Annotated in this window: 42 protein-coding genes and 1 pseudogene; 19 read left to right on the forward strand and 24 right to left on the reverse strand. The window is 55.6% G+C overall.

Annotated features, from left to right (window positions below; all coding sequences use genetic code 11):
* Positions 1-631: 631 nt before the first annotated feature.
* On the forward strand, positions 632-2125 hold the full coding sequence (locus C0039_RS17925) for a sulfatase family protein (RefSeq protein WP_207796482.1): 1494 nt from the start codon (positions 632-634) through the stop codon (positions 2123-2125).
* On the opposite strand, the gene C0039_RS17930 is transcribed toward C0039_RS17925, so the two are convergent.
* From C0039_RS17930 to C0039_RS21430, 9 genes are all read right to left on the reverse strand, one after another.
* Positions 2097-3413 (reverse strand): sugar MFS transporter, encoded by a 1317-nt coding sequence (locus C0039_RS17930; protein WP_243391658.1) that lies wholly within the window; start codon positions 3411-3413, stop codon positions 2097-2099. The genes C0039_RS17925 and C0039_RS17930 overlap by 29 nt on opposite strands.
* Positions 3414-3472: 59 nt before the next feature.
* A complete protein-coding gene (locus C0039_RS17935) occupies positions 3473-4903 on the reverse strand; it encodes an alkaline phosphatase family protein (RefSeq protein WP_423810693.1) in 1431 nt (476 codons plus the stop codon).
* A 143-nt stretch (positions 4904-5046) separates the two neighbouring features.
* On the reverse strand, positions 5047-6273 hold the full coding sequence (locus C0039_RS17940) for a Ca2+-dependent phosphoinositide-specific phospholipase C (RefSeq protein ID WP_101518849.1): 1227 nt from the start codon (positions 6271-6273) through the stop codon (positions 5047-5049).
* Positions 6274-6387: 114 nt separating this feature from the next.
* Entirely contained in the window at positions 6388-8619 is a 2232-nt protein-coding gene (locus tag C0039_RS17945; RefSeq protein ID WP_165787179.1) for a TonB-dependent receptor, read from the reverse strand.
* A 180-nt stretch (positions 8620-8799) separates the two neighbouring features.
* Positions 8800-10014: a helix-turn-helix domain-containing protein gene (locus C0039_RS17950; protein WP_101518851.1), complete on the reverse strand. Its 1215-nt coding sequence runs from the start codon at positions 10012-10014 to the stop codon at positions 8800-8802.
* 141 nt (positions 10015-10155) lie between these two features.
* The gene (locus tag C0039_RS17955) at positions 10156-12045 is read right to left on the reverse strand and encodes a DUF3604 domain-containing protein (RefSeq protein WP_101518875.1); all 1890 of its coding nucleotides are present in this window, start codon (positions 12043-12045) and stop codon (positions 10156-10158) included.
* A 202-nt stretch (positions 12046-12247) separates the two neighbouring features.
* Positions 12248-13981 (reverse strand): alkyl sulfatase dimerization domain-containing protein, encoded by a 1734-nt coding sequence (locus C0039_RS17960; RefSeq protein ID WP_101518852.1) that lies wholly within the window; start codon positions 13979-13981, stop codon positions 12248-12250.
* A 68-nt stretch (positions 13982-14049) separates the two neighbouring features.
* Entirely contained in the window at positions 14050-15585 is a 1536-nt protein-coding gene (locus C0039_RS17965) for an arylsulfatase (RefSeq protein ID WP_101518853.1), read from the reverse strand.
* Positions 15586-15669: 84 nt separating this feature from the next.
* Positions 15670-15804: a DUF1302 domain-containing protein gene (locus C0039_RS21430; protein ID WP_165787180.1), complete on the reverse strand. Its 135-nt coding sequence runs from the start codon at positions 15802-15804 to the stop codon at positions 15670-15672.
* A gap of 152 nt (positions 15805-15956) precedes the next feature.
* Here C0039_RS21430 and C0039_RS17970 point away from each other — a divergent pair, with 152 nt between their 5' ends.
* Both C0039_RS17970 and C0039_RS17975 read left to right on the forward strand, forming a co-directional pair.
* The gene (locus C0039_RS17970) at positions 15957-16973 is read left to right on the forward strand and encodes an AraC family transcriptional regulator (RefSeq protein ID WP_101518854.1); all 1017 of its coding nucleotides are present in this window, start codon (positions 15957-15959) and stop codon (positions 16971-16973) included.
* Positions 16974-17164: 191 nt separating this feature from the next.
* A complete protein-coding gene (locus C0039_RS17975) occupies positions 17165-18583 on the forward strand; it encodes a dihydrolipoyl dehydrogenase (RefSeq protein WP_101518855.1) in 1419 nt (472 codons plus the stop codon).
* A 63-nt stretch (positions 18584-18646) separates the two neighbouring features.
* Here the strand turns inward: C0039_RS17975 and C0039_RS21435 are convergent, their stop codons facing one another.
* Positions 18647-18772, reverse strand: a complete 126-nt coding sequence (locus tag C0039_RS21435; protein WP_279304946.1) for a hypothetical protein — start codon at positions 18770-18772, stop codon at positions 18647-18649.
* Between the two features lie 12 nt (positions 18773-18784).
* Between C0039_RS21435 and C0039_RS21360 the strand changes: the two are divergent.
* Positions 18785-18973, forward strand: a pseudogene (locus C0039_RS21360) (IS3 family transposase); the annotation flags it as partial.
* On the opposite strand, the gene C0039_RS17980 reads toward C0039_RS21360, so the two are convergent.
* Positions 18902-19150: a hypothetical protein gene (locus tag C0039_RS17980; protein ID WP_101518856.1), complete on the reverse strand. Its 249-nt coding sequence runs from the start codon at positions 19148-19150 to the stop codon at positions 18902-18904. The pseudogene C0039_RS21360 and the gene C0039_RS17980 sit on opposite strands and share 72 nt — an antisense overlap.
* A 365-nt stretch (positions 19151-19515) precedes the next feature.
* Between C0039_RS17980 and C0039_RS17985 the strand changes: the two genes are divergently transcribed.
* Positions 19516-19731, forward strand: coding sequence for a hypothetical protein (locus tag C0039_RS17985; protein ID WP_101518857.1), 216 nt, complete (start codon positions 19516-19518; stop codon positions 19729-19731).
* A gap of 58 nt (positions 19732-19789) precedes the next feature.
* Here the strand turns inward: C0039_RS17985 and C0039_RS17990 are convergent, their stop codons facing one another.
* The 4 genes from C0039_RS17990 to C0039_RS18005 all read right to left on the reverse strand — a co-directional run bounded on the left by C0039_RS17990 (position 19790) and on the right by C0039_RS18005 (position 21982).
* The gene (locus tag C0039_RS17990) at positions 19790-20467 is read right to left on the reverse strand and encodes a YoaK family protein (RefSeq protein ID WP_101518858.1); all 678 of its coding nucleotides are present in this window, start codon (positions 20465-20467) and stop codon (positions 19790-19792) included.
* Positions 20468-20567: 100 nt separating this feature from the next.
* Positions 20568-20999, reverse strand: coding sequence for a nuclear transport factor 2 family protein (locus C0039_RS17995; RefSeq protein WP_101518859.1), 432 nt, complete (start codon positions 20997-20999; stop codon positions 20568-20570).
* A gap of 12 nt (positions 21000-21011) precedes the next feature.
* Positions 21012-21785: an SDR family NAD(P)-dependent oxidoreductase gene (locus C0039_RS18000; RefSeq protein ID WP_101518860.1), complete on the reverse strand. Its 774-nt coding sequence runs from the start codon at positions 21783-21785 to the stop codon at positions 21012-21014.
* A 17-nt stretch (positions 21786-21802) separates the two neighbouring features.
* Positions 21803-21982 carry a hypothetical protein gene (locus C0039_RS18005; protein WP_076001367.1) on the reverse strand — a complete coding sequence of 60 codons (180 nt, stop codon included), beginning with the start codon at positions 21980-21982 and terminating at the stop codon, positions 21803-21805.
* 166 nt (positions 21983-22148) lie between these two features.
* On the opposite strand from C0039_RS18005, the gene C0039_RS18010 reads away from it, so the two are divergent.
* From C0039_RS18010 to C0039_RS18030, 5 genes are all read left to right on the forward strand, one after another.
* Positions 22149-22916: an SDR family NAD(P)-dependent oxidoreductase gene (locus C0039_RS18010; RefSeq protein WP_165787181.1), complete on the forward strand. Its 768-nt coding sequence runs from the start codon at positions 22149-22151 to the stop codon at positions 22914-22916.
* A gap of 392 nt (positions 22917-23308) precedes the next feature.
* Positions 23309-24370, forward strand: coding sequence for an AraC family transcriptional regulator (locus C0039_RS18015; protein WP_198171654.1), 1062 nt, complete (start codon positions 23309-23311; stop codon positions 24368-24370).
* 124 nt (positions 24371-24494) lie between these two features.
* Positions 24495-25265, forward strand: a complete 771-nt coding sequence (locus C0039_RS18020) for a class II aldolase/adducin family protein (protein WP_076001369.1) — start codon at positions 24495-24497, stop codon at positions 25263-25265.
* 18 nt (positions 25266-25283) lie between these two features.
* Positions 25284-26210 carry a TauD/TfdA dioxygenase family protein gene (locus C0039_RS18025; RefSeq protein WP_076001370.1) on the forward strand — a complete coding sequence of 309 codons (927 nt, stop codon included), beginning with the start codon at positions 25284-25286 and terminating at the stop codon, positions 26208-26210.
* A gap of 4 nt (positions 26211-26214) precedes the next feature.
* On the forward strand, positions 26215-27831 hold the full coding sequence (locus tag C0039_RS18030; RefSeq protein ID WP_101518862.1) for an AMP-binding protein: 1617 nt from the start codon (positions 26215-26217) through the stop codon (positions 27829-27831).
* An 86-nt stretch (positions 27832-27917) separates the two neighbouring features.
* On the opposite strand, the gene C0039_RS18035 is transcribed toward C0039_RS18030, so the two are convergent.
* The 3 genes from C0039_RS18035 to C0039_RS18045 all read right to left on the reverse strand — a co-directional run bounded on the left by C0039_RS18035 (position 27918) and on the right by C0039_RS18045 (position 32933).
* The gene (locus C0039_RS18035; RefSeq protein ID WP_101518863.1) at positions 27918-28544 is read right to left on the reverse strand and encodes a hypothetical protein; all 627 of its coding nucleotides are present in this window, start codon (positions 28542-28544) and stop codon (positions 27918-27920) included.
* 216 nt (positions 28545-28760) lie between these two features.
* Positions 28761-30485 (reverse strand): amidohydrolase, encoded by a 1725-nt coding sequence (locus C0039_RS18040; protein WP_198171655.1) that lies wholly within the window; start codon positions 30483-30485, stop codon positions 28761-28763.
* 66 nt (positions 30486-30551) lie between these two features.
* Positions 30552-32933 (reverse strand): penicillin acylase family protein, encoded by a 2382-nt coding sequence (locus C0039_RS18045; protein WP_076001373.1) that lies wholly within the window; start codon positions 32931-32933, stop codon positions 30552-30554.
* 322 nt (positions 32934-33255) lie between these two features.
* Between C0039_RS18045 and C0039_RS18050 the strand changes: the two genes are divergently transcribed.
* On the forward strand, positions 33256-34110 hold the full coding sequence (locus C0039_RS18050; RefSeq protein WP_076001374.1) for an alpha/beta hydrolase: 855 nt from the start codon (positions 33256-33258) through the stop codon (positions 34108-34110).
* Positions 34111-34222: 112 nt separating this feature from the next.
* On the opposite strand, the gene C0039_RS18055 is transcribed toward C0039_RS18050, so the two are convergent.
* The 3 genes from C0039_RS18055 to C0039_RS18065 all read right to left on the reverse strand — a co-directional run bounded on the left by C0039_RS18055 (position 34223) and on the right by C0039_RS18065 (position 38168).
* Entirely contained in the window at positions 34223-35116 is an 894-nt protein-coding gene (locus C0039_RS18055) for a lysophospholipid acyltransferase family protein (RefSeq protein ID WP_101518864.1), read from the reverse strand.
* A 217-nt stretch (positions 35117-35333) separates the two neighbouring features.
* Positions 35334-36980: an AMP-binding protein gene (locus tag C0039_RS18060; protein WP_101518865.1), complete on the reverse strand. Its 1647-nt coding sequence runs from the start codon at positions 36978-36980 to the stop codon at positions 35334-35336.
* Positions 36981-37037: 57 nt separating this feature from the next.
* Positions 37038-38168: a helix-turn-helix transcriptional regulator gene (locus C0039_RS18065; protein WP_133126046.1), complete on the reverse strand. Its 1131-nt coding sequence runs from the start codon at positions 38166-38168 to the stop codon at positions 37038-37040.
* Between the two features lie 669 nt (positions 38169-38837).
* On the opposite strand from C0039_RS18065, the gene C0039_RS18070 reads away from it, so the two are divergent.
* The 4 genes from C0039_RS18070 to C0039_RS18085 are packed head-to-tail and all read left to right on the forward strand — an operon-like array spanning position 38838 to position 42648.
* Positions 38838-39296: a VOC family protein gene (locus C0039_RS18070; RefSeq protein WP_076001380.1), complete on the forward strand. Its 459-nt coding sequence runs from the start codon at positions 38838-38840 to the stop codon at positions 39294-39296.
* A 14-nt stretch (positions 39297-39310) separates the two neighbouring features.
* A complete protein-coding gene (locus C0039_RS18075) occupies positions 39311-40579 on the forward strand; it encodes a sulfotransferase family protein (protein WP_076001381.1) in 1269 nt (422 codons plus the stop codon).
* Positions 40580-40606: 27 nt separating this feature from the next.
* Positions 40607-41866, forward strand: a complete 1260-nt coding sequence (locus C0039_RS18080) for an alkyl sulfatase dimerization domain-containing protein (RefSeq protein ID WP_101518867.1) — start codon at positions 40607-40609, stop codon at positions 41864-41866.
* 17 nt (positions 41867-41883) lie between these two features.
* On the forward strand, positions 41884-42648 hold the full coding sequence (locus C0039_RS18085; protein WP_101518868.1) for an SDR family oxidoreductase: 765 nt from the start codon (positions 41884-41886) through the stop codon (positions 42646-42648).
* Positions 42649-42722: 74 nt separating this feature from the next.
* Here C0039_RS18085 and C0039_RS18090 read toward each other — a convergent pair whose 3' ends face one another.
* Positions 42723-43502 carry a crotonase/enoyl-CoA hydratase family protein gene (locus C0039_RS18090; protein ID WP_101518869.1) on the reverse strand — a complete coding sequence of 260 codons (780 nt, stop codon included), beginning with the start codon at positions 43500-43502 and terminating at the stop codon, positions 42723-42725.
* Positions 43503-43576: 74 nt separating this feature from the next.
* Between C0039_RS18090 and C0039_RS21125 the strand changes: the two genes are divergently transcribed.
* Positions 43577-43723 carry a hypothetical protein gene (locus tag C0039_RS21125; RefSeq protein WP_157516201.1) on the forward strand — a complete coding sequence of 49 codons (147 nt, stop codon included), beginning with the start codon at positions 43577-43579 and terminating at the stop codon, positions 43721-43723.
* Positions 43724-43789: 66 nt separating this feature from the next.
* Positions 43790-44209 carry a VOC family protein gene (locus C0039_RS18095; RefSeq protein ID WP_076001385.1) on the forward strand — a complete coding sequence of 140 codons (420 nt, stop codon included), beginning with the start codon at positions 43790-43792 and terminating at the stop codon, positions 44207-44209.
* 88 nt (positions 44210-44297) lie between these two features.
* Here the strand turns inward: C0039_RS18095 and C0039_RS18100 are convergent, their stop codons facing one another.
* Complete coding sequence (locus C0039_RS18100) at positions 44298-44552, reverse strand: hypothetical protein (protein WP_076001386.1); 255 nt, start codon at positions 44550-44552, stop codon at positions 44298-44300.
* A gap of 190 nt (positions 44553-44742) precedes the next feature.
* On the opposite strand from C0039_RS18100, the gene C0039_RS18105 reads away from it, so the two are divergent.
* Entirely contained in the window at positions 44743-45507 is a 765-nt protein-coding gene (locus C0039_RS18105) for an enoyl-CoA hydratase/isomerase family protein (protein ID WP_101518870.1), read from the forward strand.
* 3 nt (positions 45508-45510) lie between these two features.
* On the opposite strand, the gene ggt is transcribed toward C0039_RS18105, so the two are convergent.
* Positions 45511-47262 (reverse strand): gamma-glutamyltransferase, encoded by a 1752-nt coding sequence (gene ggt, locus C0039_RS18110; protein WP_101518871.1) that lies wholly within the window; start codon positions 47260-47262, stop codon positions 45511-45513.
* A gap of 162 nt (positions 47263-47424) precedes the next feature.
* On the opposite strand from ggt, the gene C0039_RS18115 reads away from it, so the two are divergent.
* Entirely contained in the window at positions 47425-48132 is a 708-nt protein-coding gene (locus C0039_RS18115; protein WP_101518872.1) for a hypothetical protein, read from the forward strand.
* Positions 48133-48305: the final 173 nt, after the last annotated feature.

Below are 48305 nucleotides of genomic sequence, written 5' to 3' on the forward strand. Positions count from 1 at the left end.
ATCGACAACACTCCTTCTCTGTACTAAGAGATTAGAATGTTGCGTCGACCGTTTGAATCCGCATACCTAACCTGGAAATAACCGGGGTCGCCTGAGTACAGTCTCAACCCGGGTATTCAATATTATGTGCCAATCGAAATTTCATACCTATATGCTGATGATCGGAACAGTGTTAATGCACGCATCGTATTGGGCTCAGTAGACAGCACATGGTCGATTGCTGTCTGGGGCCGAAATCTTACCGATGAGAACTATGGTTTGACTGGTGAAGACATCTACGGCAGCTATGGGGTAGTCGATACACTGCCACGTACCTATGGTATTGAATTGGGTTATCGTTTCTAGATTTCCTTGAAAAGAGGACGCTGATTACTCATGCTTAGCCCCCTGGACACCTGTGATCAGGTGGGGGGCTATTCCAGAATGCGGTTCAGCGTCAGCTACTTTCACGGGTAGTTCAGGGCCCCGCCCTCCTCCGACTTTGGCGGCACCTGAGAGTCGACCCAAATCAGAGGGTTTCCAGTTGGTCAAACGCGAACGTTTGGGCCGTGAGCTGACGTGAACTTAAGGAGAAACCTACTTGACCGTTTTAGCCGTCACCAATAGGCAGTTAAAGAAATGCTCCTTATACATGGTTATCTTGCTCGTTCAGTTTTCAACAGCTACCCCGTTTGCAAAAGCAGCTACAGCTTACACAGAACCAACCCATCTCCCCCCCAACATTGTTTTCATCTTCACAGACGACCTGGGATATGGCGACATTGCCAGCTACGGGGCTGCCGATATCAAAACGCCCTCAATCGACCAGATCGGTGAGGACGGGGTCAGGTTCACACAATTTTATGCAATATCGCCGGTTTGCACGCCGTCGCGTGCGGGATTTTTAACCGGTCGCTATCCGGTTCGCATGGGCATTCACCATGTTTTCTATGCCACAAGTGTTGACGGAATGCCCGAGTCCGAACTCACCATTGCGGAGGCACTACGTGACAGCGGTTACCAAACGGGAATGGTCGGCAAATGGCACCTGGGTCACCGCGACAGATTCATGCCCTTGAACCAGGGATTCGATGAATTCGCTGGCATGCCCTATAGCAACGATATGGTGCCGTACCCATTCATCAAAGGGACTGAAATCGTCGATAGAAATATTGACCAGACCCAGTTGACCAGGCGTCTCACAGAGGAGGCGACATCATTTATCAACGCGAACCGTGACAACCCCTTCTTTTTGTACGTTGCTCACGCAATGCCCCATGTTCCCCTGTACAGTTCCGAGCGTTTTTCCGGCGTCAGTGCCAGAGGCGCCTACGGTGATGCCGTTGAAGAGATTGATTGGAGCGTCGGGGAGATCCGTCGCGCTCTGGAAGACAACGGCATTCTGGATAACACCCTACTGGTCTTCTCAAGTGACAACGGCCCGTGGCGAATCATGGGCGATGATGGCGGCTCAGCCGGTACATTGAGAGGCGGCAAAGGCACCACCTTCGAGGGTGGGATGCGGGTGCCGACGCTGGTCATGTTCCCAAATACTATCCCTGCGAACAGGGTTGTCGAAGAGCCGGCCACAATGCTCGACTGGTTCCCCACTTTCATGCATTTTGCCGGCATTGAGAAGCCAGTGGGCAAGGAGCTGGATGGCGATGATATTCACGCCCTACTCACCGGTGAGGGCAGCCAGCAGCCCGCTCCCAGGGAAATCGCCTATTACTTGAAGGGTGAAATAGGGGCGTATAGAAAAGGAGACTGGAAACTCAAATTACCCTTTTCCAACCCACTGCCCATTCCTGACTTTCTGTTCCCGGTTCTCTCGCCAGAATCCGTAGTGGGCATACGTTCACACGACATGCTCCTGTTTAACCTCAAGGACGATCCGTCGGAGAGTAGAAACCTGATTGATGAGCATCCCGAAAAAGTGCAAGAGTTGCTACAGTCCATAGCAGACTGGGAGTCCGGGTTGGGAGAGCTACCTGCAAACATAACCGAACGTGATTTCTATATTTCACCTACCGTAGTTGCCTGGTTAAAACTACTGGCAAAAATTGCGGCTAGCAGTCTGTTAATCCTTGTCTTACTCAGCATCCTCACAGGCTTTCTTATTGGCCGGCGGCGGAGGCGGGATTAGCAGGAATTGAGCCGTGTAATCCATAATAGGCAATATAGATATAGCACAAGAGCGGAATGATAAAGGCCTGCTGTAAACCCAGGCTATCCGCTACTAAACCTTGTACAAGCGGCACAATCGCGCCACCCACAATAGCCAGGCACACTATCCCGGAGCCCTGACTGGTATGTGTTCCCAACTGGGCTATTGCCAGCGAAAAGATCGTGGGAAACATGATCGAGTTACACAAACCTACCAGTAAAATTGCCCACATAGCCAGGCTGCCATTACCCAACATTGCAATCGTGACCAGAACAACAGCGCATAACGCATTGCAGCAAAGCAAACGTCCCGGTTTAACATACCGCATTACTATCGCACCGATGAAACGGCCCACCATCGCGCCTCCCCAATAGTAGGCGATGTAATGCGCGGCCTGCGCTTCTTGCATTGCGGCAATGTTCTCCTGAGCGAGAAAGTTCACCAGAAAGCTGCCGATCGCCACTTCTGCACCAACGTAAAGAAAAATGCCCAACGCACCCAGCACCAGATGCTTCTGGGACCATATGCTGCCTGCTTCTGCTGATGCATGTTTCGTAGCATGGTGGGAACTGATAACAGGTAACTTTAATTGGCTAAAAACCAGCGCCATTACAGCGAGAATACTCGCAAGTAATATATAGGGAAGCTTTACCGCATCTGCCTGCGCCTGCTTTTCTGTCACGGCATCCAGCCCTGCTGTTGATACCGATAGGATTAGCACCGCGCCGATAAAGGGTGCGACAGTAGTCCCAAGTGAATTGAACGCCTGCGTCATGTTAAGACGACTGGAGGCCGTGTGAGGGCTTCCCAGCGCCGCAACGTAGGGGTTTGCTGATACCTGCAACACAGTTATGCCAGATGCCAGCACAAACAATGCACCCAAAAATAGCGGGTACTTCATATAACTGGCTGCCGGATAAAAAAGCAATGCCCCGAAGCTTGCAACAAGCAAGCCGGCAACAATTCCCTTACTGTAGCCAATGCGCTTGACCAGTGCCCCTGCTGGTAATGAAATAAGAAAGTAGGCCCCGAAAAAACAAAACTGGATCAACATGGCCTCTGTGTAATTGAGGTCAAAAACGGCTTTCAGGTGAGGAATCAGGATGTCATTGAGGCAAGTGATGAAGCCCCAGGTAAAGAACAGCATGGTAAGCGCAGTCAGCGCAGGCCGGTATGTCCCCGGCGCTCTCTGACTTTCGTGGGTCGTGTTGCCCTCGCCTTGCTTGCCCGCTGCCATGTGAGTGGCTGAAACTTGCTGCCCTGCCATAAGGGGTCTCCATTGTTCTCTTTGTTCAGACCACGTTCGTTGCCTGCTTAATCTTGAACTTAAAACCGGGCAGCGTGAACCATCACGTGGAAAAGGAAGTTCTGCTCAACCACGCCTCGAATGAGATGAGCCGAAGGACCGCGCGCATACACCGCAACATCCTCGCCGGCATGCGTTCCCTCCTGTAGTGGCACCAGGGCGGGTTGCTTGAAGTTTTTTGCCGACGTGTCGGTGTTGTGCACGTCCGCCCGATTGCCTTTTACCCTGGCGCCCGGGCCAGAATAGTACCCCAGGGTTGTATAGGGTTTGTTATCCAGGGCCTTCTCATACTCAGTTTTTGCCTCACCGCCGTTATCATTCGCAACCACTTTACCCAGAATAGGGTTGCCCCTCGTGGGTGCTCCTCCCATTGTTAACGTATGTGAGTGGTCAGCGGTGACAATAATCAACGTGTCATTCCTGCTGGTCATTTTTACAGCCTTGTCCACGGCCTCAGCCAGGCCAACCGTCTCGGTTAAAGCACGATAAGCACTCCCGGCATGATGCCCTTTGTCCACCAGGGCTGCCTCCACAAGCAAAAAGTAGCCTTCACTGTGTCGCTGTAATATCTGCAGAGCTTTTTCTGTCATGGCTGCCAAAGAAGGTCCTGCAGCAAGCTCTTCAGCGCGATCTGCCTCAAACGGCATATGGCTTGCATCAAAGAGGCCCAGTACAGGGCCTGTGGAATGAGCCGACAGCTTGTTTAGCATTGCCTCGTTCCAGATATACTTGCCGTCAGGGTGCTTTTTTTTCCACTCTTCAATGAGGTTTCTCTTGTCTGCCCTTTTCCCTTCACCGCCTTCCCCATCAATAAACGATACGGGTAGAAAATTTTCCCGACCCCCGCCAAAGGCCACCTCAATACCATTACCGTAAGGAAACTCAAGGAGTTGTAGTGCAATATCCTTGCAGCCCGCTGCCTTTTCGGCCTGCGGAATGTTTACATCGCTCTCCCAATCTCTTTCCGGGACATGTGCATAAGCCGTCGCTGGTGTCGCATGTGTCAATCGCGACGTTGTTACGATACCTGTAGCCAGGCCTCTCTGTTCCGAAAGCTCCAGAAAACTTGCCGTGTGATGCCCCCGGGACGAGCGACAATCACCCCGCGTTACCGACTGGTCGACTGAGATAACCCCGGCTTTGGTTTTAACGCCGGTCATGAATGCGGTAGCGGTACCTGCTGAGTCGGGCACTTGCTGGTTCACGTTGTAGGTTTTAGACAGGGCAACGTTGGGAAACATCTCCCAGGAAAGAACATGCTCTTCGCCCACCATGCCTAGCGATTGCCCTTCAAAAATGCGTGATGCTGTCACCGTGCTGACACCCATGCCGTCTCCAACAAACAGGATGATATTCTTCGCCCTGTCTTTCACTGGCTCAAGTGACAGATTCTTGTGCAGCGTTTCCTGCGCCGCAGCGAACCAGTTGCTATTAGCTTGAGGCAAGTACACCTCTGGCGTTGCTGTGCTGCCGGGAGATGAACAAAGCAACAATGCCGGAAGACAAAGCCCTGCAAGACAAGGTCGAGCTATACGAAGCATAAATGCTCTCCAGGAAATTCTACGCGTCTGGTCTGGTCATTTTTTTTATGCAATCACTGACCGATTGAGCAGTTGCTCGCCGAGTTAACCGGGTTACAGCGTGCGCCGCCGGAAAACGGGGTAACCGAGTAGCTGTTGCCATAGATATTGGGTTGCGCAAAAAAGTCGGTTGATATCACTTGTGCACCGCTCGCCAGTGTCTTGTCCCGGCGTTCTGTAGCGTTCAGTAATGCTTCATGGGTGTCGATATCTGCGCGGGAGCGGACCAGGTAACCGCGCTTGACCAACGAGGGAATAACAGCAGGGTCCGTGAGATGATTGTCCACCATCACAAACGCGGTATGCGGCATGCCGGGTTTGCCCTGCATGAAAGCCATTCTCCCTTTCAGGGAGGGGCGCCTGGCAGTGTAGGGTGAGAGTGCCTCAAAGTTTTCACCCGGCACCAGCAGCAAGAACACAAACTTACCGCGTGACTGATCAAGCCTGGGCCAGCCATCCTGGGACAATGCGGCAGCCTCCAGCGTGGCCGCAGAGCCACGAAGGTCATCGGGGGTAAAGACTCTCTTTCTACCGAGAACCTCCTGTATGCTGCTGTCCATCTCATCAAAGTCCATCTCAGTAAAAGCATCAACTTCCGCCGCCCCCGGAATCGCCCTGTTCAGCCCGGGCAGCTTGGGTTCCAACAGGACAAATACAGGTGAATGTCCGGGGTTCTTTTCCGACCACTGACGCATTTGCGTTAAGCAGATCCTGAAGGTGGGACAGTGACTGCGAAAATCCACATCCGCGACATGCAGTACTTTCAAGCCTGGTTCCCGCAAGGCATTGTCGTATAGCGGTGCCAGGTCCTTCTCTCCCGCTTCGCGAAGTTGCCGATACGGCAGCGGGTCGGCAAAGCGACCGCCTTCACGATCGACGTAGAGATCAATCTCCAAACTGCGCAGACCCGCGCGCAGCTGGTATTCCAGAGGCGGGTGAATGTAGTCCAGCGATGCGCCAAAACCCTTCTCAAGCAAAACCGGGTGCTCTTCAGCAAACTTGGCCTTTTCCTGCGAAGACATCCTGGTGAACATGCCTTCAAATATCGCTTGCAGACGCGGCGCCATGATCGCCATCGCTCTTGGGTCGGGTGGCTGGGCGTAACTGTTATGCGTGCCGATAACCTGAATTTGATTGAGCCGAGGTTGCGTACCCTCGCCTGATGCCACGGCTATACTGGCTCCAGCCAACATCCCCGCCACAAGTAAAAATAGCCTGCAATGCAACTTACTATAGTTCATAAAATCGTCCTGCCTGATGGATCTACGCTTGCCGATTAGGGCCACCGTCGCTGGTATTCCTCTAGCTGGCGATACGCGGCAAGGCGCACGCTGGCTGGCACACCGAATGAAAGGCTAAAAGTTGAACCGGGCCTCTACCCCAAAGTAGCGCTGAGTACTGCGGGGCGTAATCTGCGCCCGCGCCGTCGCATTGCCGAAGAGTCTGGATACGTCCAGTTTGCTGGTGGCGTAGCCTTCATCCAGCAGATTATTGGCAAACAGCGTTACGCTGTAGCGACTGGACTTGTCATTGATGCCTAACCTCAGATTCACCACTCCATAGCTGTCCTGCGTCAGGTTGGGGTTCTGGTTAATCGACAGGAGTGTGTCATCCTGCCAGGAATACAGCACGTTCGCGAAGGCATCAAACGGCATGGTGTCCAGCGGCAGCCGGTAGTCCAGCACCGCTGTATATTTCCACTCGGGAGCGTACGGAAGGCTGCCTCCATCAATGGTCTGAGCCTGGTTGACGCAACCCTGTTCCTCGGTTTGTCCGGTGTAACAGCTCGCACCGTCATAGTCGTTCACGACCGCGTCGATATACGCAGCGTTGAAGGTCAGGGTGGCATTTTGACTCAGTAAGGCGATACTTTCCAATTCGACACCACGCGTATTGAGCTCTCCAACGTTGTTCAGCTCGAATTTTATAACCTCATCGACGATTTCCGCGCGCTGCACCTGAAAGCCCTCGTAGGTTGTATAGAACGCCACGAGGTTAAGCTGTAACCGCCTCTCCCAGAGGTTACCTTTCACACCGATCTCGTAAGAGTCCGATGTCTCGGGGTCGATCAGGTTCCTTACCCCCACATCGAGATCAAACACCTGGCCTTTATAGCCCCGCGTATAGCTGGCGAAGGCCATCGTATCCTCGCCAATAAAGTGCTGCAGCGACAGCTTACCTACGACCTGTTCATCGCTGGCCGTGTCGGAAAAGGGAGTGTCCTCGGCGTTGGCGAAGTTTTCGTAATCTGCCGATATTTCCTCTTTGATCCAGCGCAACCCGCCGGTGATGCTGGTGCTGTCGGTAAATCGCCAGGTCAGCTGGCCGAAAAGCCCCAGGTTTTCGTTTCCGGCGCTGGACGCAAAGTCGGCGGGAGCAAGGCTCAGGTTACGGAAGAAGGTTCGCTTGGTTTCAGCATCTGAATAGTACAGGCCGACCACATAGTCATAGCTGTCGTAAGCTGGCGAGGCAATGCGAATTTCCTGGGAGAAAAAGTCAGTTTCAAACCACCCCACTGAATACAGGCCGCCGCTCTCGCGACCGCCTGTCAAATACTTCAATACGTCAATATCCCCGAAATCGACATCCTGGTTGACGTTGAACTCCCAGTTATCGACAGCGGTGATCGATGTCAGGGTGAATTCACCCAGGTCGAGATTCAGCCTTACGTTGGCACCTTTGGTAGTCGAGTCGTTTTGTGGGCCGTCGTCTGCACGAAAATCCTGGTTGTCTTCTCCGGGTGTAATACCCTCGGCAACTGACTCGGGGATAAAACCGAAGAGTTTTGCGTCAGGATCAAACTCCGTCCACACCCGCGCACAACAGTTGGTTTCATCTTTCATGTAATAGGCGGTAAAGTCAGCCTGGATGGACTCGTTAACGTCCCATCTAAGTTTGCCTCGTACATTCTTGTTTTTACTACCGTTTTTGTCTTTTTCCCCTGCGGTTAAATTGCGAATGTAGCCGTCACGATCACTCCAGTTTCCACTCAGTCGATAGCCTACACTATCGCTCAATGGGCCGGATATTGATGCCGCTACCCTGGTCTCATCATCGTCGGTAGCGGTTAGAATAAGGTACGATTCCAGCTCTTCACTGGGTGCTTTGGTGGTAATGCTCAGCAAGCCTGCTGACGCACTTTTTCCAAACAAGGTATTCTGTGGCCCGCGCAAGACCTCTACTCGTTCTATATCCATCAAGCCCGCCATCGTTTGCCCGGATTGCACGGCGGCAACCTCGTCTACGAGAACAGCCACACTTTGCTCTACACCGATGCCGAACGTGATAGTGCCAATTCCTCGTATACTGAACGCACTATTCTGGGCGTGATTTGCTTCTCTGACGGTCAACGAAGGCGCGATCTTGACCAGGTCTGTAGTCGACTGGATGCCAATATTATCTATCATGTCCCCGCTGATGACGGTGAGTGCAACGGGAATGTCCTGCGCACTTTCGACTCGTTTCTGTGCTGTGACAAGCACTTCCTCGATAACCAGGTCCTGCGCCGAAACTGGCATATTGACACTACCCAGACTGGCGGCAATGGCCGGTGCAAGTATCCAGCGGGAGGGAGTTGTGGGCTGCATACGCTTTCCTCTTCTTATTCTTCGGATGGAGTTGTGTTCCATCTGCTGACAAGATACCCGGCAATATCGTATAACTACTCGACCGCCGAATCCCTATAACGACTCAATACAAGCACATGGCAAAGGCTACAGACCTCCGATCTTAGAAGTCAGGAGGCGAAAATAGAGAAAGAGGAGACGTTATCGTTGCGTCTGCAGTTGGCGACGGTACTGGCTGGGCGTGCACTGGGCATGTTTTCTAAACTGGGCATAGAAAGAGGACTCTGAACTAAACCCTGACGACAAGGCGATATCCAACACTTTACGCTTCTTTTGGTCGGGGTTAGCCAGTAGACGCTGAGCATAGGCGACCCGCTGGCTATTGATGTAGTCAAAAAAGGTCACCTGAGCCCGGCTGTTTATCACCTGCGACAAGTGGGCCGTCGACATCCCCAGGGTGTCTGCCAGTTGCTTGATGGTCAGGCCACTGCGTAGGTAAGGTTGCTCTTCGTCCATGGCATGCTGCAATCGCTGCCAGTGCTTATCGGCATCTGCCGCAGACAGACCTGTGTTGTGGTATTTGGATTCGCTATCACCGCCCTCAACTCCAGGATCACTACTATTGGCCTGCGTACCATATATCTGCGGTTGGCGGACACCCATCCAGCCGGCGTAATAAATTAGTAGGAACATCACCAGTACCGGAACCACACGGCCCCCTGAGGACACCGGGTCCTGGGAAAAGAGCCGCAGCATCAAAAACACCAAAGAGATCAAACTTACTGCCAGCACCAGCCAATTGAGCCAGCGCAACCAGTTAAGGTTAATCAGCTCAATATCAGAGAAAACCAGTTCAATACGCCTGCGGTGTTTTTCCAGTTGCCAAAGTACCAGCACAGCATAACTACCAAGGTGGAACATCAACGCCACGAACTGTATTGCATAGATCTTTGATGCCATTGGCAGCGCTGCCAGCTGATAAGCCTGGTCCTCAGCGCTCACACGTTGTGCGAAATACAACTCGGCGGCCGCTTGCTTGGCCTCCGTTGTTTGCAGATACACAGGCAAGTACAGCAGTAGGCTGAACAATACCGGAAGGAAGTGCCAGGCCACGTTGCCGGCAAACTTGAATTCCCGGTCGGTGAGTGTTTTCGTGTATAGAAAAAGCAGTGGTCCCAGTGCAAAGAATAAAAATTGCCCCAGACCTGAAACCCATGGATAGCGTCGCGTCAGCCCGCTGTGCAGCAAGAAGGTTTGCAGCAGACTGACTCCCACAATCAGGACAAATACAGCCAGATACTCACTGGCCCGACGGTTGTCGCGCGCCTGAAACCACAGCAGTGGAGCGATAAATCCGACAAGAGACAAGCCCAGCAATGCGCACAGAGCCGTAGCGTCCATCTCAATCAATAGCATCGCAATCCATTCCTGGCTCTCTCAATCAAGCCTCTTACCGTTTTTGGAGACAGGCTTGAAGGTGCCCTGGCAAGATTAGGCCGATGTTTGTGACGCTGGTCAAATGCTTGCGTTCATAGTTCGTGTGACCGGAACCTGCCCTCAGGGGTTGTACCAGATGGGTGACGTATACGCGCGTTCGTCAATCCAGGTGTTTGCGCCTTCAGGTATTGCTACATCGAAGACCTTTGCGTCGAAGGTTGTCCAGCGCGGAGTCGGGATTTCAATCACACGAACATAATAGAAAGCCCGCTGCGAACGGTCAAAATGAGGATCTTCCCAGAACGTTGCCAAATAAGGAGAACCAATCGAGTTACTGTAGCTGGCGTCCCTGGCGTTGACCGTGTTACCAACGGGCGGGAGTTTGCCCTCTGCATCAGCCACCCTGTCGTCGGACCAGGCGATGTCATAGACCTTTTCACCTGTAGAACCATCGGCGTTGAGCCAGCCCTTGACCATTTGCACCCGGTCCAGATTCGCGCCATCAACGTCCCGCATCACCCTCACCAGAAAGCGCGGTGTCTTGCCGCGGGGGGCTGTGTTCAGGTCTGATCCCATGGGAACGCCGTTTTCGTAGCCGTACCTGGCGAAGTCGGGCCGATTCAGGTCAGCGGCGGTGAAGTCGAAGCCCCCGAATACCCGCACTGTCATCCGCGTTCCCGTGGTGGCAAACACTTCCTTGGCTGCCAGCGAATCCCAGATCGCTTCGCGCGTATTCTCGCGCGACCAAACGCCAACCAGCCCGGCCGCTGAGGCCATCCAGTGACGCTGCGGTTCTACATTACCTACCCGCCCGGTAATGGCTTCGTCGAAGCGGATCGGATCTGCTGTCGGCTCGGTGACAGCTACCTTGCCGTAAAAATTGTCCTCCGTCTCCGCGGTCAGGCCGGTGTGGGCATCCGTCGACCCAACTACCCCAAACTTGAAGGGGTTGACGCCAAACTGCGCCTCATAAGCCATGCCGCGCTTGAACGCCTCCCGGGCATATTCACGTGGCAGCATGTCCGGGGTCTTTGGCTCGGGACCGAAACTACCGTTATCCCAGGTCTCGTAATCGGCGAATTCATCTTCCGTGGAAAGCGCCGGGTGCGCTTCGCCATCACCCTTGATCTGCGTTATCTCGTAAAGCGGTTCCCAGCGCATACGCCTGGCGGCGTACTCAGCATCAAGCGGGCGTCGATCAGTGAGCGTCACGTCATCGAACATCAGGCCATTCGACAGGTTTCCGCCGTGGGGAATAGCCAGGATACGGCCGCCGGTCTTCGTCTCGTAAGCTTCCATCCAGTCCCAAAGTCGCTCCGGGTCGTCGGTATCGAAAGTCGAGATCGGGATTACCTGGTCTGCCTCCGCCTTGCCGCCGCGATAAATCACATTGCGATGCATATTCGCGCCATTGGGCTGCGAGGTCCATTCAAAACCGATCATCGCCGTGAATGCGCCGGGCAGGTTATTGGCATCGGCTGATTCCGTGGCGCGCTCCCACATTGTTTGCGCGAAATCGGTACCCGCCAGTGGGTCATTCCCGGAAGACACTGCCGCCAGCCAAAATTCATAAGCGGCAGTCATCCCGTCGATTCCGCCAATCGACATCTTCTTGATAATCTGCCTGCCCCATTCTGTTGCCGTCAGAACGGGGTCCTTGGTCAATACTGCCGCGGGCAGGCCAAGGTTCTCGGCGTGATCAGTCACGACCAGGAAATCGAGGGGCCGGGCCAGCCGCGCTTGCAAGCCAGTGTTCGAGGTCACAACCTCGCCACGCGCGTACCGGTAGGCATCGTCCGGTGTTAGCAGCGCGCCAACGAGCCCGGCATCGGCAGAAAAAGCAGTGTGCAGATGGGTGTCGCCAAAAAGCACCTGATTCGGGAACGTCTGTTCCGGATAGGGGGAGTATTTAATGCCAGAGCCAGGCGGCGTGGTGAGCGCATCTTGTGCTGATACAACATTAACCAGCCCACAGAGAGTTAGTGCACAGGTAATTTGTCGTACTTGCATTTTATCACCGTCCTGGCTTTCCACAAACAATTGCAGTGTGGCAAAAGCGAGAATCCAAGTCTAGAAAAAGCAGGCTGCTCGGCAGTGCATTCTGTGCCGGCCGTGTTGACCTGCTCGTCCACCCCCACAAATCCCTGTTCACTATAGTCAAATAAACCTGGCTCTGGATAATCCGGGACGCGGGTTACGAGTGAACCCGTGCTCAGCGTATCAGCGCGGCAAATTCGAGAGCAGCGCGGCCGTCATCTTGCGTGATTTTAGTTGATGGCTGTTCTAGTGCCTCAGCCAGTGTCAGCTCCCGACTGCCTACTTTCCTCATTGTGGCAAGATCGATATCGATTACCGCGTCGGCTTTTTCTAACGCGCCGCGCTCATAGTGCAGTGTTCCGTCATTGACCCTAAAGCTGAATGCGCCCTCTGCGGCAACGTTAAAAGTAACCGCTAGAGATTTTCCGTACGCGGGCGCTGAGCGAAAACGTTCTCCAAACAGTTCAAATGCAGCAGCTGCATCGCGCACCGCCCACTGGCGTGCACTGACGCGAGTTATCACATTGTCCCAATTAAAGGCGCCGGCTATCGCGCCGACCTCTGTCAACGCGTAATTACGTTCGGCAGCGCTTTCCGTGGTGTAAGCCACGCCGCGCAAACCTGCAATTTGCAGTTGCCTGGCGCGCGCATTGTCCGGGTTCGCGTCCAGCAGCAGTTGGGCCAGGCTCACCGCCCACCGGTAGTCCTTTGTCTCAATGGCCCCGGCGGCCGCTTGCAGAAGCTTGTCCTCGCCGATCAGTAGACTCAGTCTTCTGGCCTGCTCGCTGGCGCTATGCTGAGTCAGGCTATTCACATTCTGCACCCAGCCAGCCTCGTTGGTGTACAAGCCTCGAATTAACCAGTCCAGTGTATGGTACCGGGGCTGCAAGTCGGGGTTGTTGGCGAGTCGTGGCGGCAGCTCGAGCTCGTCGATGATCTGATCCGCATTGTAGCCCCTCCCTACATAGCCGCGTACCTGTTCATGCAGGAAAGCGATCACTTCGTGATTGCTGCGAATGATCGCTTCCAGGTCATTGCGACCGCGTACCGGTCGGCCGTGCCCGGGTACCATATCTTGCGCGTCCAGTGAGAGAATCTGGTCGAAGGTATAGAGAAAGCTTTCCGGCTTGCGCTCAGGCTCGTGCCGCGGGGTGATGACATAGGGCAAGGTGCCCCCAATCGCGTCCCCAACCAGAATGACTTTGTCTTCCGGTAGCCACACCATCAACTGTGCGTCAATGTCGCTGGGCGCGTAATGAAATTCAACGGGTATGCCGGCAATGGTGTGCTTCACTGGACCCGTTGCGGCGCTAACGTCGACGGTGTGGGTAGGTGGAAACGTTGCAGACAACGTGCCGCCTTGCAGCGCACCCCTGCCAATACCGGCGCCGTAGGTGCCTGCCGCCACATCCTTGTAGGGGAGCAGGAACCCCATTTGCGCCATGCCGCGTCGTATCAGCATGTCGCCGGAGTTCGTGTCGTACGCCACCTGTCGCTGCCAGTCAGTGTGAGCGTATATATCCACCCCCTCGACCTTGCCGTCAGCGAACAGGCCCTGAATTCCGGCAATATGGTCCGAATGCATATGCGTCAGGATGACCGCCTTGACCGGTTTTTTTGTTCCAGTAGCAGCACGGTAATCCGAGATGGCCTGTTGCGTGCGCTCGACAAACCAACCCGAGTCAACCACGATAAGGCCATCGTCCCCCTCAATGATGGTCCAGTTGGAGTAATCGTAGCCGAAAACCATGTGCACCCGGCCCTTGCGGCCGAGTTCGATTAGTTGCGGGTCGTCGAGATTGTCCTGGAAAGCAGCCAGCGCAGGGTTGACCGCAGGTTTCGGAGTGGGCATGTCGGCATAAACCGGGCCAGCAAGCAGTAACAGAGCCAAGACAAAGTACTTCTTCATTTTCGTTCCCCGCAAAGAGTGAATTCCTGCCGCCGGCCGATGCGTGCCAGCGGCGTTTACGCGTTTGTCTATTTTTTCTGGTACAGCGATTCCATTATCTGATCGACAGTAAAGGAAGCTGGCCTCTGCCGGGGCGGAAACTCCTGCAGCGTCTGCACGAACTGACCGACGGTCGCCTTGCCCATAACGCCAACCGTGGCGACTTTCTTGTCCCACCAGAGATTGTAGCTGTTGGAATCCGTGTCGGCCCGTTCGAAGGGATCACGGCGCAAGTGGAACACCTTGGGAATGCGCAACTCCACAAAGGGGTCGCGCCAGACGTCGAAGCGCTTGGCGCGCTGTTCTGCGAATACCAGTTTCCAGTCGCCCATTCGGGTGGCCAGCAGCTGGCCGTCGTCGCTGAAGTAGAAGAATTCACGCCGCGGTGCCTGCTGCTGTTCGCCGATCAGGAAAGGCAGGAAGTTGTAACCGTCCAGATGCACCTTGAAGCGCTTGTTGTCCACGCGCTTGCCCTGTTTCAGCTCGGCGACAACGTTATCGTCCCCGGCGGCAGCCATCAGCGTGGGTACCCAGTCCAGGTGCGACATCACCTGGTTGCTGACACCGCCTGCTTCAACCCTGCCCGGCCAGCGTATCATTGCGGGTACCCGAAAGCCGCCTTCCCAGTTAGTGTTCTTTTCACCGCGGAAGGGAGTGATGGCCGCATCGGGCCATTGATTGTAATGCGGCCCATTGTCGGTGGAATAGATCACTATGGTGTTGTCGGCGATCCCCAGCTGATCCAGCCTGGCCAGTAGCTGACCCACGTGGCCATCATGTTCCACCATGCCGTCATTGTAAAAGCCCTGGCCAGACGCCCCCAGCTGCTCCTGTTTCACGTGGGTGTAATAGTGCATGCGGGTCGAGTTGAACCAGACGAAGAATGGCTGTGACCTGGCGTGGGCCTTATCGATGAACTTCAGGGCAGCAGCAAGAAACTCCTCGTCGACGGTTTCCATGCGCTTGCGCGTCAGCGGGCCGCTGTCATCGATGCGGCCATCAGCGAAACTGCGGATTACTCCCCGCGGACCGAACTTCTCGCGGAACCCCGGCGCGGTGGGGTAATCGGGGTCCTCCGGCGCTTCCTCGGCATTGAGGTGATAGAGATTGCCGAAGAACTCGTCGAAGCCGTGGTTGGTGGGTAGGAACTCGTCCCTGTCACCGAGGTGATTCTTGCCGAACTGACCACTGGTGTAGCCCAGGGGCTTGAGCAGTGCCGCCAGGGTCGGGTCCTCTGGCTGCAAGCCGAGGTCGGCACCGGGGATGCCTACCTTGGTCAGCCCTGTGCGGATAGGGTGCTGCCCCGTTATGAACGCCGAACGGCCGGCGGTGCAGCTTTGTTCGCCGTAATAGTCGGTGAAAACCATGCCCTCGTTGGCAATCCGGTCAATATTGGGTGTGGGGTAGCCCATCATGCCCAGACTATATCGGCTGATATTCCAGTAGCCGATGTCGTCCCCCCAGATAACCAGAATATTCGGTTTTTCAGTCGCTGCGCTCAAACTGGAACCGATGAGGCAGACGAGGCCAGCCACCAGGCTTTTTATTGTGTGTTGCTTGAACATGGGCACACTCTCCCTATATGGAAATGAGTCTAAAAAAACCGGGGCACGGTCGAACTGACTCGGTTACCCCGGAAGCACTGCAGATCAGAATGTTCGCTTGACAGTCAGTGATACGTTGTCGCGATCTTTCAACAAGCCGCCTACGCCGGCATCACCGCCGCGTGAGTGGTTACGGCTACGGCTGGCAGTATGCTGGTCAATAGAGTGATTTTTTTTCATGAGTTTTACCGTCTCTCATTCATTATAGATTCTATGGGCATTCACACGTATCAGGCAGTCAGCCACGTACAAGCTTAGCAGGCTAGCATTTAATAGCTGTAGGGCATTTGATATATTGCGCAATCACACCAACAAATCAGCAGCAAGCTAGCATGCCTTTTTTTCCTCTACGTCGGTCGCTAGACAATATTGCACAGCTGGTCGAGGGCTACGGTCAGGACGTCAGTGATATTGCCTCGACCGTGGGTATGGGCCTCAGTGAAGCTGAACTTCGTGATGCCGCCTCTGACCCCGTGATATTGAACGACTTTCTGGAAGAAGCCGCTAAAGTGTGTAACCAGCGCTTTCTGGGGATCGAGTTTGCGAAGCTGCATGGCTGGGGGCTGATCAGTTCTGCATGGATGCTAACGTTGGGTAGTGGCACCGTAGGCGAGGCACTGCAACTACTTGCAGATCATCTGCAGCAACAGTCCAGCTTCACCACGGCATTACTGGAGATCACACCTAACGGTGCGGCTTACTGCTTTGAAGTGCGCGGTGTGCCGGCCTCACGACCTGTTATCCACCGCAGTCGTGTACAGGCCACGGAGTTGGGCCTGGCCCGTACGTGCCTGGAACTACGCGAAGTGTTGGGTGAACGCTGGATGCCGAGCCACTGTCAATTCCGGCATGCAGAACCACTGAACCTGGAGCCACTGCAGCGTATGTTTGGTAACGAGCTCAGTTTCAATCAGGATGTCAGCGCGATTTGTATCACCCAGGCCGACCTCGACGCCCCGCTGCCGCAACTCCAGGCCGCAGAGCGCCAGCGTCTGCAGGCGGCTCTTGAGAGTTCAGGGGAGGCCCTGGCGTTGCGGGTGGAAAGGGTGATTCGCTTTATGATGAACACTGATCGGTGCACCCTGGAGCGAGTTGCAAGCATGATGAAGAGCAACCCCAGAACCTTGCAGCACCAACTGAAGCAGGATGGCACCAGTTATCAAAGCCTGTACGATGCAGTAAGGGAAGATCTGGCAAAGTACTATACCAGTCACTCGCAACTATCCATTGCCGCGATTACCGAACGCTTGCATTTTACCGATACGGCAGCGTTTTCCCGCTTTTTTAGAGGTCGTATTGGCATGTCGCCCAGCAAATATCGTAACCACACCCCGGCTTCCCTCAGCTAGCGCTGTATTTCCCACCGCGTACTTCTCAATTTGCACAGACCTGCCTGGGCTTTATACGCGCAGGAGCTAGTCCTAACCGTCTGCGATGTGCATATGACATTAAGGGGGGCGGGTATCGCGCTTCTTGAGTTGCTGTTCTTACTCAGCCAGACTCAGCTATTGTTGTATTGTTTTCACCACGGGGAAGAGTCATGACGCGACAAGCAAAAGTGGTCATTCTTGGGGCCGGTACGGCCGGGCTAACGGCCTTGAAGGAAGCCCAGCGCTATACCGATGATGTGTTGCTGATCAACGCCGGCCATTACGGAACGACCTGCGCGCGAGTCGGTTGCATGCCATCGAAGGCATTGCTCGAAGTCGCCCATGCATTCGGACGTCGCCACTGGTTAGCCGCTAGCGGGATATGTGGTGTAGAGAAACTCGAGGTTGATCGGACCGCCGTCATGGCGCATGTGCGCGAGTTGCGTGATCGCTTCGTAGCGGGGCCGATCGGCACCGCCCAATCACTCGGTGAAAACAGCATCCATGGCCACCCTCGCTTCCTTGATTCTACTACCCTCGAAGTCAATGGTGAGCGCATCCAGGCCAAGAGCGTGGTCATCGCCACCGGTACCCGGCCAAACCTGCCCGAGGCGTGGCGCTCCCTCGGCGATCGCGTGGTAACGTCGGACAATGTCTTTGAGCTAGAGGCACCCGGGCGACGCCTGGGCGTGGTCGGCCTCGGCCCCATCGGTGTAGAGTTGGGCCAGGCTTTCGCTCAGCTCGGCTTCGAGGTGCATGCCTTCACTCGCGGATCCAGCGTGGCGGGACTGAGCGACCCCGAGGTCAATGCCTCGCTGCTCAATGTATTAAAGGACCAGATGACCGTCACTACCGGGGCGGATGCGACGCTGGGCCAGGGCGATGAAAGCGTGAAAATAAGTGGCGGCGGAAAGGAGGTAGAAGTGGATTGGGTACTCGCCTCCCTTGGGCGACGGCCCAATATCGAAGGGCTGGGTCTTGAGAACCTGGGCGTCGAGCTCGACAAGCGGGGTGTACCGCTTTTCGACTCGTCCACCCTTCGAGTTGGCGATCTGGAGGTCTTCATCGCGGGTGATATCAGTGGGCTGCGTCCGTTGTTACACGAGGCGGCAGATGAAGGCCGCATCGCTGCTTATCACGCACTACATCCTGAAGCCGCGTGTCTCAAGCGACGCACGCCCCAGGCAATTGTCTTCACCGAACCGGGCGCCGGTTACGCGGGTTTGACCCGCGCTGAGCTGCCCGCGAACGGCGTGGTAACGGGTACCGCCGATTTTACCAGGCAGGCGCGGGCGTTGATGGCGGGTCGCAATGCGGGCTGCTTGAAGTTGTATGCAAATGAGAGCGACGGGCGCCTGTTAGGCGCGGAGGTTGTGGCTCCGGATGCAGAGCATCTACTGCATCTTCTGGCCTGGTCGATTCAGCAAAACCTGAGCGTTAGTCAGCTACTTGAGATGCCCTTCTACCACCCGACTGTCGAGGAGGGTCTTCGCAGTGCTTTACAATCCGCTCGTCGCGAACTCGGCGTGCGACGCACCCAGCCCGATCTACCACTGTGTCACGAGGCGGCCGACTGGGCACTGGGTTAGTGCCTACAGAACCGGGTGCTGGTTATAACGCTGCGGCGTACAGGAATAGCGGGAGCAAAGGGCCTACTCAACAACCCGTGCTGCGAACAGCTGAATCAGGTCAATATTGCCGATCGCATCCGCTTTGTAGACCAGGATCACGGGCTTCTTGGTACCTTCGATTACGTGGAACAAGTGCAGCCCAACCAAGAGGTGAACGCCATGCCCGGAGTTAGGGAGGGGGCGGTACGGATGCTGCTAGATCAGCAGGGAAAACATGGATCCCAGTGGGCAGCGATGAATTCAGTAGCCCTCAGGGTCGGTTGCACCGCAGAAACACTACCCAAATGGGTTCGTCGGACCGAGCAGGGTCAAGGTATCCGCAAAGGCGTCACCAGTGATGAGCAGGAGGTCGCGCGGTGGCGGCAGGTTCTCCCGCATCGAGGCATTCATCGTCTTGAAACTGCCCAGTGGATCGTCTTCAGGATAGGCGCCAAGCACCTTGTCTATACCCGGAGGAACGTCACCTTCCCAGCCCGTAGAAAGAAACAATCCGAGTGAGCGGCAGTGACCGGGTGACTGCGACAACCGCAACCTTGCAGCGTCTCTGCACTCGGAACAGTCTGACTGCCTGGAACAACTGTCACCATTTGCGTAGGCAGTGCAGTGCAAAAAACGGCTGGCGCGTGGCTGGGTAATTGAATGCGATGCGTATCTACTGGGGGCGGTTTTATTGTCGGTACCAGGCGCCTTCCTGGCCAAACCGAAAAGCGGCCATTTCATTATCCTGTCTTCAGTCTTCAGTCTTCAGTCTTCAGTCTTGAGTCTTGAGTCTTGGCTATTGCGGACAGAGGCTATGGTAGGATTACGGGTTCGGGGGTCATCAAGGTGCCAGGATGTGACAGTGATATCGCGCTACCCGATCTGAAAGAGTATTAAAAAGGAGAATTCTTGTGGCATATTCCGGAAAATACGATTCCCCTGCAGACCTGTTGCTCGACGAAGACTTGAGCCACGACGAGAAAGTAAAAATGCTCAAACAATGGCGCAACGACGAGAAAGACCTTATACGCGCTTCGGATGACGGCATGGACCACGAGGCTCGCCCGGATGTTCTCAAACAGGTAAAAAAAGCACTGATCTCGCTACAAGAATCTGCTGCTGATTGAAGGCACGCAATCGCGAGGATGCCAACTTGCGTTAGCCACCCGTACTTCTGGGTGCGCACTAGTCATTTAGTGACTGTCTACTTTCGCTTTGCTGATAGAGGCGGTAGCTCAATGCCAGTGCTAAACATATAGACGCGGGTGCCAGGAGCGCTTTAAATACAACAGTGTTGAACAGAACGGCACCGAACGCCCCGCCTGAAATAAATCCCGCAACGATCAGCATAAACAGAATCGCTTTTCGTTTATCGAATGCCTCCCCTCTTAACACTGCGCCAACCATAATGCCCAGATCAGTAAATATGCCGGTCAGGTGCGTTGTGCGCACGATAGCACCGCTGTAGTTGGTCGCCATGGCATTTTGAATTCCGCAGGCAGCCGATGCAGCAAAGTGCCCATAGTACGAGCCTTTGGACAAGAGAAAGAATGCAATCAGGATGAACACGGCCTCAATCACTAGTGCAGTGTCGTAATGTCGCCCGAGTTCCAGCGCACTGCCGGAAAGCATAAACCCAGATATACAGGCGCCCATAAAGAAAGCAGCTAGAATGCCCAGTAAGTGAAGTGCGCTTTGCAACGTTCCGCCAGAGAACGTGGTGCCCAGTAGAGTAGCCGTACCCGATACATGCGAGACCGCCTGGTATTCGAAGCCTAGTAACCCAATCGCATTCACGCATCCAGCAACAAAAGCCAGAATAAAAGCGCCGTACTCGATCCATCTGGGTAATTGGGATATCAAACTCTGACCTCAAGCCTGTTGTTAGGTATCAACCACGTAGTAAAACAGTTAAATGAATTACCTCAAGCGAACGGCGCTGTTTATCGACAGATAAGGGGTGTCATTGATCCACCAGCGCCGTGCGTTTATGCAAGCGTTTACTGGAAAATACGCGATGACGGACACGCCAGCCAGAAGCTGTTTTGACGACCTGGTCATAGTAGGAACCAAAATGAACAGGGTAGCCTTCCCCCGTAGCATCACCACGCGGTACTGGCGCAATGGCGCGGGAAAACAGTCTAACTCCACTTTCGTCCACCGCAATATGAATGTTGGTCATGAGATGCGCGAGCGGGTGCTGACCTTCTTCTTCCATATAGCGTTTGATATCGGCTAACCCGGTCATCGTCACCAGGCCGCGCACTTCAAATACAGCATCAGGGGAAAACACCCTGTCTAACTCGTCCCAGTTACGGTCATCTATGGCGTCACCGTAAATACCCGGTAACTCGTGCAGTGCCAGGCGGTCAGCGAGGGTCAGTTCTTCAATCATTACGTCATCTCCTCAGTTTGGATTCAGGGCCTTTTGCAAGGCGAGCAAATCGTTTTGTAATGCGTCAATGGCGGCTCGTTTGTTTACTGCACCGGCGACGACAAGTGGCAAGTCATCAGCAAGGCCTGCGAGACTTTCACTAACAACATCGCATGCCTCCATCCACAGTTCCGCCGGCACCTCGGGCGTGTCATACTGCTCAAACGCTTTGCGGTCGTGAAGCTCGGTATGCGTAAAACCTGGCACCAGGCACTGTACCGAGACGCCGGTACCTTCAAGCTCAAGCTGCAGCGCACCACTGAAATTCGTCACGAAAGCTTTAGTTCCTCCGTATACGGCAACGTCCTTGTAAGGTGAGAACGTCACCATAGACGAAACATTTATCAACGCGCCCCGACCCGCAGCCTTCATAGCTGGCAATGCGGCATGGGTTAAGGCGAGCGTCGCATTGATGTGTGTTTGACACATCGTCAGCTGTTCACTGAGCGGCAGCGTCTCGAAGGCGCCAATAATCGTGAAGCCGGCGTTGTTGACCAGGTAGTCCAGCGGCCCTGCTTCGTCGATTGCCTTAACAACCCGCTCTACCCCGGCCGGCTCCACCAGGTCGACACTCAGCAGAGTACATCGCACGCCACTGACTTCGAGTTCCTCGGCTAATTCACGCAGCCGTTCCTCGCGCCTGCCCACCAGAATCATCTGCGAGCATTGAGGCGCGAGCTGGCGGGCGAACTCGCGGCCAATACCGGCCGAAGCACCCGTTACCAGTGCAGTTTTTTTCTCACTCATCGTTATTACCTCGTGCGCTAGCGTACCGATGCAACAGCACCAATCAATGCGGGGGCAGCCAGTACAAAAACGGCTACGGTGCTGATTACCGCCACACCGACACCAAGAGACGCGGCAACGGACTCAACAAAGTAGCTAAAAACGCTGAACAGACCTATAGCCAGAAGCTGACAGAGCGCCAGGCGCTTCCGCGACAAAGGGCCATTTCTGGCGACTACTGAACGGCCTGGTGTACCAACGCATTTTACCTTTCATATTGGCTTAGATGGCGAATATGCACTACTTTATTCGGCCCTACAATGCATGGTCGCCATTCAAGTCCAATGCCATGCGCAATATCGTACGCACAAACCAGGAGCAAGTATGTCAACCCAATTGCAAAACAAGACAGCGCTGGTCACCGGCGCGGGTTCTGGTATCGGTAAGGCCACAGCGCTGCTGATGGCTTCTCGCGGCGCCAGAGTATGCGTCACTGATATCGATGGCACCGCCGCTAATCGCGTTGCTCAACTTATACGTGAACAGGGTGGCAACGCCGAAGCACACTCTCTCGACGTCAGCTCAGAGGCCCAGACCATTGATCTGTTTGAAAAGCTACACCAGACGGTTGGTCGGCTCGATATCATGCACTTGAATGCCGGAATCCTCTCGCAAACCTCCCTGTTGGACAGCGACCTGGCAGCCTGGTCGAAAATCATCGACGTCAACCTGAATGGGATTTTTCTCGGACTACGGTATGGCTCGGCGCTTATGCTGGAAGCCGGAGGAGCGGTCGTCATTACTTCTTCTTTGGCCGGTAGAGAGGGCATCGCCGGCATGCCGGCCTACGTAAGCTCCAAACACGGTGCAATCGGCCTCGCCAAAGCTGCAGCCGCAGAACTGGGCAGCCACCACATTCGCGTAAACGCGGTTTGTCCCGGGCCTATACACACCAATATGATGATCACGCCCGGGACACAAGAGGAAGTCAATGCTTCACCCGTTGCCGCCACGACAATGCTGCGGCGCGTTGGGTTACCCGAGGAAGTAGCCGAATTGGTTGCATTCCTGGCCAGCGACGCCGCATCATTTATCACGGGAGGTGTTTTCCCGGTAGATGGGGGCATGCCGTTACTGGGCAGTCATCGCTAGGCGTTTACCGTAAGGGAAACGCTACCTACGATAGAGAATAATGTCGGTAGCGGTTTTTCACGGCAAGCCGGTGAATCAGCGGCCTATACCTAACATTAATGTATTATCATAACTAATTGTATTTATTGATTTATATTTAAAGTGTTCTGACATCGGCCGTGTAGCGAATACGTGGTCTGTCCCTGGTTACCCAGGTAATGGTGCTACTGGGTGGAAATACTCTCAGTCAACGCTGAAGCGCCTGCAGAGAATTCTCTCCCGCTGCGCGGAGCATATTCGTCAAAGTGAAATAGTATCCCTCGCTGATGGATATATGACATCATTCTGTACGATGGGTCTACTGGTCTCTGCCCCCTCTCCCGCGCCTGCGCTAGCGGCGTTTCCGGCGGGCGGTGACAGGTTCACATCGACTTACACTCGCGAGAACGGAGAGCAGAACGATCAATACCGATGCGCGCTACATTCTCTGGCTGCTGGACTTTCTATCGAGCCTGGGACTGGATATCGATGCCATCGCCGCCAATAACGGCCTCAGTCTGGCTGCGTTGCAGGATCCGAACGCACTGGTCAGCGCCAAACAGCACCGCGGCCTGCTCATAGATGCCCAGCAGTGCTATCAAGGCAGTGACCTGGGGCTCTCCCTGGGGCTTCAGCGCTCAATCGCCACCCTCGACCAACTCGCGTATTTAATGATCAGCAGCGCGACGCTGCGCGAAGCTACCAACGCTGGACTCAAGTACCAGAATTATTCAGGGCGATTTTCAGGCAGCCTCGTCGTCACTTCTTTCAGTGAAATTCAAGCTGAGGGGTGCTATCAGATCGATGCCAAATCAGAGCTGGGCGAACTGCGACTGCTGGCAATAGAAGACATCCTCGCAAATATCGTCACTACCTGTCGTTGGGTGCTTGGCCGGGCCCTACCGGTAACGAAACTGCGTTGTAACTACCCTGCGCCCCCTCATGCTGCGCGTTACCAGACGATTTTTCAGTGTCCGGTGGAGTTTGATGCGCCGGCAACCCAGCTTTTTTTTGATGCCGCTATTCTCGATCAACCGCTGCCGCAGTCCAGCCCACAGAGTGCCGCACTGTATAAAAGGCTCTGTGAACAAAGAAGCATTGCCCGCAACCAGGGCGATATTGCCTGGCGACTTTGGCAAATCATTGTTGAGGACCCAGCCCGTCCCCCTTCTCTCTCCGATGCGGCGCAACAGTTACACTGCAGTAGCCGCACGCTGACTCGCAAGCTATCGGCACAGGGTTGGCAGTATCAGCAGTTAATCGATCAGGTAAGAGAAATTCACGCTCGTCGCTATTTGAGTGACCCAACCCTGTCCATTACCCGAGTAGGCCAGCAGTTGGGTTACGCTGACAGCTCTGGCTTTCACAGGGCTTTCAAAAAATGGACTGGCCTGTCACCTCGCGGCTTTCGCGAAGAGCTGTTCACAGTCAGGTAGCTGCTGGCCCGTGGCCAGATCAGATAATGATTTGGCTGGATTGGACAAGCTTTACGTGCCCTGCTTGGCCATTATTTCCACCGGGCTGGCACCGCTAATAAATTAATAGCAGAGGATGATAATTATGAAAAAATTTGATGGTCTTGATCAAGCCATGATAGAGCGTTTTGCGCCCCGCCCCGGACGCAGGCCACTGCTACCCGAACTCAGCGAAAAGGCCCAGGTGGCTTTGATGTGCCGGATGTTGTTCCGGGAGGGCTGGAATGAGCATATCGCCGGCCATATCACCTTTCGCCTGGATAACGGCAACATTCTCACCAACCCCTGGGAACTGGCCTGGGATGAGCTTACCGCCAGCGATATTGTCACTCTCGACTCCAGCGGACAGGTCATTGACAGTGACTGGAACGTAACGCCTGCCATCGGCCTGCACCTGCAACTGCATGCCCTGCGACCAGACATCCACGTGGTGATACATAACCATGCCCACTGGAGTGGCATCTGGGCCAACCTGCAACGCGTGCCACCGGTGTACGACCAGACCGGCGCTCACTGCGGTGTGAAGCTTCCCCTGTACAACGAATACCAGGGTACTTTTGAGGATGAAGCCACCTCGCTGTCAGCCGCTGAGGCACTGGGGGACTCAAAATGGGCACTCCTTGCCAACCACGGTTCTCTGGTAGTGGGCAAGGATTTGCGCCAGGCACACCTTCGTGCCATTACCCTGGAGTGGAGAAGTAAGCGCGCCTATGAAGTAGAGCTTGCCGGCGGCGCTGTGCCACTCAGCGATGAAGAGGTTGAAAAAGTCAGCATCACGGACGCCAATGGCTTTCCGTTCTGCTGGGAAGCAATGGCCAGGCGTGAGCTGCGTGCCGATCCTTCGATTGTCGATTAACTATTACAGGTAAGAATTATGAGCTTACAGATCACCCCACTGGATAATGTTGGTATCGAAGTCTCCGGTTTCGACCTGAACGCCCCCATCAGCAGTGAGATACAGGCGCAACTAAAAGAACTCTGGTACGAGCATGCCATCATGGTATTCCGTGGCCAGGATATCAGCCCGGAAAACCAGATTGAGTTCAGTCGTATATTCGGACCGCTGGAAATGCATCCCCTGAAAGCAACGACTTCAGAGGAATATCCCGAGCTGTTCGAACTGGAAAATGGTGGCGAAAAGGATAAGTTCTTCACCGCATTCTATCAGGGTGAGCAGATTGTCGGTCGCCTGGACTGGCATAAGGACCTGCATTACACAGCGCGTCCCAACCACGGGGCAGTACTGCGCGCAGTGGTAGTGGCAGAAGAAGACGGCCTCACCGGTTTTGGTGATCTGGCTAAAGCCTATGACGCGCTGGATGAGGACACCAAGGCCCTGCTTGAAAAACTCGAAGTCGCCTATAGCTTCAGCATGCAGCGTCGCCATATGCGCTATGTAAACCTTGAAGGTTATGAACCTGGACCCTTCAGCCCGAGAAAACCCGCGGATGTTGGATTTCCGGACTTTGCTGACGCTGTCTATCCTGCAGTCATCACCCATCCTGTCAGTGGCCGTAAAGTGCTCGAAGTGGTAGAACAGTTCCTGGACCGTGTGATTACTCCGCAGCAGTTTGGCTTGTCCAACGACGAGTCCATCGAACTGTTGGAACGCCTGGTGGCCCATGGCAAAAAGCCCGAGTTCACCTATTTCCATAAATGGCAGGAAGGCGATATGGTGCTATGGGACAACTGGCGGGCCATGCACTGTACTACCGGCACCAGGCCCGGTGTTAAAAGAGTAATTAACCGCACCACGATTGAGGGTGACATCACCCTGGGTCGTGTGCTGACTACAGAGTGAATTAATGAATAAACTCGACCTCTCCGATACAGCCGACAGGACAATTCCACGAATCCTCAGGCTGCAGGCCGAACAAAACGGTGACACTGCCTTTCTGGTAACCGACTCCGCGCGTATCAGCTTTGCTGAAGCCGATAGCATCAGTGATCGTCTGGCAGCCGGGCTCCGAGAACTTGGCATTGTTAAAGGTGATATTGTTTCCCTGTTTCTGGGCAATCGCCCGGAAATGGTGTTACTCACCCTGGCTATCAACAAATTAGGGGCAATCTGGACGCCAATCAACGGTGACTACAAGGGGTCCTGGCTGCTGGACAACCTGCAGATGTCCCGTTCGAAAATGTTGATTACCGATGATCAGTACCAGGATCGGATCGCCGAGATAGAAGACCAGCTTAAAATCGAAACCATCGTGCTGCTTGGCGATATTGAGGCAAGCGCATTAAAGAGCCCCATTGCCTATCAACAGTTGCTGGATACCCCTCCAGTTGCACTGGATTATGCCGATCTGCACTATGGTGATAACTGCGCCATTCTCTGGACGTCCGGCACCACCGGAAAGTCCAAGGGCGTATTACAAAGCCATAACTCCTGGGTACGCCCGATTGTTAAAGGCTGCAGTCCACAGTACAACTCACAGCCCGGAGACAGTATCTACTGTGTGTTGCCACTGTTCCATACGGCAGCCTGGGCCACCTCGGTCTATCGCGCTTTGATCGAGGGTATCCCCTGCATTATCGAACCGCGTTTCTCTGTCACCACCTATTGGGACCGGATCAAGCACTTTGGGGCAACCCAGACCTTCCTGCTGGGTGCGATGGGCGCATTTCTGCTCAACGCTCCTGAACGGGACGATGATGCAGAGACGCCGCTGCGACTTGCGCAGATTGTGCCGCTAGCACCTAACCAATGGCCGATATTTGAACAGCGATTCGGCCTGCAATTGATCCGCACGGGGCTGGGACAGAGCGAATGTCAGCTGGTGATGACCCAGGTGGAAAACCGCGAGGATGTGCCCGTTTACGCCCTGGGCTTTCCGGCCTCCGACACTGTCATACATTTGCTTGATGACGATGGCAATGAAGTTCCCACTGGCCAGGTCGGCGAGATTTGTATAGAAGCGCTGGAACCTTACGTGGTGTTCAATGGGTATTTTGAGAACCCCAAAGCTACCGCCGAGGCCTACTTTGGCGACTACTACCGAACGGGCGACCTGGCCAGGCAAGACCCTGACACCGGCGCCTATTTTTATGCCGACCGCAAGAAAGACGCCCTTCGCTATGCGGGGCGCAATATTTCAACCCTGGAGGTCGAGAGCATAGTCCGCAGGCATCCTGCAGTAGCGGATGTCGCCGCCTTCGGTATCCCTTCAGAAGAGGTTGAGAGCGAACAGGAGCTGAAACTCAACATCATCCTGAAAGAGGGCAAGACCTGCACAGCTGAGGAGCTCTGCAGCTTCATAAACGATAATGCTCCACACTACTTCGTGCCCCGTTACCTGGACTTCGTCGACGCCTTGCCGTACACCCCCACCAATAAAGTACAGAAGTTTAAATTGCGTGAAGAGGGTGTTGGCGAGCAGACATGGGACCTGAAACAGTCCGATTATGTAGTTCGACGGTAAGCTGGATGGCAAAACCGTTGCTGTAGGTCTCCTTGCAGGGATAGAGCGGGCCAGGCAGTCACAGCGGGTCACCGGCTGCAGTGAGCTTAGTGGTTATTACACGAATTCGGCCCCTCGGTGGACATCAGGGTGATGGCTGAAGCCTCCTCCGGCAGGCCATATTGCGTGTGATAAGCGCCCCACTCCGTTTTCGGGTGTTCCGCAATACAAAAACTGATGCGCCCCGGGTGACCCACAGTGCCGTGCGACTGCAAAACACCGCCTCCCCGACCGCAGAAGTAACGCATCATCTGCGCAAATCTGCCGACGGTGGCGTTGGCCCGGCAATTGGCGCCCAGGGCGTTGGTGGAGTGCGCAAAGCCGAGTTGCTCAACCACGGGCCCACTGACAATAACCAGAACAGCTGCACCACCGGTAGTCACTTCAACTCCGCTGAGATTGAGATCGGGATCCAGTAGCGCCTCGGTCAGTGTTCTTAACAACGCGCCATATTCGGGCTTGCAACCGGCCATTACCGCCGTTGCCGCAGCCTTTTCGGCCCGGACAACAATATTCTGGCCAGGTATCTCCCCAACGACATCAAGCCCCTGCCAGCCCATGGCATCCAGCATTGTATCGACCAGACTGCCGTAGGGTGGAATGACTGGAAGGCCATCGGTCCAGCCGTTGTCCATGCAGTTTTCAATATCTTCAATTGTTGCGTAAGTCGTCATAGAATCCACACGAATTTATTATTACTGAATGAAACAGCCTTCGGCTGCACCATAAATGTTCCGGACGCAGCATAATGAAAGAGCCTAACAGCAGCTTTGTCAGGCTGGCATCGTACACCTGTACTACAGTAACAAGCGGTGAGTACCCGTCTTCAGGATATCAAGCCATTCCTGGCGCTGTTTCGGGGTGCCACAGCGGCTGTAAGCCCCCAGTGCTTATCGGGGGTAAATTTTCAGGCCCTCTTTATAGGTCGCGAGAACCTCTATGTCCCTGATAGCCATAGGGTCGACGGTGAGAGGGTTGGCATCAAGCACTACCAAATCGGCCAGCTTGCCTGGTGTGATTGACCCCTTACTGTCCTCCTCATGGTTCTGCCATGCGCCATCGAGGGTAATTGCCCTCAACGCCTGCTCCGCCGTGATGCGCTCTTGCGGCCCGATGACCTCGCCCGAGCGGGAAACCCGGTTGACTGCCGACCAGACGGTGAGCAATTGGTCCATGGGCGTAACAATATAATCGTTGTGGTTGGTAAAATGGATACCCAGGTCGGAGGCTGACTTCATGGGGCTGAGAAAGTGAGCCCTCTCTAATCCCAGGTTTTTCACGTGTACGTCGCCCCAGAAGAAAGCGTGATTGCTAAAAAAGGAAGGAACCATGCCGTAACGGGCATAATCCTCCAGCTGATCGTGTCGGATGAACTGGGAATGAATAATAACCGTACGTGAATCATCGCCCGCCTTGTCTGCATGTTTTTTGTGGGCGTTCAGAACCATGTCTACCGCTGCATCAGCATTGGCATGAACGAAGGCACGCATACCAGCACCGTAGACGTCTCCAAGTAACTGCTCAATTGTCTCGGGGGGCGCGGTGGGCTCCCCACGCCACCCCTCTTCACCCCCCGGGCCGCCGGTGAGATAGGGCTCGGTAAAGAAAGCAGTCTTGCCCTGAGGTGAGCCGTCAGTGAGGATCTTGATACCCCCCAGCTTCAGCCGGCCGTCATAGTCCGCATAACTCGCCTTCTCCGCTGTGAAAGCGGTCAGTTCTTCGGCATTCCCCAGGGCGACCAGGTCAATATAGAGATCCCCTCGCTGCGACGCTTCTTTGAACAGGGAAAAGTTCTCCATGCTCGTTGCGCCATCCTGGGCTGTGGTCACGCCATTTCTGGCGTAAAGTGCCTGCGCCAACTTGATGTTCTCGAAGCGAACGTCCCCTTGCGGCTGGGGTAACGCGCGAGCGGCCGGAAACCAGGCGGTTTCCATGACCAGCCCCAGCGGCTCATTGCTGCCTTCACGCCGAACGATAACGCCCCCCTCGGGGGTTGGGGTTGTGTCATCGTAGCCGATCGCAGCGAACGCCTGACTGTTCAGTACCGCGCCGTGGAAGGAAACATGGACGGCGATGACCGGGTTGTCAGGAAACGCTGCATCCAGATCGTCACGGGTCATGTGGCGTCCATCGGAAAGCGTATCAGCATCGTAGCCAAAGCCCACCAGCCAGTCACCCGGGGCAATGCCATTGAGTTCTGCCTGGGCTTGTAATTCAGCAATCACACCCGCGATATCGCTTGCATTGCCCACGGGAGCGCCGGACAGGTTGGCCCAGTTAGCGGACGTCGTGGCCATGGAGAAGTGACTGTGCCCGTCGATAAACCCGGGCACCAGCGTATGTCCCGCCAGGTCAACCATCTCGGTCTGTGCCGTTTTCAGTTTATCTATTTCCACCAGTGGGCCTACCGCCATTATTTTTCCAGCGCGAATAGCCACCGCCTCTGCAGCAGGCTGCGATGTGTCCATGGTGACAATAGGGCCCCCGCTAAAAATCTGGTCCGCGGTAAGTTTCATCACCGCAGTGGGGGTGGCTTCATCCCGGGCACAACCGTGCAGTAGCGTAGAAAGCGCAAACAGGGTGATAGCGGTGCGGATAAAATTATTGTCGATCACAGTTTAGACCTCATTTGGATATCACTAATGCCGCGACCATTCGAATTCGGCTGCGACCTGCCGGTATCATATCCCACTGCGTGCATCTGCTGAGAGCGTCATTTCACTCACCGCATGGGACTCGATTGCCTGGTCGCTATACCACCAGTAATTGGGGGTGCCAGTGAGCCAGTCACCCAACAGATGTTTGAACTGCGGGTGAAACAAGCGGTCCGTCGTACCGCCAGGTATATGTGCCTCAACCTTATCAGGGTCTGACAGGTCTGCAACCATACGCATCGAGGCGAAGAAGGTGACAGCATAAGGCTGGTGATATTTATAGGCTGCACGATTAAGCGTTTCACCGGAGCCACTGATGGGGTGCGTTCCACCACCGAACCACTGCGCCAGGGTGTCCCCTTGCAGAACCGGGTGACTGAAGGTAATCGTATGCGCTTCGCCGTAACGCCAGGCCCGCGGATCAGTGCCGTATAGCGGCACCAGTTCCTCCAGAACATCGTGGCCAGCCAGCTTAAACAACGCCTCACGGCTTTCAACAGCATCGGTGCCCTCATCATCCAGCCACTGCCCATCCTCTTCGAGGGTGATCATGGCGATGCGCTCGTGCCAATAGTAGTAGTCATCCAGATATTTTCCGGCCAGTACCGTGCCGAGTTCATCCTCTACCACCCGGCGCGCGTAGTGACGCAGCATGGACTGGAATACCAGAGGCGCTGCCTGGTTGCTGTCATCTACAAAGTTCCAATTCTCTAGTAACTCTCCCAGAACCCGAGTTTTTTCGTCCGCTTTCAGTGCGTCTGCCATCAATGGGGCCAGACGTTGAGCGTACATGTTTTTTGTATCCAACTGCAGCTGCCAATGATCACTGGTAGACCATATCTGTTTTTCTTGCATGGCTTCCAGAATTCGGCGGTAGCGCCAGGAATGTGCAAAAAAGGTGGAATAGACATGGGGGTAATCGTCGGGAACAATGCGGTGATTGGCGCTTCCCACCCAATCCTGGGCCGGGGCTCTCACCGTGGGCATTTCATCGCCGGGGATACGACCGCCCCAGTTGTCTACGTCGTCTGTTACCGGGAACGGGGCAGCGCCATCACCTCGAAGGCGGCGAGGAAGGTAACCGGTTCCCTTGCGCGCAATGTTACCGTCGTAATCTGCGAGTACATAAGTCAGGGGAACAGCCAGGGAACTCAATGCTGTTAACGCCTGCTCCGTATTTTGCGCGAGCAACATCTCGCGCATACCCAGATTGTCCCCGATAAACTCGGGCACGGCCCAGCGTCGGCTGATCACTTTTCCGCTGCCGACCGCCATGCCATGATCAGAAATCACTGGCCCGCGTTTGGTTTCGCGGATTGTCAGGGTTTCTTCCCGGAAACCCGCATCCGCTTCACTGTCGCGAACACGCAGCACGACCTCGCGCACGGTGAATGGGATTGAAGCCTCGCCCTCAAGATAATTTGCTGAATTGTCAGGATCAACCGTCTCGATATACAAATCGACGATGTCGCCATAGCCATTAGTTACGCCCCAGGCAAAGTGGCTGGTTCGGCCAACACCCAGGCCGGGCGCGCCGGCAGTTCCTGCGCCCACAGCGCGCCACTGCGGGGTAATCAGCGCTACCGGGTACCAGAACCCGGGCAGGCGTCGGGCATCAATATGCGGGTCACTGGCCACGATGGGGGCATTACCTGCCGAGCGGGAGCTGCCTGTAACCCATGCATTGCTACCATTGCCATCCGACAATGAGGTATCGATCTGCGCATCCAGGCCCAGTCCCGGTAACAGGTATTTATAGTCCGAAGCTGTATATACGCCCTCAGGATCATCCGGGTTGACGGTTATCTGGGACAGTTCTGCGGCACGCGCGGGCCCCAGGTGATCAACCAGGGCCTGGCTCAGTAGTTCTTCGCGCCAATTGGTGGTACTGCCGGTGATATTAAAATACTGGACAGCCATGACGTCCTCAATTCCCCAGGGCTGCGGGTCCCGAACCAGGATGGGCAGTTCTCCCTGGCGCTGGGAGAGGTAGGCATTAATTCCCTGCGCATAGGCGAGGTGCCACTCCCGCTCTGCCTCGCTCAACAGCCCGACCTGCCGCCGGGCCAGTGCCGGTACATTCCACAGGTGAACCTGCGTATCCATAGCGACACCTGCCTCCCCCGCCACTTCCGACAAACGGCCCCAGGCAAGATTACGCATCATCTCCAGTTGAAAAAGACGGTCCTGGGCGGTGACAAAACCCTGGCCACGAATGGCGTCCAGCGGGGTGTCCGCGTAAATGTAGGGCATGCCCTTTTCATCCCGCAGCACTCTGACCTCGCCGGACAATTCCGGCACGATAGCACTGCCGCCGGGGTCATAACTGTCCAGGTGAGGTGCGTAGAGAAAGCCGGCGACTGCCAGCGCGACAATTACCGCTAAAGCAATTTTCACTACATTGATCATAAACGTGAACCTGTAATGGGGCCCTGGCAAAGGCGATATGAGCGGATGCTGCGCCCGGCACAGCGTAGCAAATATCAGCGACATGGCACTAGCGCAGATGTTACTCGCCGCTTTTCACGGACAGGTTCGCACACTTGTACTAGAGAGTTGGTTTAATACAAGCAATTTCCATCAATGCTATGAAGGCGATATACTTGTTGTTATCAGCTGGCGCGGTGTGCATTCGCAACAGGTACTCCTCCCCGCGACAGGCGGTTGACCCGACGCCACAATCGAGGGTGATGTAACCCTCGGGAGAGTGCTGGGCAAGGAGTAGAAAGCTGTGACGAAAACATCATCCAGACTGGTACCACCGACAACCCTGCAGCGGCCACCGTTGTTCAAGACCGCATCAGAATTCCGCGCCATAGCGGAATTAGGCTCATTTTTTCTCACCCGAAAATACCTGCAAAGAGCACTCCCGAAAGGCGATGGCCATCCGCTAGTCATTATTCCGGGCTTTATGATCGGTGATGCGTTTACCCGGTCCCTCCGCCGCCTGCTGAGGACACTCGGGTATGACTCCCACCCCTGGGACCAGGGCGTCAACCAGGGCTTGCGTGATGAGACCTGTCACAATATTGAACGCAGAATCGCACAAATCCACCGAGAAAGCGGGCGTAAGGTTAGCCTTATCGGTCACAGTCTCGGCGGTGTTTATGTGCGAGCGATCGCGCACCGCCAGCCGCAACATGTGCGACAGATCATAACCCTGGGCTCGCCCTTCAACGCATCGTTTGATCAGCAGGCAACGGACAGTAAAGGGGGTGCGCTGGCGCGTGCCTATGAGCAGCTCAACCCCGGGGTGGAAAACGACGCACTGCCCCGTAGTAATCTTATGAGCTTCCCCCCTCAACTACCTTCAACCTCAGTCTACAGCGAGGGTGATGGCATTGTCGGTTGGCAACACTGCATGGACATTGCCGACGGACTAACGGAAAACGTCCGCATACCGGGTAGCCACACCGGAATGGCCCACAACCCCCTCGTGGCTTACGTGATCGCTGATCGCCTCGCCCAGAACGAGAATGAATGGCGCCCATTTGATCCCCGGGGTGTGGAAAAGCTGTTACTGAAGCCTGCCTGCATAACAGAGTTGTTCCCCGAGTGGGCGCTGGACGACCAGCCTGCGGTGTGAACTTCAGGCCAGGATCTGACGGCCCCGCGCACTCCGCGTTCGACAACTGACTATTAAAACCTGCACCACTGCGGTGAGCTCTGCGTGGCGATGCCCAGTGACCTGGCTTGCGTCAAGAACTGAGAAAACGCCGAATAAAACCATCATTACCCTTGTTCTGCGCTCGCAGTAACAGCATGTCCCTCAGCAGCGTATCAATACCTTCAGCGCTTTGCTTGCGCACGCGATTCAATACAGTTTTGGGAATGGTTTTCTTGCCCGGGTACAGGGGTACTGAAATCGGCTTGCCAAAAGCCAGGTAGCAATGCTGGGGTTTTGGCAACAATGTTGAAAAGACACCACGGGGGATAATGGGCAACAGGTCCTCACGCCAGTTCTCGGTAATTACCCCCGCTTTTTTCAGCAGCTTACCCGGCGTACTGTCGAGAAATTCGTCGCTCTCGATCAGGTGATCATAAAAATCATCCGCGCCTACCAATCCGAACGGTGTAATGGGATAGCCGTGCCTGGCCGCCATGCGCACAAAACCGTAACGCTCTCGCCATTGCAGTGTATATTTCTGTGCGGTGGGCTTCAGGGCCTCGTGGGCGCCGCCCGGAAATACCAGCAGATCACGACCGTCTTCCATCATCGCATCGCAGGCTTCCGGGTGAGCGGGAATCATGCCGCTGTTGATGAGCAGATCGCCGACAGACTTACTCTGAAGCCAGATATCATCGCCCATGCTGCGCACGAACCGTCCGGCCTCGTGATAGAGAATAGGACAAACCACAAAACCGTCCAGGCCAAACCCGCCGTGGTTACCCACAAACAACGTGGGTCGGTCAGGAATGTTCTCGATGCCCACCACCGTGGGGGAGAAATAACGCTTGACCAACTGGTATACCCTTTTTGAGCCCAGGGCTCCCATGTCCTCTACTGCCCGCGCTTTTGCAATAAGGTCTGCCATTTCCTGCGAGCTTACCGCCGAGGAGTCGTGCTTTTCGAACAGATTTTTTTCGGGCATTGATTTGTACTCCTGCCACCTCGGCCGGGGTGGCCATGTGTGACCGTTCCATCGCGGGCTCAATTTATGGATTCAGTTTACTTTCGGCGCCCATCCGGCGCAATTATTCTGCCGCAGCCAGGGCGTTACGGTGATCCTGCTTCAGCGCCATTGGTTGAATGACCGCACGGTGAACTGCCCGTCGCCCTGAATTCCTGAAAGAATGACCAGGAGCAACTCAGGCAAACTCCAATACATCGCCCCGACCTCGCTCTATAAACTCCTGTTCCCATTCCTCGATATCCTCTGCAGCCAGCAATCGCCAGGGGTCTGACTTGTTCGGCTGCCACCAGATGGGATCAGCGCAGCGCCATTTCTCCCGTCGCAGCGGTTGCTTGATCACTTTCGATGTTTGCGTCAGTGGCAGCGCCTCGGTGATCCTGAAAAAGCTTGGCATCCATTTGCTGCCGAAATCCTCTTGCTCGCGCAGAAACGCCGCGAACGTGCCCGCGTCGAATTCAACGCCCTCGCGCAACTGTAACGCCGCCATGACCCGGTCTCCCAATACCGGGTCCGGTACCGCATAAACAGCCGCAATGACTACATCGGGATGCCGGGTCAGCACCTGCTCTACCTGCGAGGTACCAATGTTTTCCCCGTCCACACGCAGGCCGTCACCGTCCCGACCGACAAAATAAAAGTAACCATCCGCATCCCGGTAACCGCGATCGCCCATCCAGACAACGCCCCCCCGCGTGCGCTTTGCGTTGGCCTCTTCGTTCTTCCAGTACCCCTCAAAGGCGGGCACACCGTCGGTATTGACCAGTTCACCAATCGCTTTATCAGCGTTGAGCAGACGCCCCTTTTCATCCAGTTGGGCGCGCTCACATTCGACCATTGTCTCGGGATTCATGACCTTCATACCGGGAGTCATGGCCAGGCCAAGGGAGCCCGCAGGGGCTGATCGATCCCGCACCATTGCAACACCACCTTCGGTGGAGCCGTAGCAATCCTGCAGCCTGCAAGCGAAGCGGCGTTCGAACTCCTTCAGGTCGGCATGAGCGGCTTCATTGCCAAGGCCGCGTCGGAGCGTATTGTCAGCATCGTCGGGTTGCTCCGGCGTCGCCAGAACATAGGCGAGCGGTTTCCCGACATAGCAGAAATACGTTGCGCCGAAGCGGCGTATATCAGGCAAGAAGCCCGATGCAGAAAACTTGCGGCGCAAGGCGATGGGCACCCCGCTGCCCCATGAAGGCAACACGGCTGTCATCAGCGCATTCGAGTGAAACAGGGGCATGGAGACATAGGCTACATCCTCCGGGGTGAGCCCCTGGTCGTCGATTACGCGCTGCACGTTGGCGGTTACTCGACCGTGGGAGCAGATACAGGCTTTGGGTGCACCCGTGGTACCCGATGTAAATATCAGGCAAAACGTGTCTTCTGGCGACACCTCCACATCGGGTAAGCCAGCACCTTCATATTTTTTCAGCCCTTCCCGGTACAACTTAGAATTGGTGTTAAGGCAGCGCGCGCCCCCCAGATCCAGCGCCTGCAATTCCTCCCAGTAGTTGTCGTTACTGACGAGAAACTGGCATTCAGTATGGCGAATGTCCCGCGCCAGGTCGTCCCCACGACGAGTAGGATTGACACCCACCAGCGTCGCCCCCGCCACCGCACAGGCACCCTGCCACATCAGATACTCCGGCTCATTATCGAGCAGTAAACCGACATGGAATGGCCCATTGCGAGGCTGGTCCAGTAAAAAGGCTGCGCGCTGGGCGCAGGCCTGCACGAACTGCGCATACGTCCAGCTTTGATCTTCAAACAGCAGGCCAGGGTTCTGGTTATCGGCCTGTGCATGGATTAACTCGGCTACTGTACTCATATTTTTTCCCGGAATAGTGATTTCTTTCGACCGCAGAGATGCCGGCTTTAGCCCTGCTTACTGCCACTGCGTAGCGAACGCATCCGACACCAACTTCACAAGCTGGCTCTGGCGATTAACGCCTGTCTTGGTAAAGATAGACGAAAGTTGAGCCCTGGCCGTGTTTCGAGATACCCCCAGGACCTCCGCCGCAGCGGTGAGTGTCAAACCGTCGATGAGGTGAGTAATCAGCTTTGACTCGGCCGGGGTAACACCGAACATTTCAATCAGGCGTGACTGGCTGGGTGCGCAGTCGCGGACCGGCCCCCGCAAAAGTAACACCAGTTCCGGCCCGCCCTCACCAAATACCACATCCTGCTTTTCCACCGTGCGAATGTGTACATCCCATTTCGTGTCTGAGCTGGTGCGATCAATGGAAATGCTGCGGGTACGTGGAACCTTTTCAGCGTCCCGGTCTCTTGTAATCAGCTCGCGACACGACTCTTCCAGCTTCTGCTGATCGGCACTCTGGTTGCAACGAAGCAAACTGTGCCGCAGGAACACACCATCCTCGCTGTTGAGGATGAGTTTTGCCTGTTTATTGGCTGTAAGCACTTCCAGGTCTGCGTTCAAAATAACAGATGCGATATCCATCGACCCCAGAAGCTCCTCGTAAAACTCTTCAATAAAGCTGTTATGCGTATATGCACTGTAGAGTTTCAGTGCATTATTCATCAGCGGGACGATGCTCTCCAGGCGTGCCCGATCGTCCCGGGAAAATGCCGGGGCATCCCCTATCCGGACCAGCCGCAACCTGAGCCGTATATGGCTCTGTTGGTCGTAAACATCAAAGCCAATCAGGTCAGAAACGTTATACGCATTTAGATACTCATAAAAATCGAGTGATTTGAGCTCGGAGAGCGTAACCCGGTCGTAGAGGGTGAAAACCTGCCTCACGGGCAATTCCGCAAACGGTGAATCGAGATGTGCCCGGTTTTGAAAATCCTCCAACGCGCCGCTATCTGAATCTGAGTACAGATACATAGTAAGGCCCGGATCGGACAATTGGGGCCGGCGCACCACTATCGTCGCGCTGGGCACCTGCATATAGTCTTCAAGATACTTCAGCAGTGTCTTCCAGGGAGGTTTTTCCAGTACGCCTTCATAAATCGCCTGGCTCAGCGGATGGGCTGCTTGAATTTCTGACAAACTGATCTCCATTCTGTGCCCAGATACGTATCGAGTCTGGCGCACATTGTCTTTTCTGGCTCGAACGTAATTCTCTATGCCATTCCACAGCTTCGCAAACTGTGAGCCCATTTGTAAATATTGGCAAGCTAACGTCCCGGACCAGCCAAAGCCTGCCCCGGGCTATTAGCTAGTTAACACTTCGGCCGCCCACACTGTACGCATAACGTTCGATCCATGGGATGAAGGAGGCACGCAGCCGGCAAAATTCTGGAGTAATTAAGTGGAAGAAATAGTCGTACTTGATCGCTGCCTATTCGCTTCCTGGAAGAACACCCCGAATCTAGAATCAGCATCTGTATAGAATCTTATCCTATTGTTTTTATTATATATATTAAGCACATATAGAGACTGATTTCGCTGTGACATGCTTGCCAGATGGCCTCCCTGTCCATGACCCTGCCGCAAGCCTTCGCGATCACCAAAATGATACTGTAGTGCAGCTGCTCCCTCGGGGTGGGGGCTACGGACCCTGGCCGAGCAGCCAATCTTACAGCGGATAGTTAAACCACTGGCGCTGTTCTGCTGCATGCCCTGTTAATACGGTTGTTTTTAGCAATGCACTTCTTCTACTTTGCGGTATCGCCATACGTTCTGGCTTTGTCACACTGGAATATCACGGAGAGCCCTATGAGCCACAAGATACCTGCGGAACTTCACCTGCCCCCTGTCGACCAGATTGGTTTCGTCGTCAGGGACATGGAAAAAGCGCTTGCGCTGTATACGCCGGTGTTTGGCGACTTCGTGGTCATGGACGCTGCGGATTTGGAATGGGAGTATCGTGGCAGCCCGGAGGTCAGTTCACTCAAGGTTGCCTTTGCCAGAAGTGGGGACGTCGAAATCGAGCTGATCGAATGGGTGTCAGGTAAGACACCGCATAAGGAGTTTCTGGATGCTGGTCACGAGGGTATGCACCACCTGAGGTTTGTCGTCCAGGATATTGTAGAAAAAGTAAAGCAGGCGGAGGCTCACGGCTATCGGCAAATCTGGTACAAACGTTTCGGTGAAGGTCTTGCAACATCCTATCTAGAGCGTGATGGTGACCCGCTGATACTGGAGTTCTTTGAGAACAAGGCGCTCAATAGCTGACTGGGGCGTCACGTATGGGCGAAACCATTCGAATTACTGACCTGGCAAAGCCGCAGTTGAGTGAACTGCAGCAATCAATCCTCGCTTATGGGGAAACGCTGGAGGTTCAGTTTGATGCAGGCGGAATTCTGGAAGATGCAAAAGCAGCTGTCTCCCTGGATGATTTCGGCCCGTCGGACTTCAGGCAGCGATTGCAGCTACTGTGTAATGAGTGGGGCAGCGATGCAGACCTGAACAACCTTGGCAGGATGAATCTGCGCAACAAGCTGCTTTTGTTTGCACGCAACCGACTGCTAATTCAGGATCTGCTAAAACGCCACCCGGAGATTCACCAGGTAAGAATTCGCCAACCGATTATCGTGGCGGGACTCCCCCGCTCTGGCACCACCCACTTATTGAACCTGATGGCCGCTGACACCCGCCTGCGCGCCCTGCCCCTGTGGGAATCTTATGAACCGGTGCCCCTACCGGGCGAAGCGCTACTCGAAGACGGCACTGATCCACGCTATAAACGTTGCGCCGATGCCTGGGAAATGATGCAGCAGACGGTCCCCCTGCTCGCCGCTATGCACCCCATGAACCCGGACCACATTCACGAAGAGCTGGAGCTCATGGGTCCCGACTTTGCCTCCTACAATTTTGAGTGGTTGAGCCCCTCGCCGCAGTGGCGTGATCACTACTATGCTACTGACCAGACGCCCCACTACGAATACATGAAGACGGTATTGAAGATACTCACCTGGCAAGATGGCGACAACGGTAGCGACACGCGTTGGGTGCTGAAATGCCCACAGCATCTCGAACAGCTCCCGGTACTGCACAGGGTATTTCCAGATGCCACCATCGTGGTGACACATCGCGACCCGGTGGCTGTCATCCAGTCAGCTGCAACCATGATTGCCTATGGCCAGCGCATGTCTCGCCGCAGCGTAGACCTGGAAAGTACCATCGAGTACTGGTCTGAGCGGGTGCTTCACCTGCTGCGAGCCTGTGCGCAAGACCGGGCGGGCCTTCCTGGTGAGCAGAGTATCGACGTGCTTTTTCATGAGTTTATGGCGGATGATATCGCCACGGTGAAAAATATCTATGCAAGAGCCGGGCTGCCGATGAGCGCTACGGCCGCTGCTCAGTTACAGCAGTTTGTAGCCAATCACCCCCGTGGCAAGGACGGCCGGATCATCTATAACCTGAAGGAGGACTTCGGTGTTGATGCCAACGCGCTTCGTGAACGCTTCGACTTTTATTTTCAACAGTTTCCGGTGCAGGTCGAGTCGCCTGGCTGAATACCTGGTAATAGAGCGCTGATCACTATGAGAGAACCCCTGTACAAGTCACGCCCCGTTGAACCCAACCCGGCGCGTTACGGTGGCGAGCGCATCAACGACTTCATAATGATGTCAGAAGCGTTCTCCAACGCCTACCGCATAGAGACCCCGGCAGGCAGCGTGCAGCTGAACGCGGGTATGGGCATGGAGGCGCCCGTTATCGATGCCAATTTCAAACGGTTCAGCGATACCCCTGTGCATACCTTGATCTTTACCCAGGGGCACGTGGATCACGTTGGCGGCACTGCCTACTTCCGTGAACAGAACCCGGGGCTCAGGGTGGTCGCCTCCAGCCGATTTGCAGAACACCAGGCGTACGATACACGGCTCGCACCCTTTCGCGGGAATCGCTCGGCTTTTGCCTTTGCTGAAAAGTTCGCTGACGCATTCAACTACTACAAGGCACAGGGCTACAGTGACTTTCCTGCGCAGGACCAGCCCACACCCGATCTATTGGTCGAGGAACGTATGGCTTTTGAGCTCGGTGGCACGAATTTCGAGCTGATCGCCCTTCCCGGCGCTGAAACCAATGACTCACTCATCGTCTGGCTGCCGCAGCATAAAATCTGCTTTACTGGCAATCTGTTCGGATGCCCCTTCGGTCATTTTCCCAACCTGGTCACGATTCGCGGCGACCGTTATCGTGAGGCGTTGGTGGTCGCGCATGCGGTGGATACAGTTCGCGCTCTGCAGCCAGAAATGATCTGCTATGGCCACCATGCCCCCATCATCGGCTCAGAATTAATTCAGGATGAGCTGACCGCGCTCTATAATGCTATTCATTATGTACACGACGAAACCGTAAAAGGCATGAATGAAGGCAAGGACGTGCACACCCTGATGGCAGAGATTACCCTGCCACCGGAGATGGAAGTCGGTCAGGGCTATGGCAAAGTGTCCTGGAGCGTACGCGCTATCTGGGAGAGCTATGGCGGCTGGTTCCATCACCAATCCACTACAGAGCTTTACGCAATCCCCCAATCCAGCGTGGCAATGGACCTGGTGGAACTTGCGGGCGGTGCAGAGGCCATAGTGGAACGCGCCGCTGAGCAACATGCCCATGGCCAGCATGAAAAGGCGCTGCACTTGCTGGACATCGTCCGCGATGCGGGCGCCGACACCGGGCAGAGCCGGGCCCTTGGCGCAACGGTTCACCAGGCCCTGCTCGATAGCAGCAATAACTTCTGGCTCAGCGCCTGGCTGCAGAACCAGATCCGTAAACTGCAGGCAAAAGTGCCGGAATGAAATAAGGAGAATCCAGAATGGGAACCTACGCACTGACAGGCAGCGCATCAGGCATTGGCGCGGCACTCAAGTCGGCACTGGCCGCACAGGGTCATAGTTTGATCAGTATTGACATCAAGGATGCCGATGTCATTGCCGACCTGAGCACGCCCGAGGGTCGTAGAGCGGTGATATCGGCCGTAATGGACAAGGCACCCGACGGACTGGACGGCTTTATTCCCCTTGCCGGACTGGGCGGGGGCACCGCGCCTGACCTGCTGATCACACGACTGAACTACTTCGGCACCGTCGAACTGGTTGAAGGCCTGCGCCCTGCCCTGGAAAAGAAATCCGGTGCCGTCGTACTGCTGTGCTCAAACTCCGCCCCGATGGTACCGCCCGATGAAGCCTTTATTACAAGCCTGCTCGCGGGTGACGAGAGCGAGGCATTGGCGTTGGCAGAGAACGTCCAGGCTGGCACGCACTATATGCTGACCAAACGTGCGCTCAATTACTGGATGCGCCGCAATGTTATGGCCTACGGCCGCGACGGTATCCGCATGAACGCGGTTGCGCCTGGTCCCACTCTCACGCCGATGACCACGCCCTTGTTTGAAAGTGATGAGTACGCGCCCATCATGAAGTCGCTACTGGAGCAGACACCGGCCAATCGCGCCGGCGAGGCGGAAGAAGTCGCCAACTGTATTGAGTTCCTGCTCAGTCCGTCGGCCAGCAATGTCTATGGAACACTGCTGTTCGTCGATGGCGGTTACGACGCGCATACCAGGACGGACCATGTCTGATGCTGTGGCCCCGCCTTCCGGCCATGCCCGCTGCGGGGATTCCGCGCAACCAGGCGCTTTGGGCCGGCGCGAAGTCACCGCCCCTTGAACACGCCCTCACGGCGTTCGACAAAGGACTGGATACCCTCGGCGGCATCTTCGCTCTGCATTATTGGCACGAGATCAGTGAAGATCTGCGTCACCGCCTCTTCCTGATTGTGATGGGCGGCAAAGTCCACTGACTTGATTACACTCTCCACGGCCAGCGGAGCGGCTTTTGCAATACTCTGCGCGAGCTCTATTGCCCGGCCGTACTGCTGGCCGGGTGACACGACTTCCTGTACCAGGCCGAGCCGGTAGGCTTCCGCGGCGGACCAGCGATCCCCGGTAAGCAGGTAACGCTGGGCGTTGGCCAGTCCCATCTGCTGTGGCAAGCGGATGGTTGCACCGCCGCAGGGATAGATACCTCGCTGCACTTCCAGCATCGCAAACTGCGTGTCATCCGCGGCAACCCTTATTTCCATATTGAGCATCATTTCCACGCCCCAGGTGAAACAATAACCCTGCACTGCCTGTATCACCGGCTTACGCCGGCGCGGCCCGATGAGGCCAAAGATATCGGTATTGCCTTCCCTGAGTGGAAACCCTTCCCCGGACACGAAATGCGGCGCCCACTCATCCAGTTCAATACCGGCAGTAAAGTGCTTACCCTCTGCATGGAGCACCGCCACGCGCAGCTGCGGATTGGCATCCAGTTCGGTCAGCGCGGCACAAAGGTCGTGAAACATTTCCAGACTCAGGGCGTTGAGCTTTTCAGGCCTGCGAATGTGGATGTCCAGAATGTGATCGTGGATAGATGTTTCAACCTGACTCATTGTTATGCGCTCTCTTTTTTTGGTCTGCCCGCGGATAGAAATACTGAACCCTGAATGCAGGTTATAAACCCGCTATGTCATCAGGCTCACGATATTGCCTCAGTAACTGGCTGGCCACCACCCCTGTTTTCAAGCACAGTCCATCGCGCTCTGGCGCCGGGGATGGTGAAAATTCGGTCGACTTCGATGAGGCGCCTGATTACGATGAGATCAGTCTCTGAACTATCCACTCTCTAAAAGCCAGCTGAATTCAACTGCTGATCAGTTCTCAGCTCAGGGGTAGCGCTATGCACACGGCCAATCCGATTAACATAACTGTCATCGACCATGTGGTTATTCGCGCCAATGACATGGACAGGATGATTGCGTTCTATAGCGACGTATTGGGATGCAGGCTGGAACGTGGTCCGGGCGAAATCGGTCTGGCACAAATGCGCGCCGGACGCTCGCTAATCGACCTCGTTGATAGCAAAGGACCATTGGGGCTACAGGGGGGAGGACCGCCTGACCACACAGCAGCCAACATGGATCACCTGTGTTTGTGCGTGGACCCCTGGCATGTGGACACAATCGAGGCGCATCTCGATGCTCATGGAATAGAGCGGGAACCAGTGGAGATGCGTTACGGTGCTACCGGCATGGGCCCTTCCATTTATCTGCAGGACCCAGAGGGGAACAGGGTCGAACTGAAGGGAAGCGCGCGCTAAGCGCGCCGCACCTTGCCGCTGTTTTTACCCGGGCCGCGCCTGCCAGATCGCGGAAGGCGTCGCCCCGGGAGTAGCGGGAACCGGTTGCTTACTCTGGCATCAGCGCTTCTTTGGCTTTATCGAGATCTACCGCTTCAGCGGCCTTTTCCTTGTCGACTGCGTCGTAAGCCTTCTGCATATCTACCCCGTCGGTAGAGACTGCATCGGTCATTTTTTCCTGGTCTACGGACTCCATGGCCTTATCAGTATCGACTGATTCAGCGAGTTTGCCCAGATCCTGGGCCACCGCGAGGGGTGCGAGTGACAGAACGGTAGCCGCCAGAAAGAGGTTACGGGTTTTCATGCTAGTCTCCTTGGTAGAGAAGTGATTAGGTACACTTACACATCGGGGTGATGAGCAGGTGCGCAAAAAGCATAGCATCAAAAATGTAATTTTCCTGTCTATATCCTCAATGTCTCCATTTATGTGCCGGTAGAGGCGCTTTGACAGCGATAGCGACAGCTATCTTTTTATCGTAAGCAAAGGAGAAAACATGTTTGATTCACTGGAAGTCATCGTAGAGGGCGCCATAGGCCGGATCTGGCTAAATCGCCCTGCCCGCCTCAATGCCCTGTCGATCGGGCTACTGGAGGAGCTGGCAGAAGCTGCCCGCTGGTTTGACACACAACCCGCAGTGCGAGTGGTAGTAGTTGCTGGCAGGGGACGGGCATTTTCCGCGGGCGCTGACTTGCAGGGATTCCCATCGCTGGAAGACAGTGACCTGCGCGCCGCGGCGGACGCTGGGCGAAGAATGGCCGATGCCCTGGAAAATATGCGCGCGCTGGCGATTGCCTCGATTCATGGCTGGTGCGTCGGCGGAGGTCTGGTGGTCGCCGCGGCTTGTGACCTGCGTCTCGCGGCCAGCACGGCACGCTTTTCGATTCCCGAGATTGACTTGGGCATTCCCCTCGCCTGGGGCGGCATCCCCCGTCTGGTGAGGGAAATCGGACCCGCGCTGACCAAGGAACTGGTAATCACCTGTCGTGAATTCGATGCTGAAGAGGCTCACAGCGCGGGGTTCCTGAACCGCGTGGTGACAGAGGCCGGGCTTGAAGAGGCAACGCTGGCGCTGGCGGAGAGTATCGCGGCGAAGCCTGCAATACCGGTATTTGCCACCAAACGCCATACCAACGCAGTGACTGCCGGGATGGTGGGTATTGAGAGAGCCTGGTCAGATGCAGACAGCCTCGTCGGCGCCCTGCTGGACCCCGAGTGCAGCGCCGCACGTGAGGCCTACATCAAGTCCAGAGTGGGCTGACTGTCAGGGATCAAGGGGCGGCAGCGCACCGACTTTACCCTCGCGCCGTGAATCTGCGGCGCCGCTCAGCTGCCCTCCTTCGACCAGTATGATGTGCAGCCCCGAGTTCTCACCCTTGCGCTCTTCCACTTTGTAACCGAGGGACTTGAGCATATCGGCAATCTCCTGCCCGGCCGCGGCACTCACTTCCACTCGCACCGTCTCACCGCGGGCTATAACGTTAGGGTAGTCCGCTGCTTCCTGAGGCGTCATATTCCAGTCCAGGATGCCTACCAGTGACTTGAATACGTAGGCGGGAATGGAATTGCCGCCCGGTGAACCGGTCACCATCAGCAGCTCACCGCCCTCATCAAACACCATTAGCGGAGACATCGATGAACGCGGTCTTTTGCCCGGTGCCACTGCGTTGGCCTGAGCCGGCTCGTCCGCACGGTACTCACGAGCAAAGTCCGTCATTTGATTGTTGAGCAGGAAGCCCGCCGCCCAGCGGCCGGAGCCGAAGGGCGCTTCGACCGTAGCCGTCATCGACACTGCATTGCCCTCGGAGTCGACGATGGACAGATGTGAAGTACCGGGAACCTCGCCGGTGGAGTCCTTTCCCCATATCAGGGTGACATCAGTGCCGGCAGCCTCCGGCTCCCCGTGCACCGGAATGGCGTCCGGGGCAAATCTTTCACTGGCCCGCTGGCGAAGGTAGGCCGGTGACAATAATTGCTGCAGCGGCACAGTGACAAAGTCAGGGTCACCGAAGTAATGGTCGCGATCGGCATAGGCGAGGCGCTGGGCATCCACAAACGCTGCGAGCTGCTGCTCAGGATCCATGTCCTGCTGCGTGAACTGGTCGTAGTAGGACAGCATCATGATCTGCGCGGCCGCCGAGGATGGTGCTACGGGGGCGCAAACGCGCAGCTTACGGAAAGGCTCGCACAGCACCTCTCGTTCCCGGGTACGGTAGTTGGCGATGTCCTGCAGAGAAAGCGTTCCCGGATTGGGCTCCGCTCTGGCCTGCTCGACGATCGCCCTGGCGATTGCACCGCTGTAGAACGCCGAACTGCCCTCTTCTGCGATCCGCGAAAGTGTTTCGGCATATTGCGGATTCTTCAGCAGATGACCAGGCTGCAGCGCCTTGCCCTGCGGGTAAAAGTACTGCGCCGCGCCGGGGTTTTCATCGAGTCGGCCCAACTCGGCAATACGGGGTAAAAAGCCGGCCATCCGCGGCGAAACCTCAAAACCCTCGCGAGCCAGGGTAATGGCCGGTTGCAGCACGGTCGCCCAGGGCAACTTGCCATATTTGCGGTGCGTGTCTTCATATAACGCAACCACACCGGGCACACCGATTGCCCGGCCACTTTGCCAGGCCTCCATGAAGCCCATGACTTCCCCGTCATCCATGAACATTCCGGGGGTAGCGCCTGCCGGTGCAAGTTCGCGACCGTCGTGAAAGACCAGGCTTCCCGGGTCGCGCTGGTAGACCAACATGAATGCGCCTCCACCCAGGCCAGAGCTCTGCGGCTCAACCAGCCCGAGCACGGCGTGTGCGGCAACCGCCGCGTCAACGGCGTGGCCGCCTGCGCGCAACATCTTCATCGCCGCATCGACGGCATGGGGATTAGCTGCTGTGGCCATTGCCCCCGCTTCCCAGGGCGCTTTTCCGGCATCGCCCGCACCGGTGTCAGTTGCAGAAGAACAGGCGGAGATAGACAGCACGACAAGCGAGCTGTAAAGCAGCGCAAGGAAAAGACGAGGCAAACGCATAGGGGAGTATCCGCTGGAAAAGACGCTATTAAAACAGACCGGGTCGCGCGGTGAACAGGGTAACCTTGGCCGCCAGGTGAAAAAAACGGCTACACTCTTGTGCCAGTGCAGCACACGACGCAGCAGAGACATATTCTTCTACCACGCTTGGAGGTGCAGTAGATGCAAACCGCGACACTGATTATTCCGCAACGATTCAACGGTCCACCGTCCTCAGGCAACGGCGGTTATAGCTGCGGCAGGCTGGCCGCATTTCTGACAGGGCCGGCGAAAGTGCGCCTGCACAAACCGCCGCCACTGGGCACTGAGCTGCAGATCAAACACGGGGACGCCAGCTCAGTCGATATGTATGAGGGAGATATGCTGGTCGCCTCGGCCGTTCCCTGCCAGTTTGAGATGAACATCCCCACGCCGCCCTCGCCAGCCCGCGCCAGAGATGCCAGCACCCGCTTCGCCCGTTACCAGGACCACGTGTTCGACACCTGCTTCGTTTGCGGTCCCGGACGCCCGGCGCACGATGGCCTGGAACTCTTTCCCGGGCCGGTGGATGACTGGGGGCTGCTCGCCTGTCCGTGGACGCCCGGAGAGGACATGTTGGACGCTGACGGCAATGTTAGAAGCGAGATCGTCTGGAGTGCGCTGGATTGCCCCGGATATTTCGCTATCGCTCGCGAACGCAAGCTTCATGCCCTACTGGGCGAACTTGAAGGGGAGTTAATGCAGCCGGTCAAAGGGGGGCAAACAATGGTGGTGTTTTCCTGGCCGATCGAGGAAGCCGGTCGAAAAAGCTATGCTGGAACGGCCATAGCTCGCGAGGATGGCACTATATTGGCGCGCTCACGGTCCACCTGGATAAGCCTCGATCCGTGAAACCGCACCTGCCTGGCCTCCCGGGTGAGGGTTACTGCTCGCACTGCGAGCCCGGTCGCCCACTGGCGGTGGAGAAAGGAAACCTTGGCCTGCGGGTCATCTATTCTAGATTGCACATTAATAACGCATGACAAATATCTGTATTTTAACTATTTTATTATTTTATAGGGATT

Source organism: Pseudohalioglobus lutimaris, from assembly GCF_002866825.1.
GTDB classification, from domain to species: Bacteria; Pseudomonadota; Gammaproteobacteria; order Pseudomonadales; family Halieaceae; genus Halioglobus; species Halioglobus lutimaris.

Coding starts and splice junctions, on each gene's coding strand:
- C0039_RS18060 (WP_101518865.1), bottom strand. CDS start 36,980: ATGAGTACAGTAGCCGAGTTAATCCATGCACAGGCCGATAACCAGAAC.
- C0039_RS18000 (WP_101518860.1), bottom strand. CDS start 21,785: ATGAGTGAGAAAAAAACTGCACTGGTAACGGGTGCTTCGGCCGGTATT.
- C0039_RS17945 (WP_165787179.1), bottom strand. CDS start 8,619: ATGCAGCCCACAACTCCCTCCCGCTGGATACTTGCACCGGCCATTGCC.
- C0039_RS18030 (WP_101518862.1), top strand. CDS start 26,215: ATGAATAAACTCGACCTCTCCGATACAGCCGACAGGACAATTCCACGA.
- C0039_RS18095 (WP_076001385.1), top strand. CDS start 43,790: ATGCACACGGCCAATCCGATTAACATAACTGTCATCGACCATGTGGTT.
- C0039_RS17970 (WP_101518854.1), top strand. CDS start 15,957: ATGCCTTTTTTTCCTCTACGTCGGTCGCTAGACAATATTGCACAGCTG.
- C0039_RS18045 (WP_076001373.1), bottom strand. CDS start 32,933: ATGATCAATGTAGTGAAAATTGCTTTAGCGGTAATTGTCGCGCTGGCA.
- C0039_RS17995 (WP_101518859.1), bottom strand. CDS start 20,999: ATGATTGAAGAACTGACCCTCGCTGACCGCCTGGCACTGCACGAGTTA.
- C0039_RS17965 (WP_101518853.1), bottom strand. CDS start 15,585: ATGTTCAAGCAACACACAATAAAAAGCCTGGTGGCTGGCCTCGTCTGC.
- C0039_RS17975 (WP_101518855.1), top strand. CDS start 17,165: ATGACGCGACAAGCAAAAGTGGTCATTCTTGGGGCCGGTACGGCCGGG.
- C0039_RS21430 (WP_165787180.1), bottom strand. CDS start 15,804: ATGAAAAAAAATCACTCTATTGACCAGCATACTGCCAGCCGTAGCCGT.
- C0039_RS18020 (WP_076001369.1), top strand. CDS start 24,495: ATGAAAAAATTTGATGGTCTTGATCAAGCCATGATAGAGCGTTTTGCG.
- C0039_RS18075 (WP_076001381.1), top strand. CDS start 39,311: ATGGGCGAAACCATTCGAATTACTGACCTGGCAAAGCCGCAGTTGAGT.
- C0039_RS18085 (WP_101518868.1), top strand. CDS start 41,884: ATGGGAACCTACGCACTGACAGGCAGCGCATCAGGCATTGGCGCGGCA.
- C0039_RS18055 (WP_101518864.1), bottom strand. CDS start 35,116: ATGCCCGAAAAAAATCTGTTCGAAAAGCACGACTCCTCGGCGGTAAGC.
- ggt (WP_101518871.1), bottom strand. CDS start 47,262: ATGCGTTTGCCTCGTCTTTTCCTTGCGCTGCTTTACAGCTCGCTTGTC.
- C0039_RS17940 (WP_101518849.1), bottom strand. CDS start 6,273: ATGAACTATAGTAAGTTGCATTGCAGGCTATTTTTACTTGTGGCGGGG.
- C0039_RS17955 (WP_101518875.1), bottom strand. CDS start 12,045: ATGCAAGTACGACAAATTACCTGTGCACTAACTCTCTGTGGGCTGGTT.
- C0039_RS17960 (WP_101518852.1), bottom strand. CDS start 13,981: ATGAAGAAGTACTTTGTCTTGGCTCTGTTACTGCTTGCTGGCCCGGTT.
- C0039_RS18070 (WP_076001380.1), top strand. CDS start 38,838: ATGAGCCACAAGATACCTGCGGAACTTCACCTGCCCCCTGTCGACCAG.
- C0039_RS18080 (WP_101518867.1), top strand. CDS start 40,607: ATGAGAGAACCCCTGTACAAGTCACGCCCCGTTGAACCCAACCCGGCG.
- C0039_RS17925 (WP_207796482.1), top strand. CDS start 632: ATGGTTATCTTGCTCGTTCAGTTTTCAACAGCTACCCCGTTTGCAAAA.
- C0039_RS18025 (WP_076001370.1), top strand. CDS start 25,284: ATGAGCTTACAGATCACCCCACTGGATAATGTTGGTATCGAAGTCTCC.
- C0039_RS18035 (WP_101518863.1), bottom strand. CDS start 28,544: ATGACGACTTACGCAACAATTGAAGATATTGAAAACTGCATGGACAAC.
- C0039_RS18100 (WP_076001386.1), bottom strand. CDS start 44,552: ATGAAAACCCGTAACCTCTTTCTGGCGGCTACCGTTCTGTCACTCGCA.
- C0039_RS18105 (WP_101518870.1), top strand. CDS start 44,743: ATGTTTGATTCACTGGAAGTCATCGTAGAGGGCGCCATAGGCCGGATC.
- C0039_RS18090 (WP_101518869.1), bottom strand. CDS start 43,502: ATGAGTCAGGTTGAAACATCTATCCACGATCACATTCTGGACATCCAC.
- C0039_RS18115 (WP_101518872.1), top strand. CDS start 47,425: ATGCAAACCGCGACACTGATTATTCCGCAACGATTCAACGGTCCACCG.
- C0039_RS17930 (WP_243391658.1), bottom strand. CDS start 3,413: ATGGCAGGGCAGCAAGTTTCAGCCACTCACATGGCAGCGGGCAAGCAA.
- C0039_RS17950 (WP_101518851.1), bottom strand. CDS start 10,014: ATGCTATTGATTGAGATGGACGCTACGGCTCTGTGCGCATTGCTGGGC.
- C0039_RS21125 (WP_157516201.1), top strand. CDS start 43,577: ATGTCATCAGGCTCACGATATTGCCTCAGTAACTGGCTGGCCACCACC.
- C0039_RS18010 (WP_165787181.1), top strand. CDS start 22,149: ATGTCAACCCAATTGCAAAACAAGACAGCGCTGGTCACCGGCGCGGGT.